Genomic DNA, 57,401 nt, shown 5'->3' with positions numbered 1-57,401 from the left:
ACGTCCGGGACCGTTCCGTCGGCGCGGACGCCGCGTTCGACGAGCGGCGGGCCCGGCAGCGGCTGCGGCGCGGACTCGCACGGCTGACCGCCCACCGGGACCCGGAGGCCGACATCACCCCGGCCCGCCACCGGCACAACGCCCGGTGGCTGTTCTGAGCGGCCGTCACGCCGGGCCGATCAGACCCGCCGTGATCGCGGCGGACATGCCCACCCTGGCCAGCCCGCCGCCCGGGTGGGCGGCCGCGCCGATCCGGTAGAGGCCCGGCACGGCGGATCGGTTCGGCGCGCTGAGGTAGGCGCCCCCCGCCCCGGCCAGGGCCGGGGCCGGCAGGGCGCCCCAGGTGCGCGGCTCGCGCCACAGCACCCGGTCGCGGACGTCGATCCCGGCGCCCGCGAGGTGGTCCAGCAGCCGGTCGGTGTAGGAGTCGAGCTCCGTCGCGTCCACCCGCTCGGGGACGGTGACGGTCAGGGTGACCGCCTCGTGGTCGGCGTCGGGCGCCAGCGCCGGGTCGCCGGGCCGCAGCACCTGCACGGTGGGCCGCTCGGGCAGCGCGCCGTCCGCGAACAGCTCGTCCCACTCGGCCCCCTGGTCGGCGGCGTGCACCACCGTCCGGTGCGGGGTCCCGGCGGGCCGGGCGCCGCGCAGGGCGAGGAACACCGACAGCCGGCCGGCCCGTGCACCGGTGCGCTCGGCGGTTCCGGCCGGCTCGGCGGTCAGCACCGCGTCCGCGTCGATCCGGTCGCCGCCGGCCAGCACCCCGCCGACCCGCCCGTGCTCGGTCAGGACCTCGCTGACCCGGGTGTCGAAGCGGAACTCCACCCGGCGCTGCTCGCACCGCCGGTACACCGCGTCGGCCAGCGCCCGGATGCCGCCGCCGACGTACCAGACGCCGAAGGACTGCTCCATGTACGGCAGGACGGTGGCCCCGGCCGGGACCTCGCGCGGGTCCAGGCCGAAGCGCAGCGCGTACTCGTACAGCAGCTCGCCCAGACCGGGCCGGCCGCGCAGTTCGGTCGTGGCCACGTCCGCCAGCGTCCAGCCGGAGCGGCGGCGCAGCCGGGCCAGGCCGCGCCGGGCCGGGGCCGGGTACGGATCGGTGTGCAGCGGGGTCGGGTCGGCCGGGAGCGGTTCCTCCAGCAGGGGGCGGCGGGTGGCCTCCCAGACGGCGCGGCCGCGGTTCATCACCTCGCCCCAGGCGTTGCCGGAGCCGGCGCCGAAGGCCGCGTCGAGCGCCTTGCCGACCCCGCCCCGGGAGGCGTTGGGCAGCAGCAGGTCGGTGCCGTCGGAGAAGACGTGCCGGCTCTCCGGGTCGACCGGCGTGAGCTCGACGAGCTGCTCCAGCGGCTCCCTGCCGGTCTTCAGCGCCAGGTCCCGGTAGACGGCCGGCAGGGTGAGCAGGGTCGGCCCGGTGTCGAAGGCGAAGCCCCCGCGCTCGTACCGGCCGACCAGCCCCCCGTACGTGCCGGTGGCCTCGCAGACCGTCACCCGGTGCCCGACGGTGGCCAGCCTGGCGGCGGCCGCGAGCCCGCTCATTCCCGCGCCGATGATCACGATCCGTGCCATGGCAGAAGATCCTAGGGCGTGCCCGCGGGCTCAGTACGCGGGTGCGGCCGCCGTCCGGGCGGCCCGGCGCTCGCGGCGGCGCTGCAGGAACCGGCGGATCCGGGAGACCGCGAACAGGACCAGCAGCACGCCGAGGGCCAGCAGCACGGCCGCCACCGAGGCCGCGGCCCACGGGTGGAAGATCGCCAGCGTGACGATGCCCGCCACCGAGAGGTCCTCCAGCAGGCTCACGATGATGTTGGAGGCCGGCTCGGGCGAGGTGTTGACCGCCATCCGCAGTGATGCCTTGATCAGGTGGCTGACCAGCGCGGTCGTACCACCCACGGCCCCGGCGGCGACCTCGCCGAGCGAGCCCGGGTCGTGCGAGGCCATCAGCGCCGCCACGGTGGCGCCCGCGGCCGGGCGGATCACGGTGTGGATGCCGTCCCAGACGGTGTCCACGTACGGGATCTTGTCGGCGACGGCCTCGCAGAGGAAGAGCACGCAGGCCGCGACCAGCACGTCGGTGCGCTCCAGCACCGGCGGCACGCTGTCCGCGCCGCCGAACCTGCCGAACAGGCCCAGCAGCAGCACCACGGCATAGGCGTTGATCCCGCTCGCCCAGCCACTGGTGAAGATCAACGGGATGATGCTCAACTCTGCGCTCCCCTTCGCCCTGGTCCGCCCGTCCGCCGGCCGGCCGGGCCACACCGTACCGGCACAAGGCCCGGCGCTGTCAGGACGCGGCTCGGGACGGGACGGTTGCACCGCCGACGGGGCCCGGCCGGACTGAGTACGGATACTCAGCCTCGCACTTGAGTACCCGAGCGGATGGCCTCCCACCTGCGCGGACGGCAGACTCTGCGGAGCGGGTGGACGAGCCGTCGAGGCCGTCGCGACCCGCAGCGCCCGATCCGGACCGTCGACCGTGGGGGACCGGCGGCCCGGGATCGGGGCGCACACGGCCGGTGCCCGGCCGGTCGGCAACAGGGGAGCCGACCGGCCCGGCACGGCCTTCGCCGAGGGGCCGGGGCCCGCCGCGGCGCGCGGTCGCCGGCCCGACTGTCAGTGGTGCGGTTCACGATGGAAGGGCACGGGTCGACCGGCCCGGGCGCTCGCCTCGGACCGGGGGAGACCATGACCATCAGCCGTCCTGAGCCCGTCACCCGCCGCCCTGCCGCCGACCAGTTGCCCGCCGTCCCCCTCTCTGCCGTCCCACGGCCCGCAGCCCCCGCCGTGCCGGGGTCGGGCGCGGAGCCGGCCGCCACCGCCCCGGTGCCCGGTGCCCGGGGCCGCGACGTCCACCCGGTGCCGCGCCGGGCCACCGCCCCGCCGGCCGCACTCGACCTGCTGCGGCACGCCCACCGCACCCTCGACCAGGCCCGTGCCCTCCAGGACCCGCTGGAGCGCTACGCCACCGCGCACCTCGCCGCGCTGCGCACCACGGCCGCGGTGCTGGCCGTGCGCGGCCGCCCCGAGCGGCACCCGCGCCGCCGCCAGGCCATCCGCAGCGCCTGGGAACTGCTGCCCGAGGTCGCCCCCGAGCTGACCGAGTGGGCGGTGTACTTCGCGGCCGGTGCCCGCCGCCGGGCCGCCGCCGAGGCCGGGATCACCGGAGCGGCCGGTGCCCGGGACGCGGACGACCTGATCCGCAACACCGCCCTCTACCTCCGGATCGTCCAGCGCCTGCTCGGGCTGTCACCGGCCCCGCCCGCCCAGCCCTTACCGATCGAGGAGGCCGGCTGAGCCCCGGCGCCGCAGGACGGCTCCGGGGCGGGGTGCGCGGCAGGGCCTAAAGTGGAGCCGTTCGGCCCACCACTGTCCAAGGAGCCCACCCGTGTACCCGACGCGTCCCCGCAGTGCCCTGCGTACCGCTGTGGTCTGGGAGGTGGTGCGGGCGGCCCTGGAGCGGCGGGCCGCCGAGTTGGACCAGCCGGTGCTGGACGTCCTCGACACGGGCGGCGGCACGGGCAACTTCGCCGTGCCGGTGGCCCGGCTCGGCCACCGGGTGACCGTGGTCGACCCGAGCCCGGACGCGCTGTTCGCCCTGGAGCGCCGGGCCGCCGAGGCCGACGTCACCGAGCTGGTCCGGGCCGTCCAGGGCGACACCCAGACCCTCCCCGAGCTGGTCGACCCCGGCAGCGTGGACGCGGTGCTCTGCCACGGTGTCCTGGAGATGGTGGACGACCCGGCGGAGGCCCTCGGCAGCCTGGCCGGGACCCTGCGCAAGGGTGGCCTGGTCAGCCTGCTGGCCGCCAACCGGAACGGCGCGGTGCTGGCCCGCGCGCTGGCCGGCCACTTCGGCGAGGCCCGTACCGTGCTGGACGCCCCGGACGGCCGGTGGGGCGCGGGCGACCCGATGCCCCGCCGTTTCACCGGTGACGAGCTCGCCGCGCTGGCCACGGCCGCCGGGCTGCGGGTCGCGTCGGTGCACGGGGTCCGGGTCTTCGCCGACCTCGTTCCGGGGGTCCTGGTCGACACCGAGCCGGGCGCCATGGAGGCGCTGCTGAAGCTGGAGCAGGCCGCCGCCGAGGAGCCCGCGTTCCACGCCGTGGCGACCCAGCTGCATCTGCTCGCCGAGCTCGCCTGAGTCCCGTTCCCCTACCCGTCGACCGGGCGTCAGCCCGGCGTCAGCTCCGCGTCAGCGGGCCGTCGCGGCCCGTCGACCGTAGGGCGACCGCGGGGCGGCCGCAGGTCAGCGAGGTGATTCCGAGGACTCGGGCACTTGTCCCCGCCCTGCTGCGTTGGGCAGCGTGCGGGCACACTGCCGAAGTGTCCCGAGCCACGCTGGATTGACCACGCCGAAGCAGGCCGCTGGACCGTATGATCTGGGTAAAGCCGGAAAGCATGACACCCAGACCCTTGGGGCATATGGACCACACAGGGCCGAGCCAGGGGTGGCGGACCGGTCGCCCCGCGACCGACGAGTAGGAGGACTCCGTGCCGCTCTCGGAGCACGAGCAGCGACTGCTCGAGCAGATGGAGCGAGCGCTGTACGCCGAAGATCCCAAGTTCGCGTCAGCGCTTGAGGGAACCGGGCTGCGCACCTACACCCGTCGGAGGGTCTATCTGGCCGCCGCAGGGTTCGTGGCGGGCATCGCTCTGCTGATGGGCGGCATGGTCGCTCAGCTCATCTGGGTGAGTGTGGTCGGGTTTCTGGTGATGCTGGGTTGTGCAGTCCTCGCCGTCACCGCCTGGAGGCGGGGCCCGGTCGGGCCGGGTTCGGGCCCGAGGACAGCCTCGGCGCCGCGCCGCAAGGCCGGTGTGATGGATCGTATGGAGCAGCGCTGGCAGCGCCGCCGGGAGGAGCACGACGGCCTCTAGACCAGGGCCGTGGTGCGGTGAGTCCGGGTGGGTCGCCGGCTGGATCGGAGCACGAAACCGCGAGGGCGGGCAGTCGGTCGACTGCCCGCCCTCGCGGTTTCCACCGGCTCGGTCAGCCGCGCCGGAACGGCTTGGTGACGGCGGACCGGACCGTGCCGACGACCCGGGCGGTCCGCTCCCGCGCCGCCTGACGCAGGGCCATGACCCGGTCGGCGGCCCGCCACCAGACCCGTGCCAGCGAGGCCGGCAGCAGGACGGCGCGGATCCGGCCCAGCCGGCCGGTCCGGGCCAGCAGGCCCTCCCGGGCGGCCCGTACGTCGGGGCCGAGCGGCGCCATCGGGCCCAGCGCGCGGGCGTACATCACCTGCTCGGTGGCGAGCGCCACCCGGCCGGCCGCCGCGGTCGCCTCGGCGTCCAGGTCGGCGCTCTCGGCCAGCCGCTGCACGGTACGCCGCGGGGTGCGGGCGTCGTCCGGCGGGATGCCGAGGTCCCAGGCCGAGTCGATCAGCTCCTGCCAGGCGGCGAGCACCTGGTCGTCGGTCATCTCGACCCGGTCCCCCCCGCCGCGGTACCGGCCGGCGCCCAGCCGGCGGCGGCGGATCCTGGTCCGCCACAGCATCGGGGTGGTGAGCAGGGCCAGCAGCAGCACGACCACGCCGGCCGAGGCCAGGACGGGAGTACTGCGCCACCAGGCGTCCTGCCCGTTGCCGAGGGCGGCGTCCTGGGGACCGCCGCCGCACTCGCCGATCCGGCGCAGCTTCGGGTCGCAGGACTCGCCCGACGACGGTGACGGGTCGGTGCTCGCCCCGGTCGGGGTGGCGGTGGGCTGCTGGGTCGGTGCGGTCGGCTCGGGGGCGTTCTTGTCCCGGGTGTAGGCGGGCGCCGAGCCGCGGGACGGGGTGGGTTCGAACCTGGTCCAGCCGGAGCCGGGGAAGTACAGCTCGGGCCAGGCGTGGTAGTCCAGGCTGCGGACCAGCCGGTTGTTGCCACCCATCGCCTGGCCGGGGGTGAAGCCGATGGCCACCCGGGCGGGGATGTTCAGCGAACGGGCCATCGCGGCCATGGTGGCCGCGAAGTGGACGCAGAAGCCCTCCTTGTCGGCCAGGAACTTCTTGATCGCGTCGGGACCGGTGCCCGGATCGATCTTGGTGTTGTACTTGAACGGCGGGCTGGTGAACCAGGTCTGCAGGGCGAGCGCCCGGTCGTAGGCGTTCGTCTTGCCGGCTGTGACCTCCAACGCCGTCGCCTTGACCTCCTGCGGCAGCGTGTCCGGGAGCGTCAGGTACTTCGCGGTGATGTCCTTCGGGGCCTGCCCGGCCGCCCGCAGCTGGTCGGCGGTGGGCTGCACGTCCAGGCTGGTGACCTCGTACGACAGGCCGTTGGTCTTCTGGCCGTTGTCGCCCGTCACCATCCGGGTGACCGGATCGAACCGCCAGCGGCCCCTCACCTCGACCGTGGTGGCCGGGTAGGGCAGCGGCAGCCACTCGCTGCTGAGGCTGTCGGTGACCTTGACACTGGTGTGCACGGCGGGCGGGGTGGCGCCGGCGGCGAGGCCGTCCGGCTGGGGGAGGACGGCCGGGAGCGCGGTCGGCTCCTGGTCGCCGAACTTCCACTCCACGCCGTCGAACTCGTCCAGCGCGGCGACCCGCAGGTACATCTCGTCCGCGCGGGGCCCGTCGGAGGTGTAGTTCAGCAGGATCGTGTTGTCGGTGTTCCGGAGCGCGGAGGTCAGCGCGACCACGGGACTGAGCGCCTTGAGGCCGCCGCCCGCGCCACCGCCGCCGCCCGCGCCGCCGTTGCCGAACCCGCCGATCAGGCCGAGGCCCATGTGCGGGACGAAGACCGGCAGCAGCAGGGCGACGGCCAGTGCGACCACACCCGCCTGCCGGCTGCCGTGGGCCGTGGTGGCCGAGCCGGAGCGGCCGGTGCCGTGGAAGACCCGGCCCCAGCGGGAGATCCGGTCCTGGCCCTCGGTGTGCAGCAGCGCCAGGTAGCCGCCGCCGGCCAGCAGGAACCACAGCCAGGCGGTGCCGCTGTCACCGGACAGACCGGTGCCGACCGAGTACAGCGCGAGCAGCGGCAGGCCGGCCGCCGCGGCCCGGCGGTAGGTCACCGCGAGCGCGTCGACCAGCACCGCGATCAGCGCGACCGAGCCGACCACGACGAGCCGCAGGCCCGCCGTCGCGGGCGCCGGGATGGAGTACTGCTGGATGTCGGAGCCGCCCTGCGCCAGCAGACTGCCGAGCGCGTCCAGGGCGCGGGGCCCGGGCAACAGGCCGGCGGCCATCGAGGACTGCACGAAGCCGAGCATGACCAGGTACACCACACCCAGCAGCTGCAGCGGGACGATCAGTATCCGCGGTGTCGGCAGCCGCCGCAGGCCCGCGCCGATCGCCGCGGCCGCCGCGATCAGCAGAACGGAGTGCGCCGCCCAGCCGTTGGGGTGGAGCAGGGGGAGCAGGCTGCACATCACGAGCGTGCTCGCCAGCGCGGCGAACACGGTCAGTTTGGCCCGGGTGGTCACGTGCCCACCTCGTCTCGGTAGGGGGAGGCGCCGCCGGTACGGCCGGAGCCCTCGGTACGGTCGGCCATCCGCCACAGCTGGGGGACGGAGTCGCCGGCGCGCACCGGCAGGACCGTCCAGCCGGCCAGGCGCAGCCGCTTGGTCTGCTCCTCCAGGACGGCGTCGGGGGTGTCCGGCATCAGCATCCGCAGACCGGACCAGGTCGCGGTGTCGATCAGGAAGACCACCGCGCCGGCGGTCCGGCGGCGCAGCCGGCTCAACCGGGTGACCTGTTCGTCGTCCAGTGAGCCGACGATCGCGACCAGCAGGCCCTCGCCGCCCAGCCGCAGTGCCTCCTCGGCGCGGGAGAGCCCGCCGCCGTCGGAGTACTCGACCACGGCGAGCGCGTCCAGCAGCAGGCCGGTGGCCTCGCCGAGGGTGCTGACCCCGATGCCGGGCTCGGGCACCGTGGAACCGGTGTCGGTGAGCAGTCGGGTCTGGTAGCCGCGCTCGGCCAGGTGGACCCCGACCGAGGCGGCGCAGCTGACGGCCCACTCGAAGGAGGACGCGGGCCCGCTGCCCCGGTGGCCGATCTCCCGGGTGTCGAGCAGCACGGTGGCCCTGGCCTTGAGCGGCTGCTCCTCGCGTCGGACCATCAGCTCGCCGTAGCGGGCGGTGGACTTCCAGTGCACCCGGCGCAGGTCGTCGCCGTGCCGGTACTCGCGGGGGATCACGTCGTCGTCGCCGGCCAGCGCCAGCACGTGCGCGCTGCTCTCGCCCTGGCCGGACCACTCGCCGGGCAGCCGGACCGGCGGCAGGCTCTGCACCTGCGGCACCACGGTCAGCACGTCGGAGGCGGCGAAGGCCCTGGTCAGCTCGCACATGCCGAACGGATCGGACAGCCGCAGCTGGAGCGGCCCGAGCGGGTAGCGCCCGCGCAGGTCGGAGCGGACCCGGTAGGAGACCTCCCGGAAGCCGCGCGGTTCCACCCGGTCCAGCACGAAGCGCGGGCGCGGCCCGAGCACGTACGGGACCTTGTCCTCCAGCAGCAGCAGGCCGGTGGGCACCCGGGAGACGTTGTCCAGCCGCAGGTGCACCCGGGCCTCCTGGCCGGCCGCGGCCCGGTGCGGGCTGAGCCGGCGGCCGCTGGCCACCCGGTAGCGGGTGCGCAGCAGGAGGACCGCGGAGGCCAGCGGCAGCGCGGCGAGCAGGACGCCGATCTGGAACAGCGCGTCCTGGCCGAAGACCAGCGCGCACACCGCGGCGGTGGCCCCGGCGGCCAGGAAGGACCGGCCCCGGGTCGTCAGGCCGCGCAGGCCTGCCCGGAGTCCTGAGGGGTTGTCCGGACCGGCCACGTCAGCGGCCCTGCGGACGCGGGATCGGGAGCCGCGCCACCAGGTCGAGCACCACCTGCTCGGCGGTGCGCCGGCTCAGCTGGGTCTCGGCGGTGGGCAGCAGGCGGTGCGCGAGCACGGGGACGGCCAGCGCCTGGATGTCGTCCGGGAGCACGTAGTCCCGGCCGTCCAGGGCGGCGGCCGCGCGGGCGGCCCGCACCAGGTGCAGGGTGGCCCGGGGGGAGGCGCCCAGGCGCAGCTCGGGGGAGGTACGGGTGGCGCCGACCAGGTCGACGGCGTAGCGGCGGACCGGGTCGGAGACGTACACCGTACGGACCAGCTCGACCAGCTTGAGGATGTCGTGGGCGTGCGCGACGGGCTGCAGGTCGTCCAGCGGGTTGGCGCCGCCGTGCAGGTCGAGCATGGCGAACTCGGCGTCCGGGCTCGGGTAGCCGATCGAGATCCGGGCCATGAAGCGGTCGCGCTGGGCCTCGGGGAGGGGGTAGGTGCCCTCCATCTCGACCGGGTTCTGGGTGGCGATCACCATGAACGGCGAGGGCAGCTCGTAGCTGGTGCCGTCGATGGTGACCTGGCGCTCCTCCATCGACTCCAGCAGCGCGGACTGGGTCTTCGGCGAGGCGCGGTTGATCTCGTCGCCGACCACGATCTGGGCGAAGATCGCACCGGGGCGGAACTCGAAGTCGCGCTGGTGCTGGTCGAAGACGTTGGTGCCGGTCACGTCGGACGGCAGCAGGTCGGGGGTGAACTGGATGCGCCGCACGGTGCAGTCCACCGACCGGGCCAGCGCCTTGGCCAGCATGGTCTTGCCGACGCCGGGCACGTCCTCCAGCAGCAGGTGGCCCTCGGCCAGCAGGACGGTCAGCGCGACCCGGACGGCCTCCGGCTTGCCCTCGATCACGCTCTCCACGGAGCCGCGGATCCGCTCGGCCACCGCGGCCAGCTCCGCAAGGCCCGCCGGTGCGCGGTGCCCTTCGGGGCTCGCCGAATGCGATGTCCCCGTTGCGCTCTGCCCGTTGTAGGTCGTCACCCGTTGCTCCCAATGGCCATTCATACGCCGGGGCCTCGTCACGGCCCGGCCCACCCCGATGACACGCTCCGGACATCGGGCGGTTCCGGTGGGGACCGTCCGGCTGTCGGGCTCGTGGCCGGACCGCCCCAGGTGGTTCGGGGTCCGGTCCGCAGGCGCATTCTCCCCTGCCGACCCGGCGGAAGTCACCCTCCCCCCTTGCCCCCGGCCGCCCGGCCGGGGCGGGTGGGTCGACACGCGTGCACTGTCCCGGTTCGTCCCCGGAATGATCAGCGACCCGGACGTCATCGGCCGGGTCGCGGGGTTTTTGGGAGGGCGGGGGGACGGGTCGTCAGCTCTCGACCTCGCGGAGCAGGCCGGTGTGGACGTCGAAGACGAAGCCGCGCACGTCGTCGGTGTGCAGCAGGAAGGGCGAGGTCCGCACGCGCTGCATCGACTGCCGGACGTCGCCGTCCAGGTCGACGAAGGACTCCACCGCCCACTGCGGGCGCTGGCCGACCTCCAGTTCCAGCTCCCGGCGGAAGTCCTCGGTCAGGCCGAGCAGACCGCAGCCGGTGTGGTGGATCAGCGCGACGGAGCTGGTGCCCAGGGCGCGCTGGCTGATCGTGAGCGACCGGATGGTGTCGTCGGTGACGACTCCGCCGGCGTTGCGGATGATGTGGGCGTCACCCAGCTCCAGGCCGAGCGCGGCGAACAGGTCGAGTCGGGCGTCCATGCAGGCGACCACGGCGACCTGCTGCACCGGTCGGGCGTCCATCCCGCCGTCGCGGAAGTCGACGGCGTAGGCCCGGTTGGCCTCGACGAAGCGGTCGATGATGGGCACCGTGGGAGTGGCAGCGGCGGTCGGCGTGGGCCGGTCGGGGGTCACTGTCATGGGGATGACGGTAATAGGATTTCTCCTTTTGCGGCACTGGTGATCAGTCCTTGAACCGCCGCTGTGACCGAGCCCACGCGGAGCGCGACGCGCCGATGGGGTGATATCCGCCGGATTGCGGCGGTCTGTCCCGGCGTGGGCCGGGGCCGTGCGCCCACTGCCCGAACCGCCCGTCCGCCCGCCGCGACCTGCGGGAATCCATACCTCCGGCCGGGTGGCACGCCGCCCGGGACCGTTGACTGCGCCCGGGCCCGCGATAGGCTGGCCGCGCAGTGGAGCACAGTGCGTACAGATCGTCAACTGTGCCCCGTCAGCCGGTCGCTGCGGCCCGTACGCCACCTGCGGCCTCCACCCGCTCCGGCCTCCCGGCACACCTTCCCCGGTGCCTGGCGGCCCCTCCTTCCCCAGGCGAGCGGGCGGGGACCGCGGGCGGCGTGCGGCCGGTGCGGCCCGGTGGGCCAGAATGGGAGCAGCCGTCCGGCCCCGGGCGGTCGCACCGAGGAAGGGCGCCACCGCGCAATGACGAACGACGCTCCGGCACCCAAGCACGTCCCGGTGATGCTGCAGCGCTGCGTGGACGCGCTGGCGCCGGCCATCTCCGCACCCGGCGCGGTCGTGGTGGACGCCACCCTCGGCCTCGGCGGCCACAGCGAGGCGCTGCTCAGCCAGTTCCCCGAGGTCAGGCTGGTCGCCGTCGACCGCGACCCGGCCGCGCTCAAGCTCTCCGCCGAGCGCCTCGCCCCCTTCGGCGAGCGGGCGACCCTCGTGCACGCCGTCTACGACGAGATCCCGCAGGTCCTGGCCGACCTGGGCATCCCCGAGGTCCAGGGCGTCCTGTTCGACCTGGGCGTCTCCTCGATGCAGCTGGACGAGGCCGAGCGCGGCTTCGCGTACGCCCAGGACGCCCCGCTCGACATGCGGATGGACCAGACCCGCGGCCTGAGCGCCGCCGAGGTGCTGAACACCTACAGCCACGGCCAGCTCGCCCGGATCCTCAAGGTCTACGGCGAGGAGCGGTTCGCGGGGAAGATCGCCTCGGTGATCCTCCGCGAGCGCGAGAAGGAACCGTTCACCAACAGTGCGCGTCTGGTCGAGTTGGTACGCAACGCCATCCCGGCCGCCACCCGGCGCACCGGCGGCAACCCGGCGAAGCGCACCTTCCAGGCCCTGCGGATCGAGGTCAACGGTGAGCTGGAGGTGCTGGACCGGGCCATCCCCGGCGCGCTGGAGTCGCTGGCCGTCGGCGGTCGGATCGTGGTGATGTCCTACCAGTCCCTGGAGGACCGCCTGGTGAAGCAGTACCTCACCGCGGGGGCCACCAACACCGCCCCGCCCGGCCTGCCGATCATCCCCGAGGAGCACCAGCCCTGGCTGAAGCTCCTCACCCGGGGGGCCGAACTGGCCACCGAGCAGGAGATCGAGGAGAACCGGCGCGCCGCACCCGTACGGCTGCGGGTGGCGGAGAGGATCAGGGACAACCGGGGCTGACCGCCGGAGCAGCCCCGCGGACTCGTCGCGAGCCGAAGGGCGCGCCGGCGCCGAGAGCACCGGGTGGAGAGCGCCCGGAGGCGAGCGAGGACAACACAGAGGGAGAGCAGCGGTGCCGGTGGCCGACGGTGGGCGGGCCAGGGGGAGTGGTCGGCTCCCGGGGCAGGGCGGCAGGGCGCGGATCACCGTGCGTCCCGGTGCGCGCCAGGCCCGGGGGCGCACGCCGTTCGCCGTGCTGGTGGTGGCGCTGCTCTCGGCCGGGCTGCTCGGGCTGCTGACGCTCAACACCGCGCTGAACGAGAACTCCTTCGAACTCGCCCGGCTGAAGCGGCAGACCACCGAGCTGACGGACCGCAAGCAGTCCCTCCAGCACCAGATCGACCAGTACTCGGCGCCCGACGCGCTGGAGCGGCGCGCCCTCGAACTGGGCATGGTGCCCGGCGGTGACCCGGCCTTCCTGCTGGACGACGGCAAGGTGCTCGGCAAGCCCGCCCAGGCCCAGGACGCGCCCCCGGTGAAGCGTTCCGGCAACGGCCTGTGGCAGCAGCCCGACCCCAGCCCGCAGCAGCCCGCCCCGCAGCCCGCCCAACCGTCGTCCCAGCCGTCCGCCCAGCCCACCGGCCAGTCCGCGCCCCCGGCCGCCGCCGACGGCGGGGTCGAGATCGCCCCGCTGCCGCCGGCCGGCCAGGGCGCCACCCCGTCAGCCCCGGCCGGAGGTACGCCGCGATGAGCACGCCCCGTCAGCCGTCCCGAGGCTCCGGCGAGCGCCGCCCGCCCCGGCCGGCCCGCCCCGGCGAGCAGCGCCCCCGCACCCCCGGCCGCGGCCGGCCGAACAGCGCCGCCCGCCCACCCGCCGGCCGCCCGTGCGACGCCCCGCCGCCCGGACGCAGTCGCGCCCGATCACGCTTGCCGACCCGCGCCGCCGGCTGCGCCTGGTGACCGTCGGACTGGCGCTGGTCTTCACGGTCTTCGCGGGCCGCCTGGTCCAGCTGCAGCTGCTCGACTCGGACGCGCTGGCGGCGGCCGCGAGCGCCAACAAGTACATGAAGATCGAGCTGCCCGCCGAGCGCGGTTCGATAACGGCCGCCGACGGCACGGTGCTCGCGACCACCGTGGACGCGTACGACATCGTCGGGGACCCGACACTGCTCACCCCGGGCGCACTGCACCTGGCGGACGCCCCCGAGCAGGCGGCCGCGCTGCTCGCGCCGATCCTCGGCCAGCCGAAGGAGAAGCTCGCCGCCGCGCTGCACCTGAACCAGAAGAACCCGAAGAGCCAGTACGCGCCCCTGGCGTTCCGGCAGACCCCGGAGGTCAAGAACCGGATCAGCGAACTCAAGGCGAGCCTGGGCCGGCAGACCGACACCGCGGCCTGCCGCGGCCAGCGGCAGCTGCTCGGCAAGCCCGCCGAGCAGGGCGGCCGGCAGTTCCTCGACCCGGCCTGCGTCAACCCGCTGACCGGGATCGCCAGCACGGAGAGCACCCGCCGGGTCTACCCCGCCGACGGACTGGCCGCCAACCTGGTCGGCTTCGTCAACTCCGAGGGCGTCGGCACCGGCGGCCTGGAGCTCCAGTACCAGCAGGACCTGGCCGGCACACCGGGCCGGACCACCTACGCCTCGGCCGGCGGCCGGATGGTGGCCACCGCCGGCGGCAGCCGCCAGGACCCGGTACCCGGTGCGGACCTGCGCCTCACCCTGCACCCGGACATCCAGTGGGCGGCCCAGCGGGCCATCACCGACCAGGTCTCCAACGCGGGCGCGGAGAAGGGCTACGTGATCGTCCAGGACGTGAAGACCGGTCAGGTGCTCGCGATGGCCACCTCACCCGGCTTCAACCCCAACGACCTCACGGCCGCCAAGTCCGAGCAGCTGGGCAACGCGGCGCTCCAGGACGCGTACGAGCCGGGTTCCACCGCCAAGCTGATGACCATGGCGGCGGTGCTGGACACCGGCAAGGCGACCTGGGACACCAGGGTCACCGTGCCCAACACGCTGCAGCGCTCCGACCGGGTCTTCCACGACGACGTGGACCACGAGACCTGGTACCTGACCCTCGCCGGGGTGCTCGCGAAGTCGTCCAACATCGGCACCATCGAGGCGGCCGAGACCCTGGGCGCCGACCAGGCGGAGTCCAACAAGGTGCTCGCCGGCTACCTGGACCGGTTCGGCATCGGCAAGCCCACCGGCCTGGGCTTCCCCGGCGAGACGAGGGGCATCCTCGCCAAGCCGGAGGACTGGAAGGGATCGCAGCAGTACACCATCCCGTTCGGCCAGGGCCTGTCGGTCAACGCGCTGCAGGCCACCTCGGTCTTCTCCACCATCGCCAACGGCGGGGTGCGGGTCGCGCCGAGCCTGCTGATGGGGACCACCGGGCCGGACGGCCGCTACACCGCGGCCCCGGCCGGGGCCTCCGCCCGGGTGGTCGGCGAGCAGACCGCCAAGACCCTCACCGAGATGCTGGAGTCGGTGGTGACCGACGAGCAGGGCACCGGTACCAAGGCGGCCATCCCCGGCTACCGGGTGGCCGGCAAGACGGGCACCGCCAACCGGGTGGACCCGAAGACCGGCAAGTACGCCGGCTACACCGCCTCCTTCATCGGTTTCGCCCCGGCCGACCAGCCCCGGGTGACGGTCTCCTGCGTGATCCAGAACCCGGTCAACGGCCACTTCGGCGGCCAGCTCTGCGGGCCGGTCTTCAAGCAGGTGATGGAGTTCACCCTGAAGTCCCTGCAGGTACCGCCGAGCGGCAGCGACGCGCCCAACCTGCCCGTCGAGTGGAAGCCCTGATGCACAGCACCCCGGACCAGAACAGCGGCACCCCGTCCCCCGTCGGTACCGGAACGACCGGCACGGGCGGGTCGGACCCGCGCCGTACCGCCCCCCGTTTTGGCCCTGGGGGTACTTCGGCCGATAGCCTTCGCGCCGTGCCGAAACCCGATCAAATCTCCGCGAGCCCGCCCCGTCCCACCGAGGAGGCGGCGATGCCGTTCGCCGAGGTCGCCCGACTGCTGGGCCTGGAGCCCGTCGACGGGCCGCAGGTCACCGGCATCACCCACGACTCCCGGGCGGTGCGCCCCGGTGACGTGTACGTCGCCTTCCCGGGCGCCAACCACCACGGCGCGGCCTTCGCCGCCGCCGCCGTCGCCGCGGGTGCGGCCGCCGTGCTGACCGATGCCGCCGGGGCCGAGCTGGCCGCCGACTGCGGCGCCCCACTGCTGGTGGTGGAGAGCCCACGGGCGTCCATGGGCGAGCTGGCGGCGGCGGTCTACGGCCGGCCGAGCGAGCAGCTGCTGATGATCGGGCTGACCGGCACCAACGGCAAGACCACCACCTCGTACCTGGTCGAGGGCGGTCTGCGCGGGGCCGGGCAGCTTCCCGGCGTGATCGGCACCGTGGAGATGCGGGTCGGCGACGAGCGGATCAAGAGCGAGCGCACCACCCCGGAGTCCACCGACCTGCACGGCGTCCTCGCGGTGATGCGCGAGCGCGGCGCGGACGCGGTCGTGATGGAGGTCTCCAGCCACGCACTGGTCTTCGGCCGGGTCGACGGCGTGGTCTACGACGTGGCGCTGTTCAACAACCTCACGCCGGAGCACCTGGACTTCCACCCGGACATGGAGGACTACTACCGGGCCAAGGCCCGGCTCTTCCAGCCGGACAAGGCCCGCCGCGGGGTGGCCAACCTGGACGACGCCTACGGGCGCCGGCTGGCCGCGGAGGCGCCGATCCCGATGGCGACCTTCTCCGCGCTGGGCGACCCGGACGCCGACTGGCGGGCGCTGGACGTCCGGCTCGGCCCGGCGTCCTCCGCCTTCACGGTGGCCGGCCCGGACGGCGCCCTCGCGGACGCCTCGGTGCCGCTGCCCGGCCCGTTCAACGTGGCGAACGCGCTCGGCGCGATCGCCGCCCTGGTCACCGCGGGTGTCCCGCTGGCCGCCGCGGTGGCCGGTGTGGCCGCGGTCCCGGGCGTGCCCGGCCGGCTGGAGCGGGTGGACGCCGGCCAGCCGTACGTGGCCGTGGTCGACTACGCGCACAAGCCGGACGCCCTGAAGGCGGTGCTGGAGTCGCTGCGCGAGGTGACCAAGGGCCGGCTGCACGTGGTGGTCGGCTGTGGCGGCGACCGCGACCCGTACAAGCGCGGACCGATGGGCGCGATCGCCGCCCGGCTGGCCGACACCGCCGTGCTGACCAGCGACAACCCGCGCTCCGAGGACGCGCTGGCGATCCTGGTCGCGATGCTGTCCGGCGCCGCCGAGGTGCCGGAGGCCGAGCGCGGCGAGGTGCTGGTGGTGCCGGACCGGGCCGCCGCGATCGCCCGGGCGGTGGCGTACGCGCACGCCGGGGACACCGTCCTGGTGGCCGGCAAGGGCCACGAACTGGGCCAGTACGTCCGGGGCGAGGTCCGCCCCTTCGACGACCGGCAGGTACTGCGCGAGGCCATCGAGCGCAGCCCGGCCGAGCGAGCAAGCCGAGGAGCTGAGCAGTCGTGATCGCACTCACCCTGGCCGAGGCGGCCGCCGTGGTCGGCGGCACCCTCGACGGCGCGGACCCGCAGGCGCGGGTCACCGGCGCCGTGGTGGTCGACTCCCGGCTGGTCGAGCCGGGCGGGCTGTTCGCCGCCGTGCTCGGTGAGCACGTGGACGGCCACGACTACGCCGAGCGCGCGATCGCGGACGGCGCCGTCGCGGTGCTGGCCTCCCGGCCGGTGGGCGTGCCGGCGATCCTGGTGGACGACGTCGTCCAGGCGCTGGGCCGACTCGCCCGCGGCGTCGTGGAGCGGGCCCGGGACACCGCGTTCGTCGCCCTGACCGGTTCGGCCGGCAAGACCTCCACCAAGGACCTGATCGGCCAGCTGCTGCAGCGCCGCGGCGAGACGGTCTTCCCGCCCGGCTCGTTCAACAACGAGATCGGCATGCCGCTGACCGCCCTGCGGATCACCGGTTCCACCCGGCACCTGGTGCTGGAGATGGGCGCGCGCGGCAAGGGCCACATCGACTACCTGACCGGCATCGTGCCGCCCACCGTCGGCGTGGTGCTCAACGTCGGCACCGCGCACGTCGGCGAGTTCGGCTCCAAGCAGGCCATCGCCGAGGCCAAGGGCGAGCTGGTCGAGGCGCTGACCAGCGAGGGAGTCGCGATCCTGAACGCCGACGACCCGCTGGTGCGGGCGATGGCCGAGCGCACCAAGGCCCGGGTGGTGTTCTTCGGCGAGAGCCGGGACGCCGAGATCCGGGCGGAGGGCGTTCGCCTGGACGACACCGGACGGCCATCGTTCACGCTTGTCACCCCGGCCGGTTCCGCAGCCGTGAAGCTGCGCCTGTACGGTGAGCACCACGTCTCGAACGCCCTCGCCGCCGCTGCGGTGGCGGTGGAGCTCGGGATGTCCGTCGACGACGCCGCCGAAGCCCTCAGCGAGGCGGGCGCGCTGTCCCGCTGGCGCATGGAGGTCGTCGACCGGGCCGATGGTGTCACCGTCGTCAACGACGCCTACAACGCGAACCCCGACTCGATGCGGGCCGCGCTGCGGGCACTCGCGACGATGGCGGGCCGGGGTCCGGAGCGCCGCCGTACCTGGGCGGTGCTCGGAGAGATGCGGGAGCTCGGCGAGGAGAGCCTCGACGAGCACGACGCCATCGGGCGGCTCGCGGTCCGACTCGACGTCACCAAGCTGGTGGCGGTCGGCGGACGGGAGGCGGCCTGCATGGAACTGGGCGCGAGGAACGAAGGTTCGTGGGGTGAGGAGTCGGTGCTGGTGTCCGACGCGGACGCGGCGGTCGAACTGCTGCGCAGTCAGCTTCAGCCGGGGGACGTGGTGCTGGTGAAGGCCTCCCGTTCGGTCGGCCTGGAGAAGGTCGCCGAGGCGCTGCTCTCGGACGGAGCCGTGCGATGAAGCAAATCCTCTTCTCGGGCATGATCGGCCTGGTGCTGTCCCTGCTCGGCACCCCGGCGCTGATCAAGCTGCTGGCCAAGCACGGCTACGGCCAGTACATCCGCGACGACGGCCCCAAGGCCCACCACAGCAAGCGCGGTACCCCCACCATGGGTGGCATCGCCTTCATCCTGGCGACGCTGATCGCCTACGCCGTCACCAAGGCGATAACGGGCGAGTCGCCCACGGCATCCGGCCTGCTGGTGCTGTTCCTGACCGCGGGTCTGGGCCTGGTCGGCTTCCTGGACGACTACATCAAGGTGGTCAAGCGCCGCTCGCTCGGCCTGCGCGCCAAGGCGAAGCTGGCCGGCCAGTCGCTGGTGGGTCTCGCGTTCGCGATCCTCGCGCTGCAGTTCAAGGACGCCCGCGACCTCACCCCGGCCTCCCAGCACCTCTCGTTCGTGCGGGACTTCGGCTGGTCGGTCGGGCCCGTCCTGTTCGTCATCTTCGCGTACTTCATGATCGCGGCGATGTCGAACGGCGTGAACCTGACGGACGGTCTGGACGGCCTGGCCACCGGCGCCTCGGTGATGGTCTTCGGCGCCTACACCTTCATCGGCGTCTGGCAGTACAGCCAGAGCTGTGCGTACGCGATCACCGCCACCGCCAGCTGTTACGACGTCCGCGACCCCCTGGACCTGGCCATCGTCGCCGCCGCGCTGATGGGCTCCTGCTTCGGCTTCCTGTGGTGGAACACCTCGCCGGCCAAGATCTTCATGGGTGACACCGGCTCGCTCGCCCTCGGCGGCGCGCTGGCCGGCCTGGCGATCTGCTCCCGCACCGAGCTGCTGCTCGCCCTGCTGGGCGGCCTCTTCGTGGTCATCACCCTCTCGGTGATCATCCAGGTCGGTTCGTTCCGGATGACCGGCAAGCGGGTCTTCAAGATGGCCCCGCTCCAGCACCACTTCGAACTCAAGGGCTGGAGCGAGGTGCTGATCGTGGTCCGGTTCTGGATCATCCAGGGTCTGTGCGTCGCGGTCGGCCTCGGCCTCTTCTACGCAGGATGGGTAGCCGGATGACCTCCAACCCCGAGTGGCCGGGCCTGCCGGTCGTGGTGGCCGGCGTCGGCCTCTCCGGGATCAGTGCCGCCCGGGTGCTGCACGGCCTGGGCGCCCGCGTCACGGTGGTGGACGGCGGCGACGGCGAGGCACAGCGGGCCAGGGCCGCCGAGCTGGAGGCGGCGGGCATCGCCGTCCGGCTCGGCGACGGCGAGACCCTCCCCGAGGGCACCCGGCTGATCGTCACCTCGCCCGGCTGGCCCCCCAGCAGCCCGCTGTTCACCGAGGCCGCGCTCGTCGAGGTCCCGGTCTGGGGCGACGTCGAGCTGGCCTGGCGACTGCGCCGCCCGCTGCCGGAGACCGGCGAGCCGGCCCCCTGGCTGGCGATCACCGGCACCAACGGCAAGACCACCACCGTCCGGATGCTCGCCTCGATCCTCACCGCGGCCGGCAAGCGCACCGCCGCCGTCGGCAACGTCGGCGTCTCGGTGCTGGACGCCGTGCTCGCCGAGGAGCCGTACGACGTGCTCGCGGTCGAACTCTCCAGCTACCAGCTGCACTGGGCGCCCAGCCTGCGCCCGCACTCGGCGGCCGTGCTCAACCTGGCCCCGGACCACCTCGACTGGCACGGCACCATGGAGGCGTACGCCGCCGACAAGGGCCGGATCTACGAGGGCAACCGGGTCGCCTGCGTCTACAACCTCGCCGACCCGGTCACCGAGGAACTGGTCCGCGGCGCCGACGTCGAGGAGGGCTGCCGCGCGGTCGGCTTCGGCCTCGGCGCGCCCGGTCCGTCGCAGTTCGGCGTGGTCGACGGACTCCTGGTCGACCGGGCCTTCGTCCGGGACCGGCAGAAGAACGCCGCCGAGATCGGCGCGGTCGAGGACGTCCACCCGCCGGCCCCCCACAACATCGCCAACGCCCTGGCCGCCGCCGCGCTGGCCCGCGCCTACGGCGTGGACTCCAAGGCCGTCCGGGACGGCCTGCGGGCCTTCCGCCCGGACGCGCATCGGATCGCCGAGGTCGCGGTGGTCGGCGAGGTCACGTACGTCGACGACTCCAAGGCCACCAACACCCACGCCGCCGCCGCCTCACTGGCCGCGTACCGGCCGGTGGTGTGGATCGCCGGCGGCCTGGCCAAGGGCGCGACCTTCGACGAGCTGGTGGTCGGCGCCGCGTCCCGGCTGCGGGCCGCGGTCCTGATCGGCCAGGACCGCGAGCTGATCCGGGAGGCGCTGGCGCGACACGCGCCGGATGTGCCGGTGATCGAGGCGGCCGCGGGCCAGACTGGCGCGGTGGCGATGGCCGAGGCGGTCCGGGCGGCGGCCGGCCTCGCCCAGCCGGGTGACACCGTCCTGCTGGCCCCGGCCTGCGCCTCGATGGACATGTTCACCGACTACGGCCAGCGCGGCGACCTGTTCGCCGCGGCCGTCCGGGAGCTGGAGAAGTAGCGGCGGCAGCGCAGCACGGCGAGTCGACGGACGCGCCGGCGCCGCGGCCCCGCCCACCCCGGCCCGCACGGCCGGGGCGGGGCGCGGGCCGCGCCGCCGGACAGGACGAGGGTGGGGGCACGTGGCGGGTGACGGCAAGGCGGGAACCACCGCACCACCCGAGCGGTCCGCACCGCTCAGGCTGATCTCGGCGACCACCACCACCTTCAAGTCGGCCGGGCCGGTCGCCCGGGCCCGGGCCTTCCGGGCCCGCTTCCGGTACACCCTGGACCGGCCGCTGACGCCCTACTACCTGATCCTGGGCTCCACCCTGCTGCTGGTCGTGCTGGGCCTGGTGATGGTGTTCTCCGCCTCGCAGAGCGTGGTCACCGACAACCACCTGCCGATAACCTTCTTCTTCCGCAAGCAGCTGGTCGCCCTGCTGCTCGGCGCGGCCATGGCCCTGGTGCTGGCCCGGGCGCCGGTGAAGGGCCTGCGGGCGCTCGCCTACCCGGCGCTGCTCGGCGTGCTGGCCGGCCTGGTGCTGGTGGCCGTTCCCGGCATCGGCACCGAGGTCAACGGCAACCGGAACTGGATCAGCCTGGGCTTCTTCCAGGTCCAGCCCTCCGAGTTCGCCAAGCTGGCCCTGGTGCTCTGGGGCGCCGACCTGCTGGCCCGCAAGCAGAAGACCCACATGCTCGACCAGTGGAAGCACCTGCTGGTGCCGCTGGTGCCGGGCACCGTGCTGCTGATGCTGCTGATCATGATCGGCGGCGACATGGGCACCACCATGGTGCTGGTCGGCATGCTCTTCGGTCTGCTCTGGATGGTCGGCGCCCCGATGCGGCTGTTCGCCGCCACCCTCGGCATCGCGGTGGTCGCCTGCACCGCCCTGATCATCACCGTGCCGCACCGCCTGGACCGGCTCGGCTGCGTCGGCGTCACCAAACCCGACCCGGGCCTGAACTGCTTCCAGGCGCTGCACGGCCTGTACGCCTTCGCCGCCGGCGGCCCGTTCGGCTCCGGACTCGGCGCCGGCGTGGAAAAGTGGGGCCAGCTGCCCGAAGCGCAGACCGACTTCATCTTCGCCGCGACCGGCGAGGAACTCGGCCTGGTGGGGACGCTGTCGGTACTCGGCCTCTTCGCGGCACTAGGGTATGCGGGTATCCGTGTGGCTCTCGGCACCAAGGACCCGTTCGTCCGGTACGCCGCGGGAGCGGCCACCACGTGGATCATGGCGCAGGCCGTGGTCAACCTGGGGTCGGCACTGGGACTCCTGCCCATCGCGGGCGTCCCGCTCCCGCTGTTCTCGTACGGCGGCTCCGCCATGCTGTCGGCCATGTGCGCCATCGGGGTGCTGCTCTGCTTCGCGCGCAGCTCCCCGGGGGCGAAGGCGGCCCTGGCCGCCCGGAGCTCGAACTCCCGGGTCAGGCCCGTCCTGGCCCGGGTGCTGCCACGACGACGGACCACAGCGCGCAAGGCCTCCCGGCCGCCGCGCAGGGAGCGGTGAATTTCGGTGCATGTCGTACTCGCCGGCGGCGGGACCGCCGGCCACATCGAGCCGGCCATGGCCCTCGCGGACGCCCTCCGCAGGCACGACCCGTCGATCGGGATCACCGCGCTCGGCACCGAGCGCGGCCTGGAGACCCGGCTGGTCCCCGAACGGGGCTACCAGCTGGAGCTGATCCCGGCCGTCCCGCTGCCCCGCAAGCCCACCCCCGAGCTGATCACCGTCCCGGGCCGGCTGCGCGGCACCGTCCGGGCCGCCCAGGAGATCATCGAGCGGGTCAAGGCGGACGCCGTGGTCGGCTTCGGCGGCTATGTCGCGATGCCCGCCTACCTGGCCGCCAAACGGGCCGGCGTGCCGATCGTGGTGCACGAGGCCAACGCCCGCCCCGGCCTGGCCAACAAGATCGGCGCCCGGTACAGCGACTTCGTCGCCGTCTCCACGCCCGACTCCAAGCTGCGCGACTCCCGCTACATCGGGATCCCGCTGCGCCGCACCATCGCCACCCTGGACCGCAACGCGGTCCGCCCGGAGGCCCGGCACTACTTCGGGCTCGACCAGCGGCTGCCCACCCTGCTGGTCTCCGGTGGCTCCCAGGGCGCGCGCCGGCTGAACGAGACCGTCCAGGCGATCGCCCCCCGGCTCCAGCAGTACGGGGTGCAGATCCTGCACGCGGTCGGCCCGAAGAACGAGCTGCCCCACATCGACGACATCCCCGGGATGCCCCCGTACCGGGCCGTGCCGTACGTGGACCGGATGGACCTGGCGTACGCCGCCGCCGACCTGATGCTCTGCCGGGCCGGCGCGATGACCGTCGCCGAGCTGGCCGCGGTGGGCCTGCCGGCCGCCTTCGTGCCACTGCCGATCGGCAACGGCGAGCAGCGGCTGAACGCCCAGCCGATGGTCAAGGCGGGCGGCGGCCTGCTGGTCGACGACGCCGAGCTGACCCCGGACTGGGTACTGCAGAACGTCCTGCCGGTGCTCACCGACCCGCGCAGGCTGTGGGACATGAGCCGGGCCGCCGCCGAGTTCGGCCGCCGGGACGCGGACGACCTGCTGGTCGGGATGGTCTACGAGGCGATCGACGCCGCCCGAGGTGGTCGCCGACGTGGCTGACGCCCCGGTCCTCGACGACCGGCTGGAGGACGAGGAGGACGGGGAGGAGCGCGCTCCCCGGCTCCGGCTCTCCCGGCGGGGCGTCGTGGTGCTGGGCGTGCTGGCCGCGCTGGTGGCCGGCACGCTCGGCTGGCTGGTGTTCCTCTCGTCGGCGCTGGAGGTGCGCACGGTCGCCGTCCAGGGCCTGGAGAGCGGGCACCTGAGCGAGGACGAGGTGCGGCGGGCGGTCGGGGCCGAGCAGGGCCGCCCGCTGGCCCGGGTCGACCTCGCCGCGGTGGAGCGGCGGGTCGGTGCGGTGCCCAGGGTGGCCGGCGTCGAGGTGTGGCGCGGCTGGCCGCACACCCTTCGGGTGAAGGTGACGGAGCGCCGACCGGTGGCCGCGATCCACACCGAGAACGGCCGGTTCCTCCAGGTCGACGCCGGGGGCAGGGAGTTCGCGGACGAACCTCAACCCCCGGGCGGGGTTCCGGTGGTGGAGCTCCAGCTCAGTGCGCAGGCGAACGAGGCGCTGGGCGTGATCGACCGTCCGGCCCTGGTGCGGGCGGCCGTCGTCGTCGCGGCGGGCCTGCCGCCCGAGGTCGCCAAGCGGGCCGGCGCCGTCCAGGTGCACTCCTGGGACGACATCCGGCTCCAGCTGCGCGACGGGGTGACGGTGCGGTGGGGGAGTGCCGAGCGGACCGCGCGCAAGGCCGTGGTGCTGACCGCGCTGCTCGGCCGGAAGGCCGCGAATTATGACGTGAGTGCGCCGGACGCACCGGCTGTGTCGGGATGATCCGGTAAGTTCTGTGCCTGAGGGCGGTATTGACGGGGCTCCGGCTCCGGTCCGACTCTTGGTGGTCACCCCGGTTTCACCGAGGGGTCGATGATCACATAGGCTCAAAAGAAAAAAGGGAAGCTCGGCGTGTTCGTTGAACACGTACCGTCCCGCAACCTACTGTCCTGTTCACCAGGCTGTGTCGGACAGTGATGTGACACAGGAACAGCAGTAACCCTAAACCTCAAGTTCAGGGTTCGGGTCGGCGGTCGGCATTTCGGACAATCCGTCCGAAAGCGCGCTCCCCACCCATCGACATCCGTCGGCCTTCACCAACGCGGGGAGCCGACCCGGAAATTCGAGGCGAGAGGCCTTCGACGTGGCAGCACCCCAGAACTACCTCGCAGTCATCAAGGTTGTCGGAATCGGCGGCGGTGGTGTCAACGCCATCAACCGGATGATCGAGGTCGGGCTCAAGGGCGTCGAGTTCATCGCGATCAACACCGATGCGCAGGCCCTCCTCATGAGTGACGCCGACGTGAAACTCGATGTGGGCCGTGAACTCACCCGGGGCCTCGGCGCCGGCGCCAACCCCGACGTCGGCCGCAAGGCCGCCGAGGACCACCGTGAGGAGATCGAGGAGGTCCTCAAGGGGGCCGACATGGTCTTCGTCACCGCCGGCGAGGGCGGCGGCACCGGCACCGGCGGCGCGCCCGTCGTGGCCAACATCGCCCGCTCGCTCGGCGCGCTGACCATCGGCGTGGTCACCCGTCCCTTCACCTTCGAGGGCCGCCGCCGGGCCAACCAGGCCGAGGACGGCATCGCCTCGCTGCGCGAGCAGGTCGACACCCTGATCGTGATCCCCAACGACCGGCTGCTGTCCATCTCGGACCGCCAGGTCAGCGTGCTGGACGCGTTCCGCTCCGCCGACCAGGTGCTGCTCTCGGGCGTCCAGGGCATCACCGACCTGATCACCACCCCGGGCCTGATCAACCTGGACTTCGCCGACGTCAAGTCGGTCATGTCCGACGCCGGCTCGGCGCTGATGGGCATCGGCTCGGCCCGCGGCGAGGACCGCGCCAAGGCCGCGGCCGTGATGGCGATCTCCTCGCCCCTGCTGGAGGCGTCCATCGACGGCGCCCGCGGCGTGCTGCTCTCCATCTCGGGCGGCTCCGACCTCGGCCTGTTCGAGATCAACGAGGCGGCCCAGCTGGTCAGCGAGGCGGCGCACCCCGAGGCGAACATCATCTTCGGTGCCGTCATCGACGACGCGCTGGGTGACGAGGTCCGGGTCACCGTGATCGCGGCCGGCTTCGACGGCGGGCAGCCGCCGGCGATCGTCCGCGAGCCGGTGGTGAAGTCCGGCTCGACCGCCGCCCCGGCGAGCACCCCCGAGCGCCCGGCCACCCGCCCGTCCTACGGGACGATCGGCTCGGTGACGGCCCGTCCGGAGGAGGCCGCCCGCACCGAGGCGCCGGCCCCCGCCACCACGACCGCCGCCCCGGTGCCGCCGCAGGTGCAGCCGGTCCGGCAGCCGTACGTCGAGAGCCCGGCCGAGGAGCTGGACGTTCCCGACTTCCTCAAGTAGGTAAAGCCCCGAAGTGCTCGGACCGACACTTCGTCACGGTGCTCACTTCGCCTCCACCACCCGGTGGGGCGGGGTGGGCACCGTGCCGTGTGGGGGGCCGTGGCCCGGCCCGGGCGTCCGGTGTCCGCACCGGACGGATCCGTCGGTGTGGCGACGGTGCCGGACGAGCACATGATCACCGAATTGGTGCGATCATCTGTCTGCACCCTTGGGTCGGTCGATCACTTCTCCTACCGTCGCGAGCAGCTGACCGGCCGGCTCGCGAGCCACATCTGGTTGGGTCCTGAACTCTCATGACGAATGACATCTACGGACCGTTCCCGGGAAGCGCGGCGTTCCTCGCGGCTCTGACGGAGCGGCAGCGCGCCCGGTACGAGGAGCTCGGCACCAACCTGGAGGTGGTCGAGCGCCGGATCGCCGACGCCTGTGCGGCGGCGGGGCGGCCTCGCTCGGAGGTGTCCATGGTCGTGGTCACCAAGACCTACCCCGCCGAGGACACCGCGCTGTTGGCCGCCCTGGGCGTGACCGAGGTCGCGGAGAACCGGGACCAGGACGCCGCCCCCAAGGCGGAGACCTGCGTGAACCTGCCGCTGACCTGGCACTTCGTCGGCCAGCTGCAGACCAACAAGGCCCGCTCGGTCGTGCGGTACGCGGACCTGGTGCACTCGGTGGACCGGCCCCGGCTGGCCGAGTCGCTCGGCGCCGCGGTGCTGAAGGCCGAACGCGTCCCGCTGGGCTGCCTGGTGCAGGTCGCCCTCGACAAGGAGGCGGGGGAGGGGGAGCACCGGGCCGGCGTGGCCCCGGCGGACGTGCCGGCGCTGGCCGACCTGATCGCCGACACGCCCGGGCTGCAGCTGGCCGGTGTGATGACCGTCGCTCCGCTGCAGGGGCCGCTGGCCGGCGATCCGGCCCGGGCCTTCGGGCGGCTGGCGGAAATCGCAAGCGCCGTACGCGCGACCCATCCTGCTGCCACGATGGTTTCGGCAGGGATGAGCGGAGATCTGGAGCAGGCCGTGGCAGCCGGAGCGACACATGTGCGCGTCGGGACGGCGGTCCTCGGAGTGCGGTCACCGCTCGGGTAACGTCACCGGGTAGTAGATCAGACTGCAGGACAAAATAGGACAGAACCTAGCAGCTTTTCAGAGCGCTAGCGAACCGTGGATCGCGCCTCCGCACCCCCTCCCTCACGGCTTGACGCGCCGTCGGCCTGACGGCCGGTGAGTGGGCGGCGGAATCCGCAGGCGAAGACCGTAGTCGGAGCCGATCCACCACAGAGCGGAGGAGACAGGAGCATGGCCGGCGCAATGCGCAAGATGGCGGTCTACCTCGGCCTCGTGGAGGACGAGACGTACGACGGCCAGGGGTACGACCCCGACGACGACTACGACTCGGACCCCGAGCCGATCCGGACCGGGCGGACGGAGGACCTGAGGTCCGCGGCAGCCACCCAGCCCGCCCCGGCGCCGGTCGCCCACATCGCTCCCCAGCCGGTGCCGGCCGCCGTGCCGATCCGGCAGGAGGCGCCGCGGATGGCGCCCGTGTCGTCCATCACACCCGACCGTCGCCACAACGTGGAGAAGAGTGCCCCGGTGATCATGCCCAAGGTAGTGAACGAACGAGAGCCCTACCGCATCACCACGCTGCACCCGCGAACCTACAACGAGGCCCGTACCATCGGGGAACAGTTCCGCGGCGGGACACCTGTGATCATGAATTTGACCGAGATGGACGACACGGACGCCAAGCGACTCGTAGACTTCGCCGCTGGACTCGTCTTCGGTCTGCACGGCAGTATCGAGCGCGTGACCCAGAAGGTGTTCCTCCTGTCTCCTGCTAACGTCGATGTCACGGCGGAGGACAAGGCTCGGATCGCCGAGGGTGGGTTCTTCAACCAGAGCTGACCCGGCCACGACTTTACGTGTGGATCGAGCAACAGTGTGTGACTGACGGAATGCTGGCAGGGGAGAGGGAGACAGATGGGGATCGTCGGCGCGGTGCTCTACTGGGCGCTGACCGTCTTCCTGCTGATCCTGCTCCTCCGGCTGGTGATGGATTGGGTCTTCCAGTTCGCCCGCTCGTGGCGTCCGGGCAAGGCCATGGTCCTGGTCCTGGAGGCCACGTACACTGTCACGGATCCGCCACTCAAGCTTCTTCGGCGGTTCATCCCGCCGTTGCGTCTCGGGGGCGTGGCGCTCGACCTGTCCTTCTTCGTTCTGATGATCATTGTGTATGTCCTGATCTCGCTCGTGCGGTCCCTGTCGGTGTGAGCGATGCGACAGGATTCCGGAGTGCCGACGATCACGTTGAGGTGAAGAGATGCCATTGACCCCCGAGGACGTTCGGAACAAGCAGTTCACGACCGTCCGGCTGCGCGAAGGCTATGACGAGGACGAGGTCGATGCCTTCCTCGACGAGGTCGAAGCCGAGCTGACGCGTCTGCTGCGCGAGAACGAGGACCTGCGCGCCAAGCTGGCGGCAGCCACTCGTGCCGCCGCGCAGAACCAGGCCAATATGCGTAAGGAGCAGCCCCCGCAGGACGCCCGCCCGGGCGCCCCGGTGCCCGCTGCCATATCCGGCCCGCCGGTGCCCGGCCAGCAGCAGGGCCCCGGTCCGCAGCAGATGGGCGTCCCGCAGCAGCAGATGGGCAACCAGCCGCTCGGCCTGCCGTCCGGCGCCCCGCAGCTTCCGGCCGGTCAAGGCGGCCCGATGCAGCAGCAGATGGGTCAGCCGCAGCTCGGCCAGCAGATGGGCCAGCAGCAGATGGGCCAGACCATGGGCGGCCAGCAGCAGCTGGTGCAGCCGATGGGCGGTCAGATGCTGCAGCCGATGGGCAACCCCATGCAGCAGCAGATGGGCCAGCAGCAGATGGGTCAGCCCATGGGCGGCCAGCAGCTGCAGCCGATGGGCGGCCCGATGGGCCAGCAGCTCGGCGGCCCCATGGGCGGCCCGATGCAGCAGCAGCAGGGTCCCGGTGGCGACAGCGCGGCCCGCGTGCTCGCCCTGGCCCAGCAGACCGCCGACCAGGCGATCTCCGAGGCCCGGTCCGAGGCCAACAAGATCGTCGGCGAGGCCCGCAGCCGCGCCGAGGGTCTGGAGCGGGACGCCCGCGCCAAGGCCGACGCCCTGGAGCGGGACGCGCAGGAGAAGCACCGGGTGGCGATGGGCTCCCTGGAGTCCGCCCGCGCGACGCTGGAGCGCAAGGTCGAGGACCTGCGCGCCTTCGAGCGTGAGTACCGCACCCGCCTGAAGTCGTACCTGGAGACCCAGCTGCGCCAGCTGGAGTCGCAGGCCGACGACTCGCTCGCCCCGCCGCGGATCCCCGCCACCGCCTCGCTGCCGCCGGCCGCGTCGTCGATGGCGCCGGCCGGTGCCTCCTCGATGAGCAGTGCCACCCCGAGCTTCGGCGGCCAGCCGTCGTTCGGTGGCAACGGCCAGTCCTTCGGCGGCCAGAACTCCTTCGGCGGCGGCAACGGGCAGCCCTCCTTCGGCGGCCAGTCGGGTGTCGGCAACGGCGCCCCGCAGATGGCCCCCGCGGGGATGACCCAGCCGATGGCCGCGGTCCGTCCGCAGCCTCCGCAGCCGATGCAGCAGGCTCCGGCCCCGATGCGCGGCTTCCTCATCGACGAGGACGGCGACAACTAGACAGCACCACGAAGGGCGCCCCCGCCGTGACTCCGGTCACGTGCGGGGGCGCCCTTCGTGGTGCTGCGGGGCGGTGCTGCGGGGTGGTGCGGCTCCTGCGCGGTGCTGCCGGCCGGCGGTTCTCCGTCAGCCGGCCCGGCGGCAGGCCGGGCCTTCCGCGATCCGGCTGCTGCGGGCGGCCCCGGCGGCGGGACGCCGACCTTTGCGGAGGGCCGGCAGATGGCAGGTGAGCTGCTGGACCGCGTGCCCGGTGCGGACCAGCGCGAGCTTCCTGTTGTACGTGCGGCGCGGGATGCCGATCAACATGCAGAACCTTGAGACCGGCATCTCCGCATCGGTGCGAATCATCTCAAGGTCCTGGAAGGGAAAGCTTGCTCTTCGCTGTTCATCCAGACCCGGAGCTGTACGCGGACCTCGTCCAGCGCCGCCCTCAGGTTGTCGATCTCGGCCTTGAGCGCGCTCTCGCGCGCCGTGGCGCGCTCGGTCCGTGCCGTACCGCTCAGTCCTTCACGGCCGCCCTGGATGAACTGCTTCTTCCAGTTGCCGATGGTCTGCTCGGAGAGTCCGTGCTTGCGGGCTGCCGCAGCGATCGTCGACTCTCCGGCCAGGATGCTCAGTACGATGTGGAGTTTGTCCTCCACCGGTAGTGCGGGTGGACGTGCCATGCTCGTCCCTCCTGGTCCAGGTTGCTCCAAGTCGTCCTCGTCCCAGGCGCCCGGGGGCCGCCCGAAGTGCACCGGGCCCGTCGAGGGTGGTCGAACGGGCCCGGATGCGCACTTCTCGGCGGTATGTCAGGCGCCTGCCGCACCGGCGGTGCTGTGCGACTCGGATCCGGCGGACTGCGGCTGGGGCTGCGCCTGCGCGGGGGCCGGCGCCGGGTCGGGCAGGGTCAGGGCGACCACGGCGGCGACGACGCTGACCACGGTGCAGGCGATGTACACGGCGTGGAAGGCGTCCACGCCGGGCTTGGCGTAGGAGGCCATGATGGCGGCCAGACCGGCGGTGCCGATCGCGCCGCCGACCTGACGGGAGGTCAGGTTCATGCCCACGCCGGCGGCGAACCGGACCGGCGGCAGCGAGGTGGCCGCGATCGAGGAGAGCGCGGTGGCCGCGAAGCCGAGGCCGCCGCCGCCGAGGATGCCGGACGGCACCCAGGCCGACCAGAACCGCGGCTCGGTGCCGAACAGGGCACTGGCCTGCATGGCCGTGCAGGCGGCGAACATCAGCAGGCCGAGGACCACCAGCACCCGGTGCTTGCTGCCGTCGCTGATCCGGCCGGCGACGGTCGAGGTGATCATCGAGGCCACGGCGCCGACGCTGAGCGCACCGGCCGCCTGCATGATGCTCCAGCCCCAGATCTGGGTGGCCCAGAGCGGACCGGCGAGCAGCCAGGCGAACATCGAGACACCGAAGATCGATGCCACCAGGTTGGTCCGGGCGAACCGCCGGCTCTTCCACAGGCCGGTGTCGATGGCCGGGGCCTCGTGCTTCTGCGAGCGCAGCAGCGCGACCAGGCCGAGCGCGAGACCGCAGACCAGCAGGCCGAGGGTGCGGGCGTCGGCCCAGCCCCAGCTGTCGCCCTCGGTCAGCGCGGCGACCACGAAGGCGACACCCACGGCGAAGGCCACCGTGCCGACCGGGTCGGGGAGCCGGCTGCCGGCCGGCGGCAGGTGCCGGGGCAGCGCGCGCAGACCCGCGACCAGGAGGATCAGGCCGATGGGGCCGTTGATGTAGAAGACCGAACGCCAGCTGAAGTGGTCGACCAGCAGACCGCCGATGACCGGGCCGATGACCGCGGAGAAGCCGGCCGCCGCCGACCAGGCGCCGATCGCCTTCATCAGCTGCGGCAGCGGGGTCGCCGCCATGATCAGGCCGAGCGCCGCCGGGATCATGCCGGCGGCCATCGCGCCCTGCAGGAAGCGGCCGATGATCAGCCAGTTCGCACTCGGGGCGGCACCGCAGAGCAGCGAGGCAAGGGTGAATCCGACCAGCGAGCCGAGGAAGACCTTGGCCCGGCCGACGGTGTCGGCCAGCCGGCCGGCCGGGGTGAGCAGGGCGGCGAACATCACCGCGTAGCCACTGACCACCCAGGTGAGGTTGGCCATCGTGGTCTCGGGGAAGGCCTTGATGATCTCCGGGAAGGCGATGTTGACCACCGACAGATCCAGGAAGGCCATGAAGGTAGCGCCTGAGCAGAGCAGAAGAACCAGCCCGGGGTTGACCTCGGGCCGGCCTCCCGCCTGCTGTGAAGTGTCCGACATTGCGGAACTCACCTTCCAATGGGCAGGGTAGAGCCCTGCCGGGGACGGGAATTGGCACGTACAGAGCTAGATCGCGGGCCCTGCCCGGGGTCGGCGCGCAGTGGGGCGCGGACGGACAGGTTCCACCCGGGGCGAGGCGGGACGGCCTCGGCCAGGTAGGATAGGCAGGGTCCTGACGATTGAAAGACTGCCAGGAACGTAAGGTTCCTGTCAATCAGGCTTGGCGGTGAGGTGGCCATGGGAAACGCTGGATCCGGGTCCGAAGAGGTACAGCTTTGCCTGAGCTTCCTGATCCGGCAGGCATGGTTCAGCATGCGGTCGTCGGTCGAGGAGGCGCTGGTCGAGTGCCGGCTCTCGGTGCCGCAGTACGCGACGCTGCTCGTGCTGGAGGAGCAACCGGGCGTCTCGCTCTCCGACTTGGCGAGGGTTCTGGTGTCGACCCGTCAGTCGGTGACCGAGATGGTGGCCGGGATGGAGCGCGACGACCTCGTCGAGCGCAGACGGCATCCGACGAACGGGCGGACCCATCAGGTGTTCCTGGCCGAGGGCGGCCGCAAGCGGCTGGCCGAGGCGCGACCGGCCGTCCGGGCCCGGGAAGGCCTGATGGAAGAGGGCCTGACGGACAGTCAGAGGACCGCCGCGCGTGCCTGGTTGGCGCATGTGGCAGCCGCCGGGGAGGCCTGAGGGGCGCCCCTCCGTCGGCCTGAGTGCCAAACTTTGTTGTCGCCGCCGCTGGGCCAAATCGGTCCGGCGGCGGCTGCGCGTCCGCAGGTCACGCATCTGTTCGAACGGCCAAGCATGCGGGTCACAATAGTTTGTCGTTGACTCGACAGTTTGGTGCCTACTAGATTTGGGTCAGGCGTTCGATAACGCATTTGGGTGAGTCGGTGGAGGATTAACGAAGATCCTCCCGACATTTTTCCCGATAAACGTGCATTGCGGATCCGATGGCTAGTCGGGGGGTTTGATGCGCATTCTTGACTGGATGGACAATGCGTCCGTCGACCGTGGAATTCACTTCTTTCGAAACGAGCGCGGCTGGGAGTTCCGCTCCTATGCCGAGCTGGCCGGGCAGGCCGGCCGGGTGGCCGCGTTTCTCGTCGGGCAGGGCGCCCGGCCGGGCGACGTGGTGTCCCTGCTGCTCTCCGAGGTCGAGGACTTCGTCCCGGCCTTCCTCGGCACCATGCTGGCGGGGCTGACGCCCTCGCCCATCGCATCACCCGTAACATTCCAGGGAGTTGGCAACTACTCGAACCATGTGGCGGACATCGTCCGGACCGCGGGATCGGCGTTGCTGCTGGCCGACGCGGAGCTGGCCGAGGTCGCCCGGGAGGCGGCCAGGCTGTCCGGCCGGGGCCGCACCCTGGTGCTCGGTGACCTCTCCGAGCTGCCCGACGCCCCGCTGGTGCGCCGGCCGGAACCGGCGGTCGCGCTGCTCCAGTTCACCTCGGGATCGAGCGGCACGCCGAAGGGCGTCCAGGTATCCCCGGAGAATCTCGCAGGTAATGTCCGGGCAATTCACGGATGGCTCGGAATCACGCCGGAGGACTCGTGCTCCTCCTGGCTGCCGATGTATCACGACATGGGTCTCGTCGGTACATTCCTCGGTTCCGTCGTGGCGCAGATCGATCTGTGGCTCATGACACCCCTGGAATTCATCCGGTCGCCACTCCGGTGGATCGAGGCCCATGGTTCGAACGGCGTGACCGTTACCACGGCACCCAACTTTGGCTACGCCTACGCCGCTCGCCGGGTCCGCCCGGACGACCTTGCGGGCATGGATTTCTCCAGGTGGCGGGTGGCGATGAACGGTGCGGAGCGCATCGTTCCGAAGGCCGCCTCGGACTTCGCGGCGCTGCTCGGCCCGCACGGCTTCCGGGCCGAGGCGTTCGCGCCCTGCTACGGTCTGGCGGAGTCCACCCTCGCGGTGACCGGCGTCCGTCCGGGCACCGGGGCACGGGCCATCCGGCTGACCGGCGGTCTGCGGACCGGCGAGCCGGTCCAGGTGATCGAACAGGGCACCCTCGGCGACCCGCTGCCCGAGGACGGCCCCGCGTGGCTGACCTCCTGCGGCGCGGCGGTACCGGGAGCGATCGTCGACGTGGTCGACGAGGAGGGCGCCGCCCTGCCCGACGGGACCTTCGGCGAGATCCGGGTGCGCGGCACCTCGGTGGCCCTCGGCTACCGCTCCCTCCAGGAGGGCGCCTCCTCGAACTTCACCCCGGACGGGCTGCACACCGGCGACTCGGGCTTCCTGCTCGACGGCGAGCTCTACGTGGTCGGCCGGGTCGGGGACAGCCTGAAGATCCGCGGCCGGCGGGTGCACGCCGAGGACGTCGAGGCCGGCCTGACGGCCGTGCCCGGTGTCCCGGTCGGCCGCTGCGCGGTGGCGCTCGGCGGCAGCGAGCAGGCCCACCGGGCGGTGCTGCTGGTCGAGGCGGCCGGAGACCACTGGCTGGCCCCCGCCCTGGGCGTGCTGCGCTCGGTGCTCGACGGCTCCGTCGAGGTCACCGTCGTGCGGGTGCAGCGCGGAGGCATCCCGCGGACCTCCAGCGGCAAGCCGCGCCGGCGCCTGATCTGGCGCCAGTTCCAGGACGGCGAGGTGGGCGGGGACGTGCTGCACGGCGAACTCGCCGCGGTCGGCCAACCGGGCTGAGCCCGCGCCCGTTCCGCCCGCTCCTTCCGCCCGCTCCTTCCGTCCGTGACCCCACCGCCCCGGCCGCGCACGGCCCCGGGCGCCGTACGTCCCTGACGTTCACACACCTGATCGGGAAGGCCATCATGTCCGTTCCTACCCTTGTCGATGCCGGATTCGTCCCGGACATCACCGACGAAGCCGTCGAGGAGCCCGCCGAGAAGGTCGGCCGCCTCGCCACCTCGGCCGACCTGTACCGCCGCTGGGAGCGCCAGCAGTGGAGCGTCGCGGAGGTCAACCCGCGCCGTGACGCGGCCGGCTGGCAGGCGCTGCGCCCCTTCTCCCAGGAACAACTGCTCGGCTCGCTGGCCGAGTTGGAGGTCGGAGAGGTCTGTGTGACGCAGACCCTGGGCTCGCTCACCGACCACCCGCAGACCGAGGACGACCGGATCTACCTCTGCACCCAGATGGCGGACGAGGCCCGCCACGTGCGGTTCTTCCAGACCTACATCGAGGACGCCTGCGGCGTCCCGCTGCACGAGCAGGAGGGCCGCGAGCTGGAGGCGGCCGCGGACTACGCCACCGTCTTCGCCCCCGAGCTCACCCGGGTCACCTCCGAGGTGCGCGTCGACGGCTCGCCCGAGTCCTGGTACCGCGCACTGGTGTACTACCACCTGATCACCGAGGGCGTGCTGGCCGCGACCGCGCTGCGCACCACCCGGTTCCTCGCCAAGCGGCTGCGGCTGGCCGCGCTGGAGGAGGGGCTGACCAACGTCACCCGGGACGAGTCCCGGCACGTCTCCTTCGGGCTCCGGGCGGCCACCGACGGCGTCAACAACGGCTACCGGGAGATCATCACCGACTCCCACTTCGAGGCCGTGGACATGGCCGCCTGGGTGCTGATCGGCCCGGCCCGGCACAACCCGTCGCCGGCCATCCCGGCCGCCCTGGCCAGCCGGGCCGCCCAGCTCCAGGGCTCGGTCGACATCGGCCGCGAGCGGCTGCTGAAGCAGCTGCGGATCATCGGCCTGCCGGAGCTCGTCGAGCGGGTCGACCAGGCCTGGAGCGCCGGCATCGACAAGGCGCTCGACGCCTACCAGGAGCGCTGGGACGCGCCGCACCCGATCCGCGCCGCCGCCGCCCGGGCGTGACCCGCACCCTGCGCACCTCCGTCCACCACCCCAGACCGGAAACGAAAGCGAGCACTTCCATGAGTGACACCGTTGCAGACCAGGTCCGCCGGCTCGTCGGCGAGATGAGCCCGCTCGGCGCCCGCGAGGCGCAGTCCACCGACCGGCTGGTCGAGGATCTCGGCTACGACTCGCTCGCCGTCATCGAGCTCTCGCTCCAGCTGGAGTCGACCTTCTCGCTGACCGCCATGGGCCAGGGCGAAGCGGCCGACATCACCACCGTCGGCGACGTCGAGGGCCTGGTGGAGAAGGCCCTGGCGAACACCGCCGACGCCGTCTGACCGACCCCGCCGACCGCGCATCCCCGGCGCCGCAGGACAGGACCAGCCGAAAGACCGGACGAGAAGGGTGAGACGACATGACGAACGACCGCTCGACAGAGACCGTGGACCCGTACTGCCTCAGTGACGAGGCCGCCGTCGACCTGCTCTCGGGCACCCCCTGGAAGCGGTTCGCGGTGATGGGCGACAGCTTCGCGGCAGGGGTCGGCGGGCCCTGCCCGGGCTACGCGGACATCTCCTGGCCGGAACGCGTCGCCCAGGCGCTGCGGGGCAACGTCCCGGACCTGGCCTACCTGAACACCGGCGAGGTCGGGCTGCGCACCCGTCAGGTCAGGCAGACCCAGCTCGCGAAGGTGCTGGAGTTCGGGCCGGACCTGGTCAACGTCGCCACCGGCGGCAACGACCTGTTCGGCCCGAACCCCGACCTCGACGCCGTCGAGGCCGACCTGGAGGAGATCTACGCGGCGCTCACCGCCCGGGGAGCGCACGTCTTCGCCTTCACCGTCGCCGACATCTTCGAGGCGTTCCCGGACTTCGCCGAGTTCCGCGCCCTGGTCGACCGGCTCAACGGCCGGATCCGCGGCGTGGCCGAGCGCCACGGGGCCACCCTGGTGGACATGTGGGAGCACCCCGTGCGGACCTCGCCCACCCTGATGAGCGCCGACGGCATCCACTTCTCGATGGAAGGGCACGCCGTGCTCGCCGGCGAGATCATCCGCAGCCTGTCCACCGCCACCCCGGCCACGGCGCCCGGACGGTCGGCATGACCGACTCCGCCGCCGGGGCGTCGGACACCGCCGACTACGTGATCGTCGGCGCCGGCTCGGCGGGCTGCGTGCTCGCCGACCGGCTGAGCGAGGACGGCAGCCGGGTACTGCTGATCGAGGCCGGCGGGCCCGACCGGGCCGCCGAGATCAGCATTCCGGCCGCCTTCCCCAAACTCTTCGGCTCCGACTTCGACTGGTCCTACCACACCACCCCGCAGCCGGGGCTGAACGGCCGCCGGATCTTCTTCCCCCGCGGCAAGACCCTCGGCGGCTCCTCCTCCATCAACGCCCAGATCTGGACCAGAGGACACCAGGCCGACTTCGACGGCTGGGCCGCGGCCGGCTGCACCGGCTGGGAGTACTCCCGCGTGCTGCCGTACTTCCGCCGGGCCGAGGGCCGCAGCGGCCCCACCGGACCGGACGGCTACGGCACCGAGGGCCCGGTCCGGATCGACGACCTGCGCGACCTCAACCCGGCCACCGAGGCCTTCCTCGCGGCCTGCGCCGCCGCCGGCCACCCGGAACTCGGCGACGCCGAGTCCAGTGCCCGGGAGGGCGCCGGCCCCGTCCGGGTGACCCAGCACAACGGCCGCCGCTGGAGCGCCGCCGACGCCTACCTGCGCCCCGCGCAGCGCCGGCCCAACCTGACCGTGCTCACCGGTGGCCTGGTCCGCCGGGTCCTGCTGGAGGGCGGACGGGCCGTCGGCGTCGAGCTCGACCACCCGGACGGCGTCCGGCGGATCCGTGCCGAACGCGAGGTGATCCTCAGCGCCGGCGCCGTCGGCAGCCCCCAGCTGCTGATGCTCTCCGGCATCGGCGACCCCGCCCAGCTGCGCCCGCTCGGCCTGCCGGTCGAGGTGGACCTGCCCGGCGTGGGCCGCAACCTCAGCGACCACCTCTACGTACCGCTCGCGATGGCGGCCCGGCAGGAGATCTCGCCCGGCGTGGGGGAGCAGGGCGAGGACGTGCTGGAGTACTTCCGGCACCGTCGCGGCCGGCTCAGCTCCAACCTTGCGGAGGCCCTGGTGTTCCTGAGCACCGAGGCAGGGCTGCCCGGCCCGGACATCGAACTCGTCTGGATGCTGGTGCCGTTCCTGGACAGCGGCCGCGGCGAACCGGCCCACGGTGTGACCCTGGGCGTGGTGCTGCTGCAGCCGCACGGCCGCGGCAGCGTGCGGCTGCGTACCGCCGATCCGGCCGACGCCCCGCTGATCGACCCGGGCTTCCTGGCCGACCCGGCCGGCCGCGACCTCGCCACCACCGTGGCCGGGGTCAAGGAGGCCTGCCGGCTGCTCGGCCGGCCCGAACTGGCGCACGTCGTCGGCGAACCGCTGCTCCCCGGCCTGACCGCGGCGTCCGACCGGGACCTCGCGGACCTGGTCCGCGGGCACGCCGAAACCCTCTACCACCCGGTGGGCAGTTGCCGGATGGGCGCGGACGAGGAGTCCGTGGTCGACCCGGAGTTCCGGGTGCGGGGTACCACCGGCCTACGGGTCGTCGATGCCGGTGTGATGCCGGTGGTACCCCGGGGCCACACCCACGCGCCCACCGTGATGCTCGCCGAACGGGCTGCGGACCTGATCCGCGGTCTGCCCGCCCTGCCCGCCGCGCGCGAGCGCCGCGCGGCCCTGGCCGGCCGGTCCTGAGAGCCCGGCCCGGCGCCCTGTGTCCCGTCGTTCTGTTCCCGTCGTTCTGTTCCCGTCGTTCCCGGAAGGCTACCGAAAATGACCGCCAGCACCTCCGCCGACGTCCGCGGCACCACCCTGATCGAGGAGACGTTCGCCGCCCTGGTGGACGACAGCGAGCTCATCGCCACGCTCAAGGAGCGTCAGCTGTCCATCCGGTTCGTGCAGCGCGACCCCGCCGCCGTCGTCCAGCTCTCCGCGGACGGCGTCGGCTACGGCGACAGCGGCGAGGCGCCGACCCTGCGCTTCGAGCTGACCGCCGACACCCTGCACCAGCTGCTCACCGGCCGTCTGTCGCTGCCGCGGGCCGCTGCCGCCCGGCTGCTGACCGTGAAGGGTCCGGTGGCCCGGCTGCGCCAGCTGGCCGACGTCCTGCCCAAGGTGGGCGCCACGTACGCCGAGGTGGCGACCCGCCGGTCCGCGTGACCACCCCGCCGCCGCTCCCGTTCCCCGGCCGACCAGGCCCTCTAGACGATTGCGAGTACCCGCACGTGACCACCGTTGCTGAGCTCAAGAATCCGGCGACCCTGTCCGACCTCGGCGCGATGAACGCCGCCGCCATCCCCTCGCTCTTCCAGCTGCCGCCCGACGTCGAGCAGTTGCGCGACGAGGTCCGGGAGTTCGCCCAGAACGTGGTCAAGCCGCGCCGGCTGGCCAACGACCTGGCGCCGCACGACGAGTTCGACTGGGAGATCGTCCGCAAGGGCCACGAGCTCGGGCTGCTGCGCCTCACCCTGCCCAAGGACCTCGGCGGCCGCGGGGTCGGCACGCTCGGGGTGGCCGTGGCGCTGGAGGAGCTGGCCGCCGTGTGCGCCAGCACCGCGCTGATCTTCGGTGCCTCGCTGCTCGGCCAGACCAGCGTGCTGGCCTCCGGCGACCCGCACCTGCAGGCCCGCTTCCTGCCGCAGTTCCTCGGGGACGAGCCGGTGCTGGCGTGCAACGCCATCACCGAGGAGGTGGCCGGCTGTGACCTGCTGATCCCGGACAACTCCCCGCTCGCCGCGGAGGTGATGACCGCCCGCCGGGACGGCGACGCCTACGTGCTCAACGGCATCAAGCGCTTCATCACCAACGGCAAGGTGGCGGAGTGGGCGACCGTCTTCGCCAACCTGGAGGGCCACCCCGGTGCGGACGGCCTGACCGCCTTCATCGTCCCGCTGGACAGTGAGGGCGTCACCCGCGGGCCGGTCGCGGACAAGATGGGCTACCGCGCCTGCCTGGGCACCACCCTGCTGTTCGACGACGTCCGGGTGCCGGCCGAGAACATCGCCTTCGGCGAGGGCGGCGGCTGGGGCTTCCTGACCATGCAGTCCAACCAGGCCCGGTCGACCGTGGCGGCGATCTCGGTCGGCGTCGCCCGCGGCGCCTTCGAGATCGCGCACCGGTTCGCCGGCGAGCGGGTGCAGGGCGGACTTCCGCTGTACCAGCACCAGTTCACCGCCCGGAAGCTGGCCGAGATGGCCGCGAAGATCGACGCCTCCCGGCTGCTCTACCTGCAGGCCGCCTACCAGGCCGACAACATGCTGCCGGCCCCGACGTACGGCCCCGCGGTCGCCAAGCTCTACGCCGACCGGATCGCGATCGAGGTGGCGGAGGAGTCGATGTCGATCCTCGGCGCCCGCGGCTACTGCCGGGACTACGACGTGGAGAAGTTCGTCCGCGAGTCCTTCGGCGCCCGGATCTACGAGGGCACCCCCGAGGTACTGGCGATCGCGATCACCAACGCCCTGTACGGGCACCGAGTCTGACCGTCGGCCTGTGTGATCCGGTGCCCGACGGCCCGGAGGAAGGAGCCAGACCCATGACCGACACGGCTGTCGCCCCAGGCGTCGCCACGGCCTCCCCGTCCGCAGCCGCGGGCGCCGGCCCCGGACCGGAGGACCGGCAGAGCCGGTTCGTCTCCGACGTGATGGCCCTGCACGACCGGATGAACCTGCGCGGCCTGGCCGCCAGCATCAGCCCGGAGCACCTGCTCTACCTCGCCCGGCGGCCGGACGGCCTGGTCGTCCTGGCCGCCCGGCACCGGGGGATCCCCGAGCGGTACCTGATCGGCATCTACGGCTTCCGGCTGGCGCAGTACCTGCGACTGCGGTTCGCCAGCGAGAGCCTGGCCTTCAGACGGGCCCTGTTCTCCGAACCGCACGGCGGCCACCGGGCCGAGGAGGTGCACGTGCTGGCCATGGACGAGCGCACCGGGGCGATCCTGCGCTACGTCTCGCTGGTCGGCGCCCCGGAGAGCGACCCGGCCGATCCCAGGGACCCGGACCGGACGCCGTTCCCGTGCGAGCGGGCGCACCGGATCAACCTCTTCGACCACGTCAGCTTCGAGGAGGAGGTGGCCACCTCCGAGGTCTGGGAGGTGAAGCGGCTGGTGCACCGCGGACCGCAGGGCGGCGACAACGGCGCCACCCGGCTGAGAGTCACCCTGGAGCTGATGCTCGGCTTCTACACCGCGCTGGGCCGGATCCGGCCGGGCGTGAAGGTGCTGGTCGGCGACGGCGAGGAGGGGGTCGCGATCCAGCGGACGCTGCGCAGCCTCAGAGAGATCACCGTCCTGGAGGGCACCGTGCCCTCGCTGCCGGCGGACGACCTGATGTTCCCGCTCTACACCCAGCGCGAGGTGGTCAAGGCCTTCGCGGCCCGGGCCCCCCGGGGTGGCGAACTCGACGAACTGATCGGCCAGTTGCAGTGTGCGCTGGCCCACGAGGACCTGTTGCTCGGCTTCCGGTCGATGGTCGGCCAGGTGGGCGGGCAGCTGAGGAGGGTCACGATATGACCGACACCCCGACGAGTGCCGAAGCTCTCACCGCGGACGACTTCTACGCCGAACTCACCACCCGCAACCGGGGGTTGATCCCGGAGTCGGCGCAGCTGGCGCTGGGCAAGGCCCGGGTGCTGGTGGCCGGCTGCGGATCCACCGGCGGAGCGGCGGTCGAGCCGCTGGTCCGGCTGGGCGTGCGCGACTTCGTCCTCGCCGAGCCCGGTGAGTACGAGCTCAACAACCTGAACCGCCAGCACGCCCGGCTGTCGGACCTCGGCCGCAACAAGGCCGAGGTGTCGGCCGAGCTGGCCCGGTCGGTCAACCCGCACGCCCGGGTGGAGGTGTACACCGACGGCGTCCAGGCGGAGAACGTCGCCGCCCTGCTGGACGGCGTGGACGTGGTCGTCGACGGCGTCGACGTGACCACGATCGGCGGCTGGCGGGCCAAGTTCCAGCTGCACGCGGAGGCCGCCCGCCGCGCGGTGCCGGTGGTCTCCGGGTACGACATGTCCGGGACCCAGTTCATCCGGTACTACGACTACCGGCAGGACCCGACCCCGCTGGCCGGCCGGGTGACCGCCGAGCAGCTGGAGGCCGAGGAGGTCTGGGACCTGCTGCTGCGGATCATCCCGCGCGAGCTCGTCCCGCTGGACCTGGTCGAGGACATCCGGGCGCACCGGTCCGACCCCGACTACAGCGTGCCGCAACTCGTCTACACCTCGCACCTGTTCGGCGTCCTCGCCGCCCGGTACACGGTCGCGGTGCTGGCCGGTGTGCCGGTCCGTGCGGAGCTGACCGTCGATGTCCACGCGCTCGTTGCCGCCAGCTGACCTCCACCCCCACAAGGAGCACCGATGACCGACCTGATCGAGAAGGCCGACCCGACCGCGCGGCAGACCAAGAAGGCCGCGCAGCTGCTGATCGCCTCGGCCAAGCACTCCTACGACCCGCTGATCGACATCGACTGGGACGCGCCGCTGGAGGAGGGCAAGTGGTTCCTGGCGGAGAAGCGCTGCTCGCTCTACGGCACCGAGCTCTGGGACTCGCTCACCCTGGAGCAGAAGATGCTGGTCAGCCGTGAGGAGCTGGCCTCCTCGGTGGCGATCGGCGTGTGGACCGAGCACATCCTGCTGCACCTGGTCTCGCGCTACGTCTACAAGCGCGACGTCTCCACCCCGCAGGTGCAGTTCGCACTGACCGAGGTGGCGGACGAGGTCCGGCACATGATCATGTTCGCCAAGCTGGTCGAGAAGATCGGCAGCGAGATCTACCCGACCCCGCCCAAGACCCTCAAGAACGGCCTGGTGCTCAAGACCTTCGCACCCGTCTCGGCGCTGTGGGCCCTGATCCTGCTGACCGAGGAGTTCTTCGACCGCTTCCAGCGGGAGCAGTCCAACGACGAGACCATCCAGCCGGTGGTGCGCAGCGTCGCCCGGATCCACGTGGTCGAGGAGGCGCGGCACATCAGCTTCGCCCGTACCGAGCTGGAGCGCTTCGTCCCGACGCTCTCCAAGTTCAAGCTCGACCTGCTGCGCAAGTTCCTGGCCAACACGGTCAAGAGCATCCGCGAGGAGCGGGCCAACCCGCTGGTCTACGAGCGGGCCGGGCTGGACCCGAAGGTGGCCGTCGCGCAGGCGAAGGCCAGCCCGTTCAACAAGGAGAACGCCGCGTACGGCGCCGAGCGGATCGCCGCCTACTACCAGAAGATCGGCCTGATCGGCGGCTCCTCGGAGAAGGTCTGGCGTGACGCGGGCTGGATCTCCTGACCGTCGCACCGATCCGCCGGGGGGCCGCCCAGCCCCCCGGCGGATCCACCCGCAGGAAGGGACCGGGAATGGGAACGGGTGTTGTCCACGTGCCTGACGCCACATCAACTACCCTGCATACGATGGACCATGACGACGACGGGTACGCGGGCGCGGCCTTCATCGAGGCCGCCGGGCTGAGCCTTCCGGTGCGGGTCACCCTGGCCGGGTACTTCCAGCCGCTGGACGGCCGCTACCGCTGGTACGGGCGGGTGCAGCCCGACTCCGAGCTCGCCGAGCTGGTCGGTTCCGGGCGGCTCGACGCCGTGCTGCGCACCCCGCACGGCGATGCGGCCGGCACGCTGGGCGACCCCGACCTGTGGCACCGCTACCGGATCGAGGGCATCGGGCGCCCGCCGTTCCCGGTGCCGCTGAAGGTGGACGAGTCCGCGCCGCCGGACTGACGGCGCCCCGACCGACCGCAGCCCGACCGCAGCCCGAACTCCCGCGCCCGGGCCCGCCGCCGCCCTGGTAGGACCGAACAGACTCTGGAGCCCCGATGTGTTTCGACCCTGACTCCGCGCCGCCCGTCGAGCACGGCCCCGGCGCCGTCGCCGAGGCCGAGGTGATCGCCCTGCGATCGGCCGACGGCACCGAGTTCGCGGCCTTCCGTGCGACCGGCGAGGCCCCGAGCGGTGTGGGCGTGGTGGTCCTGCCGGACGTCCGGGGCCTGTACGGCTTCTACCGGGAGCTCGGCCTGCGCTTCGCCGAGAACGGCCACACCGCCCTGGTGGTGGACTACTACGGCCGCACCGCGGGCGTCGGCGAGCGGGCCGAGGACTTCCCGTACCAGGAGCACATGCGCCGGCTGACCCCGCGCCAGCTGCACGAGGACCTGACCGCGGCCGTCGCGCACCTGCGCTCGCCGGAGGGCGGCAACTGCCGTGCGGTGGTGACCATCGGGTTCTGCATCGGCGGCCGGCTCGCGGTGCTGGCCTCGATCCGCGACCGCGAGCTGGCCGGCACCATCGGCTACTACTGCTGGCCGGCCCCCGGGCCGGACGGCGCCCCGGGCCCGACCGGCCGGGCCGCGGACCTGGGCGCGCCGGTGCTGGCCCTGATGGCGGGCGACGACCCGGGCATCCCCGCGCAGCACGTCAAGGAGTTCGAGGCGGCGCTGGCCGTGGCCGGGGTGGACCACGAGGTGGTCACCTACGAGGGGGCGCCGCACAGCTTCTTCGACGTCAAGCAGAAGGAGTTCACGGCCGACTCGGTGGACTCCTGGCGGCGGGTGCTGGCCTTCATCGACCGGGTGGCCGTGCCCGTCGGCTGACCCCGTACACGCCGGTGGCCGCCCACCCCCGAGCTGCGGGGAGGGGCGGCCACCGGGCGTCGGTCAGGCCTTGCGCAGCTGGAAGGCCAGGCCGAGGGCCTCGTCGGAGAAGGTCTGCGACTCCCAGTCGGCCGGGCCGGCGGCGAAGTCGACCGCGAGGACCTCGTCGGCGACCAGCCCACCGTGCTCGGCGACGGCCGCGGCGGTCTCCTCGTCGGTGGCGTGCCAGCGGAGCACGATCCGGTCCGCGACGTCCAGGCCGGAGTTCTTCCGGGCCTCCTGGATCTGGCGGATGGCGTCGCGGGCGACGCCGAGCCGCTTGAGCTCCGGGGTGATGGCCAGGTCGAGAGCGACCGTGGCGCCGGACTCGTTGGCCACCGCCCAGCCCTCGCGCGGGGTCTCGGTGATGATCACCTCGTCCGGGGTGAGGGCGACGGTCTCGCCGTTCACCTCGACGCTCGCCTCGCCGCCGGAGCGCAGGCCGGCCGCCAGCGCGGCCGCGTCGGCCGCGGCGACCGCCTTGGCGACGTCCTGCACACCCTTGCCGAAGCGCTTGCCGAGCGCCCGGAAGTTGGCCTTGGCGGTGGTGTCGACCAGCGAGCCGCCCACTGCGGCGAGCGACTCCAGGGCGGCGACGTTGAGCTCCTCGGCGATCTGCGCGCGCAGGTCGGCTGGCAGCTCCTCCCAGCCCTGGGCGGCGACCAGTGCCCGGGACAGCGGCTGGCGGGTCTTCACGCCGGACTCGGCGCGGGTGGCCCGGCCGAGCTCGACCAGGCGGCGCACCAGCGCCATGTGCCGGGACAGCTCGGTGTCGATCAGCGTCTCGTCCGCGACCGGCCAGGTCGACAGGTGCACCGAGAGCGGCGCCTCGGGCGCGACCGGGACGACCAGGTCCTGCCAGACCCGCTCGGTGATGAACGGGGTCAGCGGGGCCATCAGCCGGGTGACGGTCTCCAGCGCCTCGTGCAGGGTCGCCAGCGCGGCGGCGTCGCCCTGCCAGAAGCGCCGGCGCCCGCGCCGCACGTACCAGTTGGACAGGTCGTCGACGAAGCCGGAGAGCAGCTTGCCGGCCCGCTGGGTGTCGTACGCCTCCAGCGCCGCGTCCACCTCGCGGACCAGGGTGTTCAGCTCGGAGAGGACCCAGCGGTCCAGCTGCGGGCGGTCGGCCGGGCGCGGGTCCGAGGCGGACGGCGCCCAGTCGGCGGTGCGGGCGTACAGGGCCTGGAAGGCGACGGTGTTCCAGTAGGTCAGCAGGGTCTTGCGGACGACCTCCTGGATCGTCCCGTGCCCGACCCGGCGGGCCGACCACGGCGAGCCGCCGGCCGCCATGAACCAGCGCACCGCGTCGGCGCCGTGCTGGTCCATCAGCGGGATCGGCTGCAGGATGTTGCCCAGGTGCTTGGACATCTTGCGGCCGTCCTCGGCCAGGATGTGGCCCAGGCACACCACGTTCTCGTAGCTGTTCCGGTCGAACACCAGGGTGCCGACCGCCATCAGCGTGTAGAACCAGCCGCGGGTCTGGTCGATCGCCTCGGAGATGAACTGCGCCGGGTAGCGCCGCTCGAACAGCTCCTTGTTCTTGTACGGGTAGCCGTACTGGGCGAACGGCATCGAGCCCGAGTCGTACCAGGCGTCGATCACCTCGGGCACCCGCACGGCGGTGCCGGAGCACTGGCGGCAGTCGAAGGTGACGTCGTCGATGAACGGGCGGTGCGGGTCCAGCTCGCTCTGGTCGGTGCCGGTGAGCTCGGAGAGCTCCGCCAGCGAACCGACGCAGGACAGGTGGCCCTCCTCGCAGCGCCAGATCGGCAGCGGGGTGCCCCAGTAGCGGTTGCGGGAGAGCGCCCAGTCGATGTTGTTGTTCAGCCAGTCGCCGAAGCGGCCGTGCTTGACGTTCTCCGGGTACCAGTTGGTCGCCTCGTTCTCCCGGATCAGGGCGTCCTTGACGGCGGTGGTGCGGATGTACCAGGACGGCTGCGCGTAGTAGAGCAGCGCCGTGTGGCAGCGCCAGCAGTGCGGGTAGCTGTGCTCGTACGGCAGGTGGCGGAAGAGCAGGCCGCGCGCGCCGAGGTCGGCGACCAGGGTCTCGTCGGCCTTCTTGAAGAAGACGCCGCCGACCAGCGGGACGTCTGCGGCGAAGGTGCCGTCGGCCTCGACCGGGTTGACCACCGGCAGGCCGTACTTGCGGCAGGTCGCCAGGTCGTCCGCGCCGAAGGCGGGGGACTGGTGGACGATGCCGGTGCCGTCCTCGGTGGTGACGTAGTCGGCGTTCAGCACGTAGTGCGCGTTCTCGATCTCGACCAGGTCGAACGGCCGGGTGTACGCCCAGCGCTCCATCTCGGCGCCGGTGAACGACTGCCCGGTGGTCTCCCAGCCCTCGCCGAGCGCCTTGCCCACCAGCGGCTCGGCGACGACCAGGCGCTCGGTGCCGTCGGTGGCCACCACATAGGTGACGTCCGGGTGCACGGCGGCGGCGGTGTTGGACACCAGGGTCCACGGGGTGGTCGTCCAGACCAGCAGCGCGGCCTCGCCCGCGAGCGGGCCGGAGGTCAGCGGGAAGCGGACGAACACCGAGGGGTCGACCACGGTCTCGTAGCCCTGCGCGAGCTCGTGGTCGGACAGGCCGGTGCCGCAGCGCGGGCACCACGGGGCGACCCGGTGGTCCTGCACCAGCAGGCCCTTGTCGAAGATCTGCTTCAGCGACCACCAGACGGACTGGATGTACTCCGGGTCCATCGTCCGGTACGCCTCGTCGAGGTCGACCCAGTAGCCCATCCGCTCGGTGAGCTTGGCGAACTCGTCGGTGTGGCGGGTGACCGAGTCGCGGCACCTGGCGTTGAACTCGGCGATGCCGTACGCCTCGATGTCCTGCTTGCCGGAGAAGCCCAGCTCCTTCTCGACGGCCAGCTCGACCGGCAGGCCGTGGCAGTCCCAGCCGGCCTTGCGGGCGACGTGGTAGCCCTTCATGGTCCGGAAGCGCGGGAAGACGTCCTTGAAGACGCGGGCCTCGATGTGGTGGGCGCCGGGCATGCCGTTGGCGGTCGGCGGGCCCTCGTAGAAGACCCACTCGGGACGACCCTCGGACTGCTCCAGGCTGCGCCGGAACACCTTCTGGTCCTGCCAGAAGCTGAGGATCTGGTGCTCGAGCGCGGGCAGGTCGACCTGCGCGGGGACGGCGTTGTAGCTGGCCATGGGGGGCGTCTACCTCCGGCGGATGCGTGGACTGGCTTCCGACGGAGGGACGAGACGGCATGCCGTCCCGCGGTACCACCCTCCTTGACCGCGATGAGGCTGCGGCCCTCTTGTTTAGGGCTTGCTGCCGGTTCTACTCGGCCGCTGGGCGGCCTTTCCTCCGGCGGCTCCGGGGTGATCTTCCCGCCGCGCACACCCCCGGGCTCACACCGTCCCCGGGTCGCTCGTGGCTGCGTACGTCGGTACTCGTCCCATCAGCGCCTTGCAGGCACCAGTGTATCGGCCCGGGCAACCACCTTTTGCTGCGTGACCCGCCCGGTGCGGGCGGCACGGCCGGGCGGAGCTTCGCTACGCGCCGTGAGGTTAGCGGATGACGATCTGGGCACAACTTGGGGCAGCAACGGGGTGCGGGCCGAGCGGTCACGGCTGCCCGAGTGGGTTCGGAGGAGCGCATCGGTATGTCCCGTTGTGACCGGATTCGATGGGGATTATCGTTCCGGCACCGGAGACCGCCGGGAACCGGCGGTTCGAATTATTCGTAAATGAGGTCGAAGCCATGGCTGAGAAGGCAACAGGTGCGGGTACCGCCACCAAGCGGGCGCGCAAGGCTGTGGCAGGCGACTCAGGGGAGGGGACCGTGAGCACTACACGGCGTAAGACCAGCACCACCACCGGTCATTCCGTGACCACCAGCCGCACCCACGTACCGGCGGCCACCGGTGCGCGCGGTGGCGGTGGCGCGGAGTCGGTCGACCCGGCCGAGCTGCCGGTCCGCCCGGGGGAGGACCCGTGGACGGCCGCCGAGGTGGCCGAGCTGCACGCCGAGCTGGGCAGCGACCTGGAGCGCCTGCGCGCCGAGATCGAGGCCTCGGAGGCGGCCATCGCCGGCCTGATGCGCGACTCCAACGACGGCGCGGGGGACGACCAGGTCGACGCCGGCACCAAGAACATCAACCGCGAGAGCGAGCTGTCGCTGGCCAACAACGCCCGCGACAGCCTGGCCCAGACCGAGCGGGCCCTGCTCCGGCTGGAAGGCGTCGGCTTCGGCGTCTGCGAGTCCTGCGGCCAGGCCGTCGGCAAGGCCCGACTGCAGGCCTTCCCGCGGGCGACGCTCTGCGTCACGTGCAAGGCGAAGCAGGAACGCCGCTGACACCCGGCCCCGGATGACGGGAGACGGGCGGTCGGGCAGGTCATTGCCGTACGCTCGTCCCCGTAACGTCGGCCCATTCGGCCAGTCCATCTGTACATGGCAGCGGAGCGGATCATCAGCACTCCAGGTTCCCCCCAGACCCAGGACGACGCCGTCCCCGGCGCGCGCGCACCGCACGAGCCGGAGACCGCCGTGGACGAGTCCGCCCAGCCCTCCGCCGCGCCCGTCGGGGCCACCGCCGCCGACGGAGCCCGCGCCCGGGTCCGCCGCCGGCGGGTCGGCGTGCTGCTCGCCGTCGCGCTGCTCGCCTACGTCATCGACCTGGTCTCCAAACTGCTGGTGGTCGCCCGGCTGGAGCCCGACCACTCGGTGATCCGGGTGGTCGGCGACATCATGACCTTCCAGGTGATCCGCAACCCCGGCGCGGCCTTCGGCATGGGCCAGGCGATGACGGTGGTCTTCACCGCCATCGCCGCCGCCGTCATCGTGGTGATCTGGCGGATCGCCCGCCGCCTGCACAGCCTGCCCTGGGCGGTCGCGCTCGGCCTGCTGCTCGGCGGCGCCCTCGGCAACCTCACCGACCGGCTGTTCCGCTCGCCCAGCTTCTTCCGCGGGCACGTCGTCGACTTCATCTCGGTGCAGCACTTCGCGGTCTTCAACCTCGCGGACTCGGCGATCGTCTGCGGCGGCATCCTGGTCGTCCTGCTCTCCTTCCGCGGCTCCAACCCGGACGGCACCACCCACCAGCCGGCCAAGTCCGACGCCGCGGCCAAGGACGGCACGGCCGACCCCGAGTAGCCGGCCGGCCGCCGGGCCGGCCGCTCCCGCCGGTCGGGCGCCCGCCCGCGGTCCGGCATACTCGTACGGGTGAGTACCGCAGCGCAGACCCGCAGCCTCCCCGTTCCCGACGGCCTGGAGGGCGAGCGACTCGACGCCGCCCTGGCCCGGATGTTCGGCTTCTCCCGGACCAAGGCCGCCGAGCTGGCCGCCGACGGCAAGGTGACGCTCGACGGGGCCGTGGCCGGCAAGTCGGACCGGGTGACCGCCGGATCCTGGCTGGAGGTCGAGATCCCCGCCCCCGCCGCACCCGTGCGGATCGTCGCCGAGCACGTCGAGGGCATGCGGATCGTCCACGACGACGACGACATCGTGGTCGTGGACAAGCCGGTCGGCGTCGCCGCCCACCCCAGCCCCGGCTGGACCGGCACCACCGTGATCGGCGGGCTCGCCGCCGCCGGCTACCGGATCTCCACCTCGGGCGCGGCCGAGCGCCAGGGCGTGGTGCACCGCCTGGACGTCGGCACCTCCGGCCTGATGGTGGTCGCCAAGTCCGAGCGCGCCTACACGGACCTCAAGCGGCAGTTCCACGACCGGATCACCGAGAAGAAGTACCACACCCTCGTCCAGGGCCACCCGGACCCGATGAGCGGCACCGTGGACGCCCCGATCGGCCGCCACCCCAGCTCCGACTGGAAGTGGGCGGTGACCCGCGACGGCAAGGCGTCCATCACCCACTACGACCTGATCGAGGCCTACCGGGCCGCCTCGCTGCTGGACATCAAGCTGGAGACCGGCCGCACCCACCAGATCCGGGTGCACATGTCCGCGCTGCGCCACCCCTGCGTCGGCGACCTCACGTACGGCGCCGACCCGACGCTCGCCAAGCGGCTCGGGCTGACCCGGCAGTGGCTGCACGCCGTCCAGCTCGGCTTCGAGCACCCGTCCGACGGCGAGTGGGTGCAGTTCACCAGCGAGTACCCGGCCGACCTGCAGAAGGCCCTGGACATCATCTCCTCGGAGAGCTGAGGGAGCCCGGCATGACCGAGATCCGTGAGGCCGTCGGCCCCGCCGACCTCGCCCTGGTGCGCGCCGTCCGCCACGCGGTCTTCGTGGTGGAGCAGAACGTGCCCGAGGAGCTGGAGTACGACGACCTGGACGCCACCGCGGTGCACCTGCTCGCCGTCGCCGACGACGGCGCGGCGCTCGGCACCGGACGGCTGATCCACGGCGCCGACGCGCTCAAGCTGACCGGTGTCGACGGCCGGGTGCTGCTCGGCCGGCTGGCCGTGCACCGCGCCGCCCGGGGTACCGGCCTCGGCGCGGAGCTGGTCCGGGCGATCGAGCGGGCCGCGCGCGAGCGCGGGGCCGTCGAGCTGGAACTGCACGCGCAGGTCCAGGCCCTGGGCTTCTACGAGCGCCTCGGCTACGCCGCCGAGGGCCCGGTCTACCAGGACGCGGGCATTGACCACCGGACGATGACCCGGGTGCTGTAGGGCCGCTACGCTGCCGCCTCATGAAGATCGCGAGGCGGGTCGAGGCGGGCATGCTGGCCGGCGCGCTGCTGGCGGCGGCCGGTGTCTGGTGGGCGGTCACCGGTGGCCTGTACGGCTGCTCCGCCGCCGACGAGCGGCTCGGCCCCCGGCTGATCGCCGAGCACGTCCTGCCCGCGCCCCCGGACGGCCTGGAACCGGTGGGCCCGGTCGAGTCGGGCGGCTGCGACGAGGACGACCGGCACGTCGAGATCTGGCAGGAGTACCGGGCGGCCGGGCCGGTGGCCGATGCGAGGGAACGCTACCGGGCGGCGGCCGTCGCCCAGGGCTGACGGCCGTGCCCGGACGCCCGGGAGTCCGACGAGTCCTACTGCAAGGACGCCGCGGGGACGATGGTGGCCCTGCGCTTCGGAGGGTGGCGGGAAGGGGAGGGCTTCAGCGCCCTGCTGACGGCCGGTCCGGGCGACGGGTGACGGGCCCCGCAGTGCTCGGTTGACGAGCCCGCCGGTGGCGAGGGCCGCGAGGACGGTGGCGGGCAGGCTGGCGAGGAGTCAGAACGCGGGCACACCCCGGGCGTTGACTGCGGAGTGCCCCGCACGGTACGTACCGGCACGATCCGGTGGGTACCGGTCGGCGTGCCGGACGTCTGTCCGGCGGATTCCACGAGCCGCCGCCCGCCTCCGGTGCGAGGGACGACCGGGTCGATCGGGACGGAATATGATCGGACGTCCAAGGGTGCCGCCGTACCGATCAGTTGACGGCAGTGGAAGCAGAGGGAGGCCGGCCATGGCGTCGGAGTACGAGATCTCGGACGACGAGCTGCTGGACACGGCCGACAACCCCGCGCAGGCGGCCTCGCTGCACAAGGCACTGCGGACGATCGCGGGCAACCCCTCGGTCGGGCCGCAGCTCCAGGAGATGGCGAAGGACATCCTGAGCGGCCGGGTCGGCATGCGGGAGGCCGTCCAGTCCGAGCGCTACCTGGGCGCCATCGGCGCGCGGCTCGACGAGATGCGAGCGGCTGCGGAGAACATGAGCCCGGAGGAGCGCGAGCGGTCGCAGGCACGGGCCGAGAAGATGATCGAGGAGCGCGAGGAGCAGGAGCGGGCGGCCGAGGGCCGGGCCGCGGGCGGCCGCGACCGGCGGTAGCGGCCTCGGCGCAGCACCGCGAGGGCAGGATCCGGAGGCGGGGGAGATGGACAGGTGGCGGCGAGGCGTCGCGTCGGCGGTGGCCGCTGCCGCGGCCGGCACGGTCGTCGCGGGGTGCGGGGTTCCGTCGGGCTCGGTGGTCGGGGTCCGGGCCTGTGCGTCGGCGGACGCGGTCTGACGCTCCCCGCGCGAGCGCCCGCACAGCCCGACGGGTCCGGCCGGACCCGGGGCCGTTCAGCCGGCCGCGGCGCGTTCGGCGACGCTGCGCTCGACACAGAACTCGTTGCCCCCGGGGTCGGTGAGGACGGCCCAACCGGTCCCGTCCGGGTTGCGGCGGTCGTCGACCAGGGCGGCGCCGAGCGCGAGCAGGCGCTCGACCTCCTCGTCGCGGGTGCGGTCCTGCGGCTGGATGTCCAGGTGGAGCCGGTTCTTGACGGTCTTGCCCTCGGGAACGGCGATGAAGAGCAGACCGAGCCCCACGGCCTCGACCAGGACCTCCTCGTCACCCGGCCGGTCGTCCGGGTGGATCCGGGCGTCCAGCACGGCGGACCAGAAGGTGGCCAGCGCGTAGGGGTTGTGACAGTCGAAGGTCACATGACGGACGAGAGAGGCCATGCCCGCCACTATGGCGGCGGCCACGGCGGGTGGTCCAGCGATTTCGAGCGAGGGGCCCCGGGTGGCGGCCTCGCCCGCTCCCGGGCGGGTTCTCTTACGACCTCCCTACCGAAGCGATGAATAGGATCGTGATCCATGAGTCTCGGTGGGGCATGGCGGAGGTGGCCGAAGGGCCGGCGGGCGGTGGTGGCGGGCCTGCTGCTGGCCCTGGTCGCCGTGCTGGGCGGGCTCGGCACGGTGGCGGCCTCCGGGTCCCCGCCGGCGGTGCACCGCGAGGACCGCTTCCTCGACCTGGCCGAGACCCCGGGCAGCGCCACCACCGTCCCGATCGACACCTCCTTCTTCACCACCGGGTCCGGCCCACGCCCCGCCGTGCTGCTGGCACACGGTTTCGGCGGCTCCAAGGAGGGGGAGCAGGCCCGCGCCGAGCAGCTCGCCCGGTCCGGCTACGCGGTGCTGACCTGGTCGGCCCGCGGCTTCGGCAAGTCCGGCGGGAGGATCGGCCTGAACGCACCCGACCGCGAGGTGCAGGACGTCCGGCACCTGGTCGACTGGCTGGCCCAGCGCCCCGAGGTGCGGCTGGACGCTCCCGGCGACCCCAGGGTCGGCATCACCGGCGCCTCGTACGGCGGCGGGGTCGCACTGCTCGGCGCCGCGTACGACCCCCGGATCGACTCGGTGGCCACCCAGATCACCTGGTGGAACCTGGCCGACGCGCTCTTCCCGCAGGCCGTCCGGGGAGACGGCGCCGCCGACGGCGTGTTCAAGAAGCTGTGGGCCGGGATCTTCTTCACCACCGGCTCGGCCGGCGACCTGGCCGGCGACGGCCGCGGCGCCGCGCCGCAGGGCCCGATCGGCTGCGGCCGGTTCCTGGACGACCTGTGCGCGATGTACAACCGGGTCGCCACCGCCGGGCACGCCGACCCGGAGGCCGTCGCGATGCTGGACAGGTCCAGCCCGTCCTCGGTCGCCGACCGGATCAAGGTGCCCACGCTCGTCGTCCAGGGCCAGCAGGACTCGCTCTTCCCGCTCGACCAGGGCGACCGGATCGCCCGCGCCGTCGCCGCCAACGGCGCCCCGGTGGCCGTCGACTGGTTCGCCGGCGGCCACGACGGCGGCACCGAGGGCAGCGCCCGGGTCGACTCCCGGGTCACCGCCTGGTTCGACCACTACCTCAAGCAGCAGACCGGCACCGACACCGGCCCCGCCTTCCGGGTCACCCGTACCGGTGGCGTCGACTCCACCGGCTTCCAGGCCGTCCTGCGCGGCGCCGACGCCGACGCCTACCCCGGACTGGCCGGCAGCGGTTCGCGGACCGTGCAGCTGGCGGGCCGCGAGCAGGAGATCGCCAACCCGCCCGGCGGCACCCCGCCCAACATCTCCACCGTGCCGGGCATCGGAGCCCTCGCCCAGGCCTCCGCGCTCGGCGCCGGCCTCGCCCTGGACTTCCCCGGCCAGTACGCCGGCTTCGACTCCGCTCCGCTGACCGGCAGCCTGCACCTCACCGGCGCCCCCACCACCACGATCACCGTGCACGCCGACCGGCCGGACGCCGTGCTCTTCGCCAAGCTCTACGACCTCGGCCCGGACGGCAAGCAGTCGCTGCCCCAGCAACTGGTCGCCCCGCTGCGGGTGACCGGCGCCGACGCACCCGCCGGCCGGACGGTCGACATCACCCTGCCCGCCGTCGACCACACCTTCGAGTCCGGCCACCGGCTGCGCCTGGTGCTGGCCACCACCGACCTGGCGTACGCCTCGCCCGGCGAGCCCGCCACCTACCGGATCTCCGCCGCCGGGCCGCTCACCGCACCCACCGTGGACGGGCTGCGCACCGAGGCCGCCCCGCTGCCCGCCCGCACCTGGGTCCTGCCGCTGCTCGCCCTCGCCGCCGCCGCGCTGCTGCTGCTCGTCCGCCGCCGCGGCGGCCACCGGGCACCCGACCCGGCCCTGGCCGGGGTGCCGCTGCAGATCACCGGCCTCGGCAAGCGCTACCGCGGCGCCACCGACCGGTACGCCGTCCGCGATCTGGCCTTCCGGGTCGAACAGGGGCAGGTGCTGGGTCTGCTCGGGCCGAACGGCGCGGGCAAGACCACCACGCTGCGGATGCTGATGGGCCTGATCCGCCCCGACGCCGGCGAGATCCGGATCTTCGGGCACGCGATCCGCCCCGGCGCCCCGGTGCTCTCCCGGGTCGGCGCCTTCGTCGAGGGCGCCGGCTTCCTGCCGCACCTCACCGGCCGCGCCAACCTGCACCTGTACTGGCGGGCCACCGGCCGCCCGGCCGAGGACGCCCACCTCGCGGAGGCGCTCGCCATCGCCGACCTCGGCGAGGCCCTGGACCGCGCGGTCCGCACCTACTCCCAGGGCATGCGCCAGCGCCTGGCGATCGCCCAGGCCATGCTCGGCCTGCCCGAACTGCTCATCCTCGACGAGCCGACCAACGGACTCGACCCGCCGCAGATCCGCGAGATGCGCGAGGTGATGATCCGCTACGCCGCCGCCGGACGCACCGTCATCGTCTCCAGCCACCTGCTCTCCGAGATCGAGCAGAGCTGCACCCACCTGGTCGTGATGGACCGCGGCCGGCTGGTCACCGCCGGCCCGATCGGCGAGGTGGTCGGCGCGGGCGAGCAGCTCATGGTCGCGACCCCCGCGGCCTACGACGCCGACGCCCGGGCGGTGGCCGCCGACAAGGTGGCCGCCCTGGCCGGCGTCGGCTCGGCCGACGCCGTCGACGGCGGGCTGCTGGTCCGGCTGGACGGCCTGACGGCCGGCGCCCTGCTGGTCGAACTGGTCCGGCTGGAGGTACCGGTCGAACGCTTCGGGCCGCACCGCCGGCTGGAGGACGCGTTCCTGTCACTGATCGGAGGTACGGCATGACCGCCACCGCCACCGCCACCGCTGCCGCCCCCGGCTACCGCCCCGGCCGGACCCTGCCCCTGCGGGTCGAGGCCGTCCGCCAACTGCGCCGCCGCCGGACCATGGTGATCGGCGGGGTGCTCGCGGCGATGCCGCTCATCGTGCTGGCCGCCTTCCAGATCGGCGGCCCGCCCGGCCGCGCGGACCGGACCAGCTTCATCGAGCTGGCCACCGCCTCCGGGCCCAACTTCGCCGCCACCCTGCTCTTCATGGGCACCGGCTTCCTGCTGGTCATCCCGATGGCGCTGTTCTGCGGCGACACGGTGGCCTCCGAGGCCAGCTGGTCCTCGCTGCGCTACCTGCTGGCCGCGCCGGTGCCCCGGGCCCGGCTGCTGGCCCGCAAGTTCACCGTCGGGCTGGCCTTCTCGGCGGCCGCCGTCGTCCTGCTGCCCCTGGTCGGGCTCGCGGTCGGCACCGCCGCGTACGGCTGGGGCGACCTCAGGCTGCCCACCGGCGTCAGCCTGCCCGCCTCGGTCGCGCTGCCCCGGCTCGCGCTCGCGGTGGCCTTCGTCGTGCTGAGCGAACTCGTCGTCGGCGCCCTGGCGTTCTGGCTCTCCACCGCCACCGACGCCCCGCTCGGCGCGGTCGGCGGGGCCGTCTTCCTCTCCATCGTCACCGGCGTCCTGGACGCCATCACCGCTCTCGGCGGACTGCGCGAGTGGCTGCCCGCCCACTGGCAGTACGCCTGGGCGGACGCGCTCCAACCGCAGCTGGAGTGGGGCGGCATGGTGCAGGGCGTCTCGCTCTCCGTCAGCTACTCCGTGGTGCTGCTGGCGCTGGCGTTCCGCGGCTTCGCCCGCAAGGACGTGGTGTCCTGACCGGCCCCGGAAATCCGCTCGGCGGGCCCCGACGGCTGGGCTAGGGTGGGCGGACGCGGGGCGGCTCCGCGGCGCGCTTCCTTCTCACTCACTCCAAATGAACCGAGTGCGCCCACTCTCCGCCCCGCTCTTCTCGTCCTCAGGGGGCCCACCCGCATGACCAGCGCCGCCCAGGCCGTCGCCGACGCAGACCTCGACACCTTCCTGCTCCGCCGCCGCGGCGCCGTCCACGTGCCGCAACAGCTCGGGCAGCCCGCGGCCGACACCTGGAGCAGCGCCGGACTCACCGCCCTCGACGGCGACCTGCTCCAGCGCGGCTACGTGCTCACCGCCCCGCTGCGCACCGCGCTGGCCCACCTGCGCCCCGCCGACCTCGCCCTGCTCGGCAGCACCCTGCTGGCCCGGATCGACACCCTGCACGGCGCCGACCGGCGGCACCGACCGCTGTTCCGCGACTTCCCGGACAGCGTGCCCGACGACGCCCAGCGGCACTTCTCCGAGCAGATGCGCCAGTTCCTGCTGAACCAGCCGAACCAGCCGTGCGTGTGGTGCGGCCGCACCGGCGCCCAGGCGGGCATCGGAGCCCTCGCGCCCTGCGCCCACCTGGTCTGCGCCGACTGCCTGGAGGCCCTGGAGGCGGACGGCCCGGTGCGCAGCTGCCCGGTCTGCGGCACCGAACTGGCCGCCGGGCGCCGGCTCGGCCCCGGCCGCCGCCCCTTCTCGCGCCGCATCGTCGCACCGGCCGTCCAGCAGCGCAGTCTCGTCCCGCTGAACCTCGCCCAGGGCGCCGACCCGTCGGCCGCGGCCCTCGCCGAGCTCGACCTGCTGCTCACCCGCCGCACCCCGCTCTCCCCGCAGGACCGCGAGGACCTCGCCGCCCTGCTCGCCCTCGCCCCCGCGGACCTCGCCGACCGGCTGCCCGAGGAGATCCCCGTCCGGGAGACCAAGGCCACCGTCCTCGCCGCCCTGGTCCGCCGCGCGCCGCAGCAGGCCGAGGCCCTGCTGCTCGCCCGGATCGACACCGCGAATGACGTGCTCCGGCTGCTCTGGGCGCTGTCCGGGGCCGAACCCGACCTGCTGCCCGCGAACGCGCCCCGGCTGCGCAACCTGCCCCGCCCGCTGCGCCGTTCGCTGCTCGCCGCACTGGACGCGCTGCCGCTCGCCCAGCTCGCCGAGGACCTGCGGCGCCGCCGCCAGGCCTGGCTGCGGGCCGGCGAACTGCTGCACCCGTCCGAGCACCGCCGCCGCCACCCCACGGTGGCCGCCGCATTCGCGCTGCTGCGGCAGACCGATCTGGACGCGCACCCGGCCGGCGCCGAGCTCCTCGACCCGCCCGCCCCGCTGCGGGTGGACTCCGGCCCGGGGCGGACCACCCGGCTGGGGTTCACCGGCTTCGCGGGCCGGGTCGAGACACTGCTCGCCACGGGAGACCTGGCCGGCGCCACCGAACTGCTGGCCACCCGGCCGGGCGAGCTGACCCGCCGCCTGCACCACCTGCTGCGGGTGCACGCCATCATGGCCCCCGGGACCCCGCTGCCCGACTCCTTC

52 protein-coding genes (2 of these 52 cut by a window edge) are annotated in these 57,401 nt (G+C 73.1%); 41 read left to right on the top strand and 11 right to left on the bottom strand.

Annotated features, from left to right (window positions below):
* A protein-coding gene (locus OG871_RS11535; protein ID WP_371496568.1) for a hypothetical protein crosses the window boundary here: on the top strand, positions 1-158 show its 3' end. It extends 196 nt beyond the left edge of the window; the window shows 158 of its 354 coding nt (coding positions 197-354); the start codon falls outside the window, past its left edge; the stop codon is at positions 156-158.
* 7 nt (positions 159-165) lie between these two features.
* On the opposite strand, the gene OG871_RS11530 is transcribed toward OG871_RS11535, so the two are convergent.
* A complete protein-coding gene (locus tag OG871_RS11530; protein WP_371496565.1) occupies positions 166-1,566 on the bottom strand; it encodes a phytoene desaturase family protein in 1,401 nt (466 codons plus the stop codon).
* Positions 1,567-1,596: 30 nt separating this feature from the next.
* Positions 1,597-2,202: a DUF4126 domain-containing protein gene (locus tag OG871_RS11525; RefSeq protein WP_371496563.1), complete on the bottom strand. Its 606-nt coding sequence runs from the start codon at positions 2,200-2,202 to the stop codon at positions 1,597-1,599.
* Between the two features lie 480 nt (positions 2,203-2,682).
* Here OG871_RS11525 and OG871_RS11520 point away from each other — a divergent pair, with 480 nt between their 5' ends.
* The 3 genes from OG871_RS11520 (at position 2,683) to OG871_RS11510 (ending at position 4,869) form a co-directional block, all read left to right on the top strand.
* The gene (locus OG871_RS11520) at positions 2,683-3,291 is read left to right on the top strand and encodes an SAV_6107 family HEPN domain-containing protein (RefSeq protein ID WP_371496561.1); all 609 of its coding nucleotides are present in this window, start codon (positions 2,683-2,685) and stop codon (positions 3,289-3,291) included.
* A 91-nt stretch (positions 3,292-3,382) separates the two neighbouring features.
* On the top strand, positions 3,383-4,135 hold the full coding sequence (locus OG871_RS11515; protein WP_371496559.1) for a methyltransferase domain-containing protein: 753 nt from the start codon (positions 3,383-3,385) through the stop codon (positions 4,133-4,135).
* A 350-nt stretch (positions 4,136-4,485) separates the two neighbouring features.
* A complete protein-coding gene (locus OG871_RS11510; protein ID WP_371496557.1) occupies positions 4,486-4,869 on the top strand; it encodes a DUF3040 domain-containing protein in 384 nt (127 codons plus the stop codon).
* Positions 4,870-4,981: 112 nt separating this feature from the next.
* Here the strand turns inward: OG871_RS11510 and OG871_RS11505 are convergent, their stop codons facing one another.
* The 4 genes from OG871_RS11505 to OG871_RS11490 form a co-directional block, all read right to left on the bottom strand.
* Positions 4,982-7,393 (bottom strand): transglutaminaseTgpA domain-containing protein, encoded by a 2,412-nt coding sequence (locus OG871_RS11505; RefSeq protein WP_371496555.1) that lies wholly within the window; start codon positions 7,391-7,393, stop codon positions 4,982-4,984.
* Positions 7,390-8,727: a DUF58 domain-containing protein gene (locus OG871_RS11500; protein WP_371496553.1), complete on the bottom strand. Its 1,338-nt coding sequence runs from the start codon at positions 8,725-8,727 to the stop codon at positions 7,390-7,392. Before OG871_RS11500 ends, OG871_RS11505 begins: the two co-directional genes overlap by 4 nt.
* A gap of 1 nt (position 8,728) precedes the next feature.
* Complete coding sequence (locus OG871_RS11495; RefSeq protein WP_371496551.1) at positions 8,729-9,754, bottom strand: AAA family ATPase; 1,026 nt, start codon at positions 9,752-9,754, stop codon at positions 8,729-8,731.
* Between the two features lie 331 nt (positions 9,755-10,085).
* The gene (locus tag OG871_RS11490) at positions 10,086-10,628 is read right to left on the bottom strand and encodes a beta-class carbonic anhydrase (protein WP_371496549.1); all 543 of its coding nucleotides are present in this window, start codon (positions 10,626-10,628) and stop codon (positions 10,086-10,088) included.
* Positions 10,629-11,147: 519 nt separating this feature from the next.
* On the opposite strand from OG871_RS11490, the gene rsmH reads away from it, so the two are divergent.
* The 15 genes from rsmH to OG871_RS11415 all read left to right on the top strand — a co-directional run bounded on the left by rsmH (position 11,148) and on the right by OG871_RS11415 (position 29,082).
* The gene (gene rsmH, locus OG871_RS11485) at positions 11,148-12,116 is read left to right on the top strand and encodes a 16S rRNA (cytosine(1402)-N(4))-methyltransferase RsmH (protein WP_371496547.1); all 969 of its coding nucleotides are present in this window, start codon (positions 11,148-11,150) and stop codon (positions 12,114-12,116) included.
* 187 nt (positions 12,117-12,303) lie between these two features.
* Positions 12,304-12,846: a septum formation initiator family protein gene (locus OG871_RS11480; protein ID WP_371496545.1), complete on the top strand. Its 543-nt coding sequence runs from the start codon at positions 12,304-12,306 to the stop codon at positions 12,844-12,846.
* Positions 12,847-13,051: 205 nt separating this feature from the next.
* Positions 13,052-14,905: a peptidoglycan D,D-transpeptidase FtsI family protein gene (locus OG871_RS11475; protein ID WP_371496544.1), complete on the top strand. Its 1,854-nt coding sequence runs from the start codon at positions 13,052-13,054 to the stop codon at positions 14,903-14,905.
* Positions 14,905-16,608 (top strand): UDP-N-acetylmuramoyl-L-alanyl-D-glutamate--2,6-diaminopimelate ligase, encoded by a 1,704-nt coding sequence (locus tag OG871_RS11470; protein ID WP_371496542.1) that lies wholly within the window; start codon positions 14,905-14,907, stop codon positions 16,606-16,608. Before OG871_RS11475 ends, OG871_RS11470 begins: the two co-directional genes overlap by 1 nt.
* Positions 16,605-18,008, top strand: coding sequence for a UDP-N-acetylmuramoyl-tripeptide--D-alanyl-D-alanine ligase (gene murF / locus OG871_RS11465; protein WP_371496540.1), 1,404 nt, complete (start codon positions 16,605-16,607; stop codon positions 18,006-18,008). The genes OG871_RS11470 and murF overlap by 4 nt, the downstream gene beginning before the upstream one ends.
* Positions 18,005-19,066 carry a phospho-N-acetylmuramoyl-pentapeptide-transferase gene (mraY, locus tag OG871_RS11460; protein WP_371496538.1) on the top strand — a complete coding sequence of 354 codons (1,062 nt, stop codon included), beginning with the start codon at positions 18,005-18,007 and terminating at the stop codon, positions 19,064-19,066. The genes murF and mraY overlap by 4 nt, the downstream gene beginning before the upstream one ends.
* The gene (gene murD / locus OG871_RS11455) at positions 19,063-20,496 is read left to right on the top strand and encodes a UDP-N-acetylmuramoyl-L-alanine--D-glutamate ligase (RefSeq protein ID WP_371496536.1); all 1,434 of its coding nucleotides are present in this window, start codon (positions 19,063-19,065) and stop codon (positions 20,494-20,496) included. The genes mraY and murD overlap by 4 nt, the downstream gene beginning before the upstream one ends.
* A gap of 121 nt (positions 20,497-20,617) precedes the next feature.
* Positions 20,618-21,985 (top strand): putative lipid II flippase FtsW, encoded by a 1,368-nt coding sequence (ftsW, locus tag OG871_RS11450; protein WP_371496534.1) that lies wholly within the window; start codon positions 20,618-20,620, stop codon positions 21,983-21,985.
* Positions 21,986-21,991: 6 nt separating this feature from the next.
* Entirely contained in the window at positions 21,992-23,098 is a 1,107-nt protein-coding gene (murG, locus tag OG871_RS11445; RefSeq protein ID WP_371496532.1) for an undecaprenyldiphospho-muramoylpentapeptide beta-N-acetylglucosaminyltransferase, read from the top strand.
* A complete protein-coding gene (locus OG871_RS11440; RefSeq protein WP_371496530.1) occupies positions 23,091-23,870 on the top strand; it encodes a cell division protein FtsQ/DivIB in 780 nt (259 codons plus the stop codon). The genes murG and OG871_RS11440 overlap by 8 nt, the downstream gene beginning before the upstream one ends.
* A 361-nt stretch (positions 23,871-24,231) precedes the next feature.
* Positions 24,232-25,440 carry a cell division protein FtsZ gene (ftsZ, locus tag OG871_RS11435; RefSeq protein WP_371496528.1) on the top strand — a complete coding sequence of 403 codons (1,209 nt, stop codon included), beginning with the start codon at positions 24,232-24,234 and terminating at the stop codon, positions 25,438-25,440.
* A gap of 293 nt (positions 25,441-25,733) precedes the next feature.
* Positions 25,734-26,522, top strand: coding sequence for a YggS family pyridoxal phosphate-dependent enzyme (locus OG871_RS11430; protein WP_371496527.1), 789 nt, complete (start codon positions 25,734-25,736; stop codon positions 26,520-26,522).
* Positions 26,523-26,732: 210 nt separating this feature from the next.
* Positions 26,733-27,341, top strand: a complete 609-nt coding sequence (locus OG871_RS11425) for a cell division protein SepF (RefSeq protein WP_363637616.1) — start codon at positions 26,733-26,735, stop codon at positions 27,339-27,341.
* Between the two features lie 75 nt (positions 27,342-27,416).
* Entirely contained in the window at positions 27,417-27,707 is a 291-nt protein-coding gene (locus OG871_RS11420; protein WP_363637618.1) for a YggT family protein, read from the top strand.
* 49 nt (positions 27,708-27,756) lie between these two features.
* Positions 27,757-29,082 (top strand): DivIVA domain-containing protein, encoded by a 1,326-nt coding sequence (locus OG871_RS11415; protein ID WP_371496524.1) that lies wholly within the window; start codon positions 27,757-27,759, stop codon positions 29,080-29,082.
* 126 nt (positions 29,083-29,208) lie between these two features.
* Here the strand turns inward: OG871_RS11415 and OG871_RS11410 are convergent, their stop codons facing one another.
* The 3 genes from OG871_RS11410 to OG871_RS11400 form a co-directional block, all read right to left on the bottom strand.
* A complete protein-coding gene (locus OG871_RS11410) occupies positions 29,209-29,388 on the bottom strand; it encodes a hypothetical protein (protein WP_371496522.1) in 180 nt (59 codons plus the stop codon).
* A 38-nt stretch (positions 29,389-29,426) separates the two neighbouring features.
* Entirely contained in the window at positions 29,427-29,747 is a 321-nt protein-coding gene (locus OG871_RS11405) for a transposase (RefSeq protein WP_371496520.1), read from the bottom strand.
* Positions 29,748-29,873: 126 nt separating this feature from the next.
* Positions 29,874-31,343 (bottom strand): DHA2 family efflux MFS transporter permease subunit, encoded by a 1,470-nt coding sequence (locus tag OG871_RS11400; RefSeq protein ID WP_371496518.1) that lies wholly within the window; start codon positions 31,341-31,343, stop codon positions 29,874-29,876.
* A 237-nt stretch (positions 31,344-31,580) separates the two neighbouring features.
* Here OG871_RS11400 and OG871_RS11395 point away from each other — a divergent pair, with 237 nt between their 5' ends.
* The 13 genes from OG871_RS11395 (at position 31,581) to OG871_RS11335 (ending at position 43,740) form a co-directional block, all read left to right on the top strand.
* The gene (locus OG871_RS11395) at positions 31,581-32,027 is read left to right on the top strand and encodes a MarR family winged helix-turn-helix transcriptional regulator (protein ID WP_371496516.1); all 447 of its coding nucleotides are present in this window, start codon (positions 31,581-31,583) and stop codon (positions 32,025-32,027) included.
* A gap of 301 nt (positions 32,028-32,328) precedes the next feature.
* Positions 32,329-33,999 (top strand): AMP-binding protein, encoded by a 1,671-nt coding sequence (locus OG871_RS11390; protein WP_371496514.1) that lies wholly within the window; start codon positions 32,329-32,331, stop codon positions 33,997-33,999.
* A 125-nt stretch (positions 34,000-34,124) separates the two neighbouring features.
* Positions 34,125-35,129: a ribonucleotide-diphosphate reductase subunit beta gene (locus tag OG871_RS11385; protein ID WP_371496513.1), complete on the top strand. Its 1,005-nt coding sequence runs from the start codon at positions 34,125-34,127 to the stop codon at positions 35,127-35,129.
* A gap of 59 nt (positions 35,130-35,188) precedes the next feature.
* Positions 35,189-35,449: an acyl carrier protein gene (locus OG871_RS11380; protein ID WP_371496511.1), complete on the top strand. Its 261-nt coding sequence runs from the start codon at positions 35,189-35,191 to the stop codon at positions 35,447-35,449.
* A gap of 77 nt (positions 35,450-35,526) precedes the next feature.
* Positions 35,527-36,216, top strand: a complete 690-nt coding sequence (locus OG871_RS11375; protein WP_371496509.1) for an SGNH/GDSL hydrolase family protein — start codon at positions 35,527-35,529, stop codon at positions 36,214-36,216.
* A complete protein-coding gene (locus OG871_RS11370) occupies positions 36,213-37,862 on the top strand; it encodes a GMC family oxidoreductase (protein WP_371496507.1) in 1,650 nt (549 codons plus the stop codon). Before OG871_RS11375 ends, OG871_RS11370 begins: the two co-directional genes overlap by 4 nt.
* A gap of 78 nt (positions 37,863-37,940) precedes the next feature.
* The gene (locus tag OG871_RS11365; protein ID WP_371496505.1) at positions 37,941-38,327 is read left to right on the top strand and encodes a hypothetical protein; all 387 of its coding nucleotides are present in this window, start codon (positions 37,941-37,943) and stop codon (positions 38,325-38,327) included.
* Positions 38,328-38,392: 65 nt separating this feature from the next.
* On the top strand, positions 38,393-39,649 hold the full coding sequence (locus OG871_RS11360) for an acyl-CoA dehydrogenase family protein (protein ID WP_371496503.1): 1,257 nt from the start codon (positions 38,393-38,395) through the stop codon (positions 39,647-39,649).
* Between the two features lie 53 nt (positions 39,650-39,702).
* A complete protein-coding gene (locus OG871_RS11355; protein WP_371496501.1) occupies positions 39,703-40,677 on the top strand; it encodes a hypothetical protein in 975 nt (324 codons plus the stop codon).
* Positions 40,674-41,492 carry a ThiF family adenylyltransferase gene (locus tag OG871_RS11350; RefSeq protein WP_371496499.1) on the top strand — a complete coding sequence of 273 codons (819 nt, stop codon included), beginning with the start codon at positions 40,674-40,676 and terminating at the stop codon, positions 41,490-41,492. The genes OG871_RS11355 and OG871_RS11350 overlap by 4 nt, the downstream gene beginning before the upstream one ends.
* 24 nt (positions 41,493-41,516) lie before the next feature.
* Complete coding sequence (locus tag OG871_RS11345) at positions 41,517-42,428, top strand: diiron oxygenase (RefSeq protein ID WP_371496497.1); 912 nt, start codon at positions 41,517-41,519, stop codon at positions 42,426-42,428.
* A gap of 122 nt (positions 42,429-42,550) precedes the next feature.
* Positions 42,551-42,871 (top strand): DUF4873 domain-containing protein, encoded by a 321-nt coding sequence (locus OG871_RS11340; protein ID WP_371496496.1) that lies wholly within the window; start codon positions 42,551-42,553, stop codon positions 42,869-42,871.
* A 95-nt stretch (positions 42,872-42,966) separates the two neighbouring features.
* A complete protein-coding gene (locus OG871_RS11335; RefSeq protein ID WP_371496494.1) occupies positions 42,967-43,740 on the top strand; it encodes a dienelactone hydrolase family protein in 774 nt (257 codons plus the stop codon).
* A 63-nt stretch (positions 43,741-43,803) separates the two neighbouring features.
* Here the strand turns inward: OG871_RS11335 and ileS are convergent, their stop codons facing one another.
* Positions 43,804-46,932 carry an isoleucine--tRNA ligase gene (gene ileS / locus OG871_RS11330; protein WP_371496493.1) on the bottom strand — a complete coding sequence of 1,043 codons (3,129 nt, stop codon included), beginning with the start codon at positions 46,930-46,932 and terminating at the stop codon, positions 43,804-43,806.
* 637 nt (positions 46,933-47,569) lie between these two features.
* Between ileS and OG871_RS11325 the strand changes: the two genes are divergently transcribed.
* From OG871_RS11325 to OG871_RS11300, 6 genes are all read left to right on the top strand, one after another.
* The gene (locus tag OG871_RS11325; RefSeq protein WP_371496491.1) at positions 47,570-48,082 is read left to right on the top strand and encodes a TraR/DksA family transcriptional regulator; all 513 of its coding nucleotides are present in this window, start codon (positions 47,570-47,572) and stop codon (positions 48,080-48,082) included.
* Positions 48,083-48,178: 96 nt separating this feature from the next.
* Entirely contained in the window at positions 48,179-48,880 is a 702-nt protein-coding gene (lspA, locus tag OG871_RS11320; protein WP_371496489.1) for a signal peptidase II, read from the top strand.
* 69 nt (positions 48,881-48,949) lie between these two features.
* Positions 48,950-49,888 carry an RluA family pseudouridine synthase gene (locus OG871_RS11315; RefSeq protein ID WP_371496487.1) on the top strand — a complete coding sequence of 313 codons (939 nt, stop codon included), beginning with the start codon at positions 48,950-48,952 and terminating at the stop codon, positions 49,886-49,888.
* Positions 49,889-49,899: 11 nt separating this feature from the next.
* Entirely contained in the window at positions 49,900-50,355 is a 456-nt protein-coding gene (locus OG871_RS11310) for a GNAT family N-acetyltransferase (RefSeq protein ID WP_371496485.1), read from the top strand.
* 20 nt (positions 50,356-50,375) lie between these two features.
* Complete coding sequence (locus OG871_RS11305) at positions 50,376-50,684, top strand: hypothetical protein (protein ID WP_371496484.1); 309 nt, start codon at positions 50,376-50,378, stop codon at positions 50,682-50,684.
* Between the two features lie 454 nt (positions 50,685-51,138).
* Complete coding sequence (locus tag OG871_RS11300; protein ID WP_371496482.1) at positions 51,139-51,501, top strand: hypothetical protein; 363 nt, start codon at positions 51,139-51,141, stop codon at positions 51,499-51,501.
* A gap of 234 nt (positions 51,502-51,735) precedes the next feature.
* Here OG871_RS11300 and OG871_RS11295 read toward each other — a convergent pair whose 3' ends face one another.
* Positions 51,736-52,116, bottom strand: a complete 381-nt coding sequence (locus OG871_RS11295) for a VOC family protein (protein ID WP_371496481.1) — start codon at positions 52,114-52,116, stop codon at positions 51,736-51,738.
* Between the two features lie 135 nt (positions 52,117-52,251).
* Here OG871_RS11295 and OG871_RS11290 point away from each other — a divergent pair, with 135 nt between their 5' ends.
* The 3 genes from OG871_RS11290 to OG871_RS11280 all read left to right on the top strand — a co-directional run.
* The gene (locus tag OG871_RS11290) at positions 52,252-54,996 is read left to right on the top strand and encodes an alpha/beta fold hydrolase (protein ID WP_371496479.1); all 2,745 of its coding nucleotides are present in this window, start codon (positions 52,252-52,254) and stop codon (positions 54,994-54,996) included.
* Complete coding sequence (locus OG871_RS11285; RefSeq protein ID WP_371496477.1) at positions 54,993-55,853, top strand: ABC transporter permease; 861 nt, start codon at positions 54,993-54,995, stop codon at positions 55,851-55,853. Before OG871_RS11290 ends, OG871_RS11285 begins: the two co-directional genes overlap by 4 nt.
* 156 nt (positions 55,854-56,009) lie before the next feature.
* On the top strand, positions 56,010-57,401 hold the 5' portion of the coding sequence (locus OG871_RS11280; protein ID WP_371496476.1) for an MXAN_6230/SCO0854 family RING domain-containing protein. 1,284 nt of this gene lie beyond the right edge of the window; 1,392 of the gene's 2,676 nt are visible here — the first part of the coding sequence; the start codon lies at positions 56,010-56,012; its stop codon lies beyond the right edge, outside the window.

Origin of the sequence: Kitasatospora sp. NBC_00374 (assembly GCF_041434935.1) — a bacterium.
Lineage (GTDB): Bacteria > Actinomycetota > Actinomycetes > Streptomycetales > Streptomycetaceae > Kitasatospora.
The sequence above is the reverse complement of the archived record's forward strand: the minus strand, read 5'-3'. Positions and strand labels throughout refer to the sequence as shown.

Bases quoted from the DNA above. Each gene is read 5' to 3' on its own strand.
- OG871_RS11470 (WP_371496542.1), top strand. From the start codon at position 14,905: ATGCACAGCACCCCGGACCAGAACAGCGGCACCCCGTCCCCCGTCGGT.
- OG871_RS11310 (WP_371496485.1), top strand. From the start codon at position 49,900: ATGACCGAGATCCGTGAGGCCGTCGGCCCCGCCGACCTCGCCCTGGTG.
- OG871_RS11490 (WP_371496549.1), bottom strand. From the start codon at position 10,628: ATGACAGTGACCCCCGACCGGCCCACGCCGACCGCCGCTGCCACTCCC.
- lspA (WP_371496489.1), top strand. From the start codon at position 48,179: ATGGCAGCGGAGCGGATCATCAGCACTCCAGGTTCCCCCCAGACCCAG.
- OG871_RS11340 (WP_371496496.1), top strand. From the start codon at position 42,551: ATGGACCATGACGACGACGGGTACGCGGGCGCGGCCTTCATCGAGGCC.
- OG871_RS11350 (WP_371496499.1), top strand. From the start codon at position 40,674: ATGACCGACACCCCGACGAGTGCCGAAGCTCTCACCGCGGACGACTTC.
- OG871_RS11305 (WP_371496484.1), top strand. From the start codon at position 50,376: ATGAAGATCGCGAGGCGGGTCGAGGCGGGCATGCTGGCCGGCGCGCTG.
- OG871_RS11410 (WP_371496522.1), bottom strand. From the start codon at position 29,388: ATGTTGATCGGCATCCCGCGCCGCACGTACAACAGGAAGCTCGCGCTG.
- OG871_RS11530 (WP_371496565.1), bottom strand. From the start codon at position 1,566: ATGGCACGGATCGTGATCATCGGCGCGGGAATGAGCGGGCTCGCGGCC.
- OG871_RS11345 (WP_371496497.1), top strand. From the start codon at position 41,517: ATGACCGACCTGATCGAGAAGGCCGACCCGACCGCGCGGCAGACCAAG.
- OG871_RS11365 (WP_371496505.1), top strand. From the start codon at position 37,941: ATGACCGCCAGCACCTCCGCCGACGTCCGCGGCACCACCCTGATCGAG.
- OG871_RS11285 (WP_371496477.1), top strand. From the start codon at position 54,993: ATGACCGCCACCGCCACCGCCACCGCTGCCGCCCCCGGCTACCGCCCC.
- OG871_RS11405 (WP_371496520.1), bottom strand. From the start codon at position 29,747: ATGGCACGTCCACCCGCACTACCGGTGGAGGACAAACTCCACATCGTA.
- OG871_RS11385 (WP_371496513.1), top strand. From the start codon at position 34,125: ATGTCCGTTCCTACCCTTGTCGATGCCGGATTCGTCCCGGACATCACC.
- OG871_RS11355 (WP_371496501.1), top strand. From the start codon at position 39,703: ATGACCGACACGGCTGTCGCCCCAGGCGTCGCCACGGCCTCCCCGTCC.
- OG871_RS11430 (WP_371496527.1), top strand. From the start codon at position 25,734: ATGACGAATGACATCTACGGACCGTTCCCGGGAAGCGCGGCGTTCCTC.
- OG871_RS11335 (WP_371496494.1), top strand. From the start codon at position 42,967: ATGTGTTTCGACCCTGACTCCGCGCCGCCCGTCGAGCACGGCCCCGGC.
- OG871_RS11415 (WP_371496524.1), top strand. From the start codon at position 27,757: ATGCCATTGACCCCCGAGGACGTTCGGAACAAGCAGTTCACGACCGTC.
- OG871_RS11395 (WP_371496516.1), top strand. From the start codon at position 31,581: ATGGGAAACGCTGGATCCGGGTCCGAAGAGGTACAGCTTTGCCTGAGC.
- OG871_RS11400 (WP_371496518.1), bottom strand. From the start codon at position 31,343: ATGTCGGACACTTCACAGCAGGCGGGAGGCCGGCCCGAGGTCAACCCC.
- OG871_RS11380 (WP_371496511.1), top strand. From the start codon at position 35,189: ATGAGTGACACCGTTGCAGACCAGGTCCGCCGGCTCGTCGGCGAGATG.
- OG871_RS11390 (WP_371496514.1), top strand. From the start codon at position 32,329: ATGGACAATGCGTCCGTCGACCGTGGAATTCACTTCTTTCGAAACGAG.
- OG871_RS11370 (WP_371496507.1), top strand. From the start codon at position 36,213: ATGACCGACTCCGCCGCCGGGGCGTCGGACACCGCCGACTACGTGATC.
- OG871_RS11295 (WP_371496481.1), bottom strand. From the start codon at position 52,116: ATGGCCTCTCTCGTCCGTCATGTGACCTTCGACTGTCACAACCCCTAC.
- OG871_RS11375 (WP_371496509.1), top strand. From the start codon at position 35,527: ATGACGAACGACCGCTCGACAGAGACCGTGGACCCGTACTGCCTCAGT.
- OG871_RS11290 (WP_371496479.1), top strand. From the start codon at position 52,252: ATGAGTCTCGGTGGGGCATGGCGGAGGTGGCCGAAGGGCCGGCGGGCG.
- OG871_RS11425 (WP_363637616.1), top strand. From the start codon at position 26,733: ATGGCCGGCGCAATGCGCAAGATGGCGGTCTACCTCGGCCTCGTGGAG.
- mraY (WP_371496538.1), top strand. From the start codon at position 18,005: ATGAAGCAAATCCTCTTCTCGGGCATGATCGGCCTGGTGCTGTCCCTG.
- ileS (WP_371496493.1), bottom strand. From the start codon at position 46,932: ATGGCCAGCTACAACGCCGTCCCCGCGCAGGTCGACCTGCCCGCGCTC.
- OG871_RS11300 (WP_371496482.1), top strand. From the start codon at position 51,139: ATGGCGTCGGAGTACGAGATCTCGGACGACGAGCTGCTGGACACGGCC.
- murD (WP_371496536.1), top strand. From the start codon at position 19,063: ATGACCTCCAACCCCGAGTGGCCGGGCCTGCCGGTCGTGGTGGCCGGC.
- OG871_RS11420 (WP_363637618.1), top strand. From the start codon at position 27,417: ATGGGGATCGTCGGCGCGGTGCTCTACTGGGCGCTGACCGTCTTCCTG.
- rsmH (WP_371496547.1), top strand. From the start codon at position 11,148: ATGACGAACGACGCTCCGGCACCCAAGCACGTCCCGGTGATGCTGCAG.
- OG871_RS11520 (WP_371496561.1), top strand. From the start codon at position 2,683: ATGACCATCAGCCGTCCTGAGCCCGTCACCCGCCGCCCTGCCGCCGAC.